Source organism: Micromonospora sp. NPDC002411, assembly GCF_053592955.1.
Genome location: NZ_JBSFBM010000010.1, coordinates 1 through 46,950 on the forward strand (window position 1 = coordinate 1; position 46,950 = coordinate 46,950).

Here is a 46,950-nt window from a genome sequence, read left to right on the forward strand (position 1 = left end):
CTCATCCCGCCGTCGACGCTGACGTACGTCCTGATGCCGTCGAGGGTCTTGACAGTGCCGACCTCGTAGAGGGTGAGTCGGGGGCAGGCGCCCCGGGAGGCCTCCACCCTGAGCGGGCGCGAGATCGTCTCGCTGGCGCAGGGGAGCGCCCTCACCTCCACCGGGGGCGCCTGGTGGCTGCGTAGCGCCGGTGGACAGCTGCGACGCAACGACGGTGGCCCGGTGGAGATGTCGGGGGAGCACGAACTGCTGCTGATCGCCGAACGCGACTGGGTGGTGGCCGAGTCGCCGTGCGCGGTGGAGAGCCACGGCAGCTGGGACCTGCTGGTCGCCGGCCAGCTCCGCCCGGCGGTCGACCAGCACGTTGCCCGGCTCCTGCGCATGGTGGAGAGCCGGATCGAGGAGGCCGACGCCGCCCTGCTGAGCGGGGTGCAGCGGCGCCGGCAGGTCGACGCCGCGGTGCTCGCCGCGGCGGCCCGCCGGTCGATCGGGGTGATCGGCGCGGGCGGAGCGGTGCCGGTGCCGGACACCGAGGCCGGATTCGACAGGTACGGGCGGGCCGCCTCGGTGGTCCGGGTGGTCACCGAGGGCATGGGCAGCCCGGTCAACGAGCCGGCCGACCGTAGTGGCGCGCTGCTGAGCGACCGCGCCGCGGTGCACGCGGTGTCCCGAGCGTCCAGCCTGTTCCTGCGTGAGGTGCGACTGCCGGACCGGTGGTGGCGGCGGGACCTCGGGCCGCTGGTGGGGTGGCGGGTCGGCGCCGACCCGGAGCAGGCCGTCGCGGTGCCGTTGGTGTTTCGGCGACGTCGCTACCACCAGGTCGACCCGGACACCCGCGCGCACAGTCCGATCAGCCCGGCGGTCGCGGCGACGTTCGCCGTCGAGGCGACCCAGGTGCAGGCGCCACTGCCGCCGCCGAGCGCCCGGATGCGTCACCTGCTCCGGGCCGGGCTCGTCGGCGCGGGCCGCGACGTGCGCGGCCTGCTGTTCGCCGCCGCCTGCGTGGCGCTGCTCGGCCTGGGGGTGCCGCTGGCCACCGGCGAGGTGCTCGGCCAGTTGGCCCGGCAGGGTGAGGTGGACGGCCTGGTCGGTTTCGTCGCCCTGATGCTCAGCGCCGCGGTGGTCGCCGGGCTGGTCGGCGTGGTCCAGAACCTACGGCTGCTGCGGTTGGACGGCCGGTTGCAGTCCGGCGCGCAGTTGGCGATCTGGGACCGGCTCCTGCGCCTGCCGGCCCGGTTCTTCACCGGCCGCAGCAGCGGCGAGATCGCGAACTCGATGTTGGGAATCTCGTTCGTCGGTGAGGCGCTGAGCGCGCTGCTGCCACAGCTCGTCTCGGCGGCGGCGACCGTCGCGGTGACCCTCGGCATGCTCCTCGTGGTCGAGCCCGTGCTCGGGCTGTGGGGGGCGGGGATCGTCGCCGTCACACTGCTCACCTTCGGCGCGTTCGCCGTGTTGATCATCCGCCAGCAACGGTCCGCGCTGCCGGCGGAGCACCGTGCGGCGGCGATGACCAACCAGTTGCTCGGCGGCATCGTCAAGATCAAGGTGGCGGCTGCCGAAGCCCGGGCCCACGCCCGCTGGTCGGAGGTGGCCGCGACGGCCCGGGCGGCGCTGCAACGGGTCCGGCAAAGCCAGGCGGGTCTGGTCGCCTTCGCCACCGTGCTGCCGATCGCGGGGCAACTGGTCCTCTTCGCCGTGCTGATGGGGCCGTTGGCCGGCCGGATCGCACCGGCAGACTTCTTCATCCTCAACGTCGGCTTCGCGATGCTGCTCGGCGCGCTGCTGGTGCTGGTGTCGGCGGGGGTCGAGGTGATCGCCGCAGTGCCCCGGCTGCGCAGCCTGAACGACATCCTGCGCGCCGACCCCGAGGCGCGGCCGGACAAGGTGGACCCGGGCGAGCTGCGCGGCGAGATCGCGCTGCACCGGGTCACCTTCGCCTACCAGCCGGACGAGCCGCCGGTGCTCGTCGACATCGACCTGCACGTCCGCCCCGGTGAGTTCGTCGCCATCGTCGGGCCGAGCGGCTGCGGGAAGTCCACCCTGCTGCGGCTGCTGCTCGGCTTCGAACGCCAGCAGCAGGGCGCGGTGCTCTACGACGGCCAGGACCTCTCCGAACTCGACGTGCACGCGGTCCGCCGACAGTGCGGGGTGGTTCTGCAGGACGGCCAGCTCTTCGCCGGCTCGGTACGGGACAACATCTGCGGCGCCGGAAGCTTTCCCCTGGACCAGGTCTGGGATGCGGCGCGTATGGCCGGCCTCGCCGACGATCTGGAGGCCCTCCCGATGGGAATGAGCACGATGGTGCCCTTCGGTGGCGGGACGCTCTCCGTCGGGCAGCGCCAACGGGTGCTGATCGCCCGCGCGCTGGCTCCCCGGCCCCGGATCATCTTCCTCGACGAGGCGACCAGCGCCCTGGACAACCGCACCCAGGAGGTGGTGACCCGGAGCACCGCCACCCTGGCCGCGACCCGGTTGGTCATCGCCCACCGGCTGTCCACGGTCCGTGCGGCGGACACCATCGTGGTCCTCGACGAGGGGCGGATCGTCCAGCGGGGAAGCTACGACGAGCTGATGGACCAACCCGAGGGGCTGTTCCACAGGTTGGCGCGGCGACAACTGTTGAGCGAGCCGGACCGGGCCGGAACCGTGGTGGTGGAGGACCGGCAGTCGGACGGGCAGCCCGCGACGAGCTGACCGCCTGGTCAGCCGTTGTCGATGACAGTGCCGTCGTCCAGGCAGACGTCCGTGTCGAGGTGGTTCTCCAGCAGCTCCGCCACGTGTGTCTCGGCCTGGTTCTCCGCGGCGAGCCGGAACGCCTCGGTGAGCACGTTGACCACACCCTGGGTCAGTAACAGGGTCTCCCGGTCGAGGTCGGCCCAGGACGTCCCGGCGCCGCTGCGCACCAGCTCCGGCGCGAGGGCCAGCAGTCGGGCGGTGACGGCGGCGACCAGCTCGTCAGCGACCGGCCGGAGGCTGTCCAGCACCTCACTGAGGGTCTGCAGTGCCGGCACCGTACCCACCCGTACCCGGTGCAGGTCCAGCGCGGCGCGCAACGGGCGTGGTCGGACGGTGCGGACGCTGCCGTCGGTGGTCCGGCCGATCACGCCGTGCCGGGTCAGCGCGTGGGCCAGCGCGGGACGGTCGGCGGTGAGCCGTTGCAGCATCGCGGTCAGACCGTCGGGCGCATCGTCACTGGCCCGCACGCCGAGCATCGCCTCGATGGAGACCAGGTTGAAGCCCTGCCGTTGCAGAGCGAGGATCGCGTCCAGCCGACGGACGTGGGAGTCGTCGTAGAAGGCGGCCCGACCGTGCCGCACCGGCGGGGGCAGCAGCCGCCGGGCCTGGTGGGCGCGGATGTTGCGAGGCGACATCCCCACCTTACGGGCGAGTTCCTCCACGCTGTACCCGGCCGGGCCGCCGGGCGTCGTCGTCACCTCGTTGATGGTCACGGTGGCCTCCGGCAGCACTCGGTGGCGGAACATGGCACCCCGTCGGACCGCTGTCAGGACGGGCGATCCGTTGATCGCAGCCTAGGTGCGCACTCCGGGCCGTAACAGGCGAGGAATTACTACTTGTTCACAGTGATGACAGTCTCTAGAATCGCAATCCGTCGCACGCCGCTGATTCCCAATTACCCGGCTTTCGCCGCAGGGTGACCTATTCGCGGCCACATTCGATGAAATCCCCGCTCGTGGCGCAGCCCGGATCTGCCGGTGGCCCACGATGAAGCGAAACCGGCGGCCCGGAATCCTGCGCCGCCGGACGCCGGGGCGTCGCCGCCGGCGGCCGATCATCGAAGGGAGCAGGGGTGTGACACCTGTCGATCGTGCGGTCTTCGTGGCCGCGTACAGCCGGTTGGTCGCCGAGGTCTGGGCCGACCCGGTCAAGGAGCAGGCCCTCGGCCGGGACCCCCGCGGGTTCCTCGCCGGCTACGGACTTGAGCTGCCCGAGGACGTGCAGGTCCGGGTGGTGCGGGACGTCGCCGACGCCGATCCCGACCTGGAGGTTCAGATCGAGTCGTGGGAGTCGGCGGCCACCACCGGCACCTTCGTGCTCTTCGTGCCGTCGCTGCTGCCGGTGGCCCAGGCGGAGCTCGCGGAGGACGAGCTGGACAGCGTCGTCGCCGGTCTGGACTCCAGTTGCGCCTGCTGCTGCCCGTGCTGCTGCACCTGACACCGATGTCTGCCGCCCGGCGGCCTATACGGCAGATTCTGATGGCAGTAACACGAAATCCTTGATTGCCGAACCTCGATCTTCTTAGCGTTCTCCACACAGAAATGACCGCTCGCCCCCGCAGCGTTCCCCAGGAGAGGACCAAACGATGAGCAACGACGGACAGGAATACGGCGCGAGGTTCGTGACCAAGTATTCGGAGCTGGTAACCGCAGTGTGGCGCAGCGACGAGGAACTGCAACGCCTGCTCGCCGACCCGACCGGCTACGCGACGGCGGCCGGCCTGCCGGTCGAGCCCGGTTCCCGGGTCGAGGTCGACCGCGCCCAGCCTGCCACGCTCTACACCAAGGAGCAGATCGTCTCCGACTGGGCCGGTACGCCCGGCCTGCACGTGCTGCACGTGCCCGAGGTGCCGCTGGTCGACCTCAACGAGCTGACCGAGGCCGAGCTGGAGACGGTCGCCGGTGGCGTCGCCCCGATCGCCGACAACAACGTCAACATCATCGCGGTCCTCATCCTCTGAGTTCCCCCACCACCGCCGGGAGCCTCGATGACTGACACGACCGAAACCATCGCGTTCCGATCCGGCACCTACCGGACGGCCAGCGTGGAGCAGACCTGGGAACGGGTCGGTGGGATGCTCGACCGATTCCGGATCACCCGGGTCGCCGACATCACCCGACTCGACGAGATCGGCCTACCGGTGCACGTCGCCTACCGGCCGGTCGGAGCCACCATGGCGGTGAGCGTCGGCACCGGCGCCACCGCGACGCAGTCCCGGGTCAGCGCGGTGATGGAGAGCATCGAGTCCTGGCATGCCGAGAACCTCCGGCCGGGGACCGTCGTGCGGTCCCCGGCCGCGGCGCTCGACCTGCCGTACGACGTGCGGTGGCTGCACCTGGCCGAGCGGTCCCCAGTGACCCCTGCCGTCGAGCTCGACTGGGTGGCCGGCCGCGGCCTGGTGACCGGTGCGCCCTGCCTGGTGCCACGCGCCACCATCGAACTCGACTTCACCATCCGAAGGGGCTGGGACCGCGCGCTGTTCACCCCTAGCAGCAACGGCCTGGCCACCGGGAACACCTTCGCCGAGGCCAGCCTGCACGCCCTGCTGGAGGTCGTCGAACGGGACTGCATCGCCCCGTACTGCACCTCCCCGCTGGCCGAGCGCACCTACGCCGACCCGGGCACCGCCACCAACGCGATGACCCGAACCGTGCACGACGCGCTGCTGCAGGCGGGCTGCTGGGTGGAGATCTGCGACATCACCAACGCGATCGGCGTGCCCTGCTACGCCGCGTCGATCTGGTCCCCCGACCTGCCGGTCACCTTCGGTGGCTTCGGCTGCCACGTGGACCCGCAGATCGCCGTCGGCCGGGCCATGTCGGAGGCTGCCCAGTCACGGCTGGTCATGGTCTCCGGAGCACGTGACGACATCGACGCCACCGCGTATCACGACGTCGGCGCGCCGCCGGTGCCGCCCCCGACCGTCGACCGGCCCGTCCAGCCGGTCCGCCGGGACCTCCCGCCGACGGGAGACGTGACCGAGGTGCTGCGTGAGCTGGCATCCCGCGTGCAGCGGATCACCGGCGTCGAGCCGTTCAGCGTCGACCTGACGCATGACGACATCGGCATCGCGGTGAGCAAGGTGTTCGCCCCCGGCCTGCGGATGTTCGACGAGCGGGCCCTGAGTACCCGACCGGGAGTGCCCCGTGACTGACGTCGTCTTCATCGGTCCGAGCCTGCCGATCGACGAGGTCGGCCGGTTGCTGCCCGACGCGGTGGTGCTGCCGCCCGTCGCGCACGGCGACCTGCTCCGCCTGGACGTCGTCGCCGGCGACCGGGTCCTCGTCATCGACGGGTTCTTCCTGCAACACCCGCCGGTCCGCCACCGGGAGATCCTCGACCTGCTCGACAGTGGGGTGACAGTGGCCGGTGCCGCCAGCATGGGCGCGTTGCGTGCCGCGGAGCTGTGGCCGTTCGGGATGCGGGGCGTGGGCGAGGTGTTCCAGCTCTACCGCGACGGCGTCGTGACCGGCGACGACGAGGTGGCGGTGGTGCACGGGCCCGCCGAGGAAGGTCACCGCACGCTCAGTGAGCCGCTGGTGAACATCCGGGTCCAGCTGCGCCGCGCCGTCGCCGCTGGAGTGCTCGACGACGCCGAGGCCGCACTGCTGCTGGACGCCGCCCGGGAGTTGCCCTTCCGGCGGCGGTCGTACCGCGCGTTGGAGCGCACCGCGCCACCCGAACTGGCGGCCCTGGTGGACCGTTTCGTGACCTGGCACCGGCAAGACCCCTGGGACGCCAAGGGCGCCGACGCGCGGCTGCTGCTGTCGATGGCGGCGGACGACGCGCCCGAGCTGTGTCCCGCGCACGGCGGTGACCAACCGATCGACAACCTGCACACCCGCTTCCTCGACAGTTGGCGATCTCGGTTCGCCGGGCAGTCGACCGGTGGGCACTGGGTCAGCGACCGGGAGGCCGCCGCGGTGCTGATGCTGCTGCACCCCGAGGAGCCGGCCTGGCACCGACGGGAGGTGCTGGCCGGGCTGGCCGGTGTCGGCATCGCCGACCCGGCCGCCGAGGAGCGGGCCTACGAGGTGGCCCGTGAGCGAGGATTGGCCACCGTGCTGCCGAGCGAGCACGACTGGCTGACCGACCGGGAACGTGGCCTCGACGATCGCGAGGCGGTGCTGCGGGTGTTGGTGCGGGCGTTCGGCACCACGCCGCACCGGAGCCTGGCGCTGTGGATGGTCGCGGCGCCGCTGCGTACCCCCGCGCTGCTCGCCGCCGCGCGGCAGGTCGCGGCCACCGCCGCGTCGCTGAACGAGACAGTCGTCCCGCGTACGACCGGGCACCGTCGCCCGGGCAGCCGGCTGCACTTCCGGACCGAGGTCGTCGACGCGTGCTTCGCCGCGCTGTGGGGCTGCGACACCGACGGGCTGGAGGCGGCGGCATGGGACCGGGGCTTCGTCGACCTGATGGCGTTCCGGTACGCCGCCGAACCACTGGTGGCGTACGTCAAGGCGTTCGGCGCCCCACGGCTGCCGGAGGTGGCGCATCCCGCGCCGGAAGACACCCTGGCCGGTTCAGCGGCCCGGGTCGGCTGAGGAGGAGTCGATGAGCGGCACCGTCAAGGCGGCACTGATCTACCCCCCGCTGACCGATCCCACGTCGGGATACCACTCCCTGAACTACCTCGACTCGTACGCCCGCGCGCAGGGGCACCGGCCGGCGGAGATCATCGACGCCAACATCGAGGCGTTCCACCACTCGTACACCCCGTCGGCGTACGAGTGGTTGCAGCGGGAGCTGTCCCGGCTCTCCGTCGACGACCTCAGCGGCCCGGACGCGCTGATGGCCCGGGCGAACCTGCTCAACCTGCCCGAGCCCGACCCGGACCGGCTGCGCAGGTCGATCGGGGTGTTGCAGGACCCCACACTGTTCTACGACTACCGGCACTACCAGGACGCCGTCGAGGGCGTGATCTCCTGGATGGACACGCTCGGCGCGGTGGGGTTCCCCGGGCAGTTCCACGCCGGCTTCCGGCTGCACCCACCGCCGATGATCTCGATCGGTTCGGTGGCCGCGCTGACCGACGAGGCTCTGCTCGGCCGGCTCAACCGGCCCTTCCAGCCGTACTACGAGGACGTGCTGATCCCGCGACTCGCCGCCGGTGGACACCAGGTGATCGGGATCAGCGCCACCTACCAGTGGCAACTGCCGTTCGCGCTCTGGATCGCCCGGCTCGTCCGGCAGGCCTGCCCGGATGTCTTCCTCATCGCCGGCGGCACGGAGATCTCCGACGTCTGGAAGTGCGCCAGCAAACCGGAGTACGTCTTCCAGGTACTGGCCGACTTCGACGCGATTGTGGTCGGCGAGGGGGAGAGCGCGTACACGGAGATCCTGGACGCGGTGGCGACCGGCACCCTGCCGGCCGGGCACCCCAACGTCCGACTGCACCCCAAGTACGGCCGGCAGCGTCAGCTGCCCCTGCGCTACGAGCGCCTGGCGCAGGTGCCGGTGCCGGACTTCTCCGGCCTGCCCTGGGATCTCTACCTCAGCCCGGAGAAGTTCGTCTACTACTCGCCGACCCGAGGCTGCTACTGGAACAAGTGCACGTTCTGCGACTACGGCCTGAACACCGACGGACCCACCAGCCCGTGGCGGCAGGACACCGTGGACACGATGATCACGGACGTCACCGAGCTGTCGAAGTTCGCCAAGTTCATCTACTTCTCGGTGGACGTGCTCGCTCCCGCGACCATCCTGCGGTTCGCCGAGCGGGCCGTGGAGCAGGGGCTCGACTTCCGCTGGGGCGCCGAGATCCGGCTGGAGAAGTACTGGTCCGACGAGCGGTGTGAGCTGTTGCGGCGCAGCGGCTGCGTGGCCATCTCGGTCGGCTTCGAGTCCGGAAACCAGCGCATCCTCGACCTGATCGACAAGGGCACCAAGCCGGAGCAGGTACGCCGCACCATGACCGCGATGACCAAGGCCAACATCGGCGTACAGATGATGGGCTTCACCGGTTTTCCCACCGAGACCCGCGAAGAGGCGCTGGACAGCATCACGTTCCTGCGCGAGAACCCGGACCTGTGGACCCTCGGCGGGCTGGGCGACTTCATGCTGACCCCGGGCGCCATCGTCGCCAAGGAGCCGGACCGGTTCGGCATCACCAACGTGCGGCCGGTGGAGGGCTCGGACATCGTTCGGATGCTCCAGTACGACGAGCCGGTGACCGAGGCGGCGCAGGCCGAAATCGCCCAGGCGAAGGCCGACCTCAACCCCGGGCACTTCCACCGTCCGTGGCTGGGCAGCACCGACACGCCGCACACGTTCTTCTACCACGATCGCTACGGCACGGCGGTGCGCGGCGTGCTCGCCCACGACCGGGTCCGGCACGACACCGACGACCAGACCCAGTTCCTCGCCAACGGCACTTTCGTGGACCGCGACGACGAGCAGGTCTGGGAGGCGTACCGGCGGATCCGCTCCGACGAGCAGGACGGCTCGCCCGGTGAGCTGCCGGCGGACCGGCACCTGTTCCGCCGGGCCGACGGCCTGGTGTTCGCCCTCAACCGCAGCAGCCGACTGTTCCTCGACCTCTTCACCGCCCCGCTCACCCTCGCCGACGCGCAACGTCGGCTCTGGATCGTCGAACCGACGGTCGCCGACCGGGTCTGGCGGACCTTCATCGGGCAGCGGCTGATCCGCCGCCACCAACTCCCGAGCGAGGCGGCGCGGTGAGCCGACCGCCGGGTGCGGCGGGCGGGGCGACTCGCATCCGGCCCGGTGCGATCAACCAGCCAGCTGTGCCCAGGGCGGAGAATGCCGGCCCACGTAGGCCCGAGCACGTGGCAGCGGGTCACGCCAGTACTGGTCCGGCATACGGTGGTGGTGATCCGCGCAGAATTCCGCGAGATCCACCGTGATCCCGACGGTTTCCAGCGGGTGCCCCTCGAAGCGTGCGTTGGCGGCGAGCAACTGCGGCTCGGGATTCCAGCCGGAATGGTCGAACGCCCAACCCTCCCAGACCGCGTAAACGTGAAAGACGTGCCGCTCGCCCACCAGCCGTACCGCCGTCACCTCGATCAAGCGGTCCGGGTACGAAGCGCGACAGACCCAGGCGAGGATGTGACACGCTCCGGCTGCGAAGAAGGCCTGATCCGCCCGTTCCCACGCGACGCGCTGATCTGATCGCTCGATCGCTGTCCGACGAAACGATCCCGCCGCCTCTGCTGCCACCAGGCCGAGGCTAGTGGGATCAAGACGTGTTGACCGGCGGCTGGTCCTCCACTGTGGGACATGATCAAGTGATGAGAAGTAGGTCAGAGATGGCTCTGCGACCTATTTTTCATCACTTGATCATGTAAGTCTGTCGGTGCTCGGCTCAGGCATGCAACCATGGCAAGTCGCCGTCGGCGTGCTGCATGGCGACCGCGACGTCAGCGGACGATGACGAGGTTGGCCATGTCGACGACCGGTCGGTAGCCGAGGGCAGCGTAGATCTTGTTCGAGATCGGGTTGGCCTGGTCGGTGAACAGGCAGACCCGTGCGCCCTCCGCCTGGATCTGCCGGGAAACCGCGGCTACCGCGTTGCTGGCCCAACCACGGCCGCGCTGGCTCGGCGGCGTGTACACCGGCCCCACGCGTGCCACCCCGAACGACGGTGGGTTGGCACCGGTGAGGTGCACCGGCTGCCCGGTCTCGTCGACCCAGAACCACAGCCGTCCGGCTCGAAGGCGGCGCAGCAACTCGTCGCGCTCAGGCGCGTCGTGCGCACTGGTGCCGCGCGGTCGACCCGCCTGTTCGTCGGCGTCGCCCGTGAACGCGATGTACCACCGCGTGACCAGTTCCACGTCGTCCTCGGTAGCGACCACCAGGCGGCCGGGCACCGGTGGCGGGCAGGCCAGCTCGCCGAGTTCGTGCAGCCGCATGTGCTGCGCGACCTGGGCTCGACCCCCGAGGAGCCGGGTCAGTTCGGTGGTGAACAGGTCGACGGTGGGCAGGGCCCCGTTGACCGCGAGCACCTCCTCGTCGCGCCCGTGCAACGCGTGGGCCAGCGCGACGGCCGCCTCGTCGGGCATGGGCAGCAGGTACGGCGGATAGGGGGCATAGGGCGTCGTGCGCATTCCGGCGCCGACCACGGCGCCGGAGTCGTCGACGACCGCCAGCCACCAGTCGCGGTCCGATTGCGGAATCCCCGCGCTACGCTGCGACAACAGCCGGTGCGTGTGGGTGGTGACGATGGTGCAGCCGACCGGATCGGCACGCAGGTAGTCGTCCGCTGCGGCGAGGAACTCTCCGGGGTCGGTGAAGAACCGCAGCCGCAGCCCGGCCATCTGGGTAGCGCTCATCCGCGTACGTTAGCCATCGATGTGCCACGGCGACACGGTATTTACGTGGCCCAGGATCCGCAGGAACTCACCGATCAGCGCTCGCAGCGTTGCCGATCACGGACACCGCGTTCCCTGGCGTGGGCGTAGGGTGCCACCGATGACCGGTGATGCCCTGCTGGTTCGAGGGCTGGCGAGGAACCCGACAGCATCGGCCGACGTCCTGCTGCGTCTGGTGGAGACGTGGCCGGAGGAGACGTGCGAAGGGCTGCGCAGCCGCCGCGAGCTGCCGCCGCTGTTGCAGGACGCGATGCTGCGTCATCCCTCGCCCCGGATCCGCGCAGCGCTGGCCGCCCACCCGCACGTCGACCCTCTGGTGCGCACCGAGCTGCTGGGCGACGCGGATTGGCGGGTGAGGATGCGCGCGTTCGGTCGGCCCGGTCAGGAGGCGCTGCCGGATGACGTGCTGGTCAGGCTGTTGACCGAGCTCGACGGTCCACCCTCCGACCTGCCGTTCAGCCGCGAGGAGCTGATCGGCGAGCTGCGTGAGGCGACGGGGTATGACCAGCATCTGGTGCGGTTGGCCGCCGCTCACCCTCGGCCGGGTGTGCGCCGGTTCGCGGCCGGTCTCCTGGATCAGCTGGACGAGCGGTCGCGCCAGGCGCTGCTGGAGGATGCGGTGCCCGAGGTGCGTGCGGCCGCTTCGGCGGCCGTCGCCCGCCAGCAGCAGGTGATGGAACCTGCGGACCTGCCGGACCAGCACTCCCACGCATTCTGGTACGTGCTCCAGCGCCCGCTGTCCCGGGCGCTGGTCGACCAGGTGCTCGCCAGCGGTGACGTCGCGGCGCTGCGGGTGATGGGCAGGAATGCGTCAGTACCACCGGACGCGGTCGAGAGGCTGCTGCGTCACTCCGAACCGTCGGTGCGGCAGGCAGTCAGTCTTCGTCTGGACCTGACCGGCGACCAGCTCCTCGCGCTCGCCGCCGACCCAGCGGTCGAGGTACGCACCGAGGTCTCCACCCATCCCGGCGTCACCGAGCGGCAGCGGGCCGGCATCCGCATCGACGTCACCACTGCGCCGGGCGACGGACACTTCGGCCTCGCGGCCGCTCGCTGTCGCGGGATCCCGCCTTCCCCCGACGCTGCCGTTCCGGGGCTCGCCGACGCGCTGCGGTGGGCCCGATCGGTCAATCCGCTGCTGCGCCGCCGAGCGGCCCGCAACGCCGAGTTGCCAGCGCAGGTCGTCACCGTCCTCGCTGACGACCCCGATCTTGGCGTACGGGTCCTGCTCGCTCAGCACCACCCGGCCGCGCCGCCGGCGCTCCTGCTTCGCTGCTACCTGGAATACCACTGCTGCGGCCGGGATCGGCTCAGCCAACTGCCGCAGTTTCCCGTCGAGGGACTGGCTCGCTTCGCCGACGACCTCGACCCGACGGTGCGGCGGCTCGTCGCCCTCGATCCACGTGCCGACCCCGAGCTCGTCGAACGCCTCACTACCGACCCCGATGCGACAGTGCGGCAGGCCATGGCAGGCAGCCCTCGCCTCCCGGCAACGCGGCTCACCGCACTTCTCGACGACGGTGAACTGGCTGAGGCAGCCGCGGCCAACCCGGCCCTCTCGATCGATGAGATGCGGCAGGTCCTGCACAGGTTGACTGCGGCCTGATTCCCGTTCGACACACTGCATTCGGAAGTCCATCGTGGAGTGTTGTGCGGTGTACCGTCGCCGCATGACGGTGCTGCAGGAGTTTGTCGCCGCTCTATCCAGCGGCCGGATCCAGGTTGTCGACCTCACCGCTCCGCTCTCGGACCAGACCCCGATCCTGGGTCTGCCCGAGCAGTTCGGCCAGACCTGGCCGTTCCAGCTCAGCGAGATCAGCCGGTACGACGACAGTGGTCCGGCCTGGTACTGGAACAACTTCTCCACCGGTGAGCACACCGGCACCCACTTCGACGCCCCGGTGCACTGGGTCACCGGTCAACAGGGCGCGGACGTGTCGCAGGTGCCGGTGAGCCAGCTGATCGCCCCGGCGGTGGTGATCGACCACACCGCCGACGCCGCCGCCGATCCTGACTTCCTGCTGGAGGTCGAGCACGTCAAGGCGTGGGAGGCGGAACACGGCGCCCTGCCCACCGGTGGCTGGTTGCTGTACCGCACGGGCTGGGACGCGTACGGCGACGACCCGGAGCGGTACGCGAACGCCGGTCGTACGCCGGGCATCTCTGTCGAGTGCGCACGCTGGCTGGCCGAGGAGTCGCCGATCCAGGGCGTCGGGGTGGAGACGGTCGGCACCGACGCGGGCGCCGCGCACTCGTTCGACCCGCCGTTCCCGTGCCACTCGTTCCTGCTCGGCCAGGAGAAGTACGGCCTGACCCAACTCCGTAACCTGGCGCAGTTGCCGGCGACCGGTGCGGTGGTGATCGCGGGACCACTGCCGATCGTCTCCGGGTCCGGCAGCCCGTGCCGGGTCCTCGCGCTCGTCGAACGGTAGGACAGGGCCACCGATGCGGGTAGCCGAGGTGGTCGGGCGGGTTCTCTACGAACACGGCGCACGGTGTGTCTTCGCTGTGGTCGGCAGCGGCAACTTCCACGTCACGAACGCGCTGGTGGCGGCCGGCGCCCGGTTCGTCGCAGCGGCCCACGAGGGCGGCGCGGCCAGCATGGCGGACGGGTACGCCCGCACCTCCGGGACGGTGGGCCTGCTCTCGGTGCACCAGGGCCCGGGTGTCACCAACGCGCTGACCGGCCTCACCGAGGCCGCGAAGAGCCGTACCCCGATGGTGGTCCTGGCCCCGGAGGCGACCGCGCCCCGGTCGAACTTCTTCATCGACCTGCCGGGGCTCGCCGCCGCGGTCGGGGCCGAATTCCATCGGGTACGCGCGACGCACGCGGCCGAGGACGCGGGCGCGGCGTACCGGGCCGCCGCCCGGGGTGCGACTGTGGTGCTGGGCCTCCCGTTGGAGGTGCAGAACGCCGCCGCGACCGAACCGTGGTCCGGTCCGGTGCCTGAGGTGATGACGGCCTCGGCCGTCGAGCCGCAGGTCGAGCCGTTGCTGGCCGCTCTCCGGGCCGCCCGTCGGCCGGTCTTCATCGCGGGTCGGGGTGCTCGGACCGCCCGGGAATCGCTGACCCGGCTCGCCGACGGCTGTGGCGCGCTGCTCGCGGTGTCGGCCGCGGCGAAGGGCCTGTTCGCCGGGAACCCGTGGTATCTCGACGTGGCCGGCGGCTTCGCCACCCCGCTCGCCGCCGAACTGATCGGCACGGCGGACCTGGTCGTCGCGTGGGGCAGCACGCTGAACACGTGGACCACCCGGCACGGAGAACTGATCCCGCCCACCGCAGTCGTTGTCCAGGTGGACCACGATCCGGCCGCGTTCGGGGTGAACCGCCCGGTGGACCTGACCGTGGCCGGCGAGGTGACGGCCGTCGCCGAGGCGGTACTCGACCGGCTGGATCCCGGTGCCAAGGGGGCCGTGGACGCCGGCGGCTGGCGTACGCCGGAGCTGGCCCAGCGGATACGCGACCACGGCCGGTGGCGGGCCGTCCCGTACCGGGACGAGAGCGACGAGTCGACGATCGACCCGAGGACGCTCTCGGCCGCCCTGGACGACCTGCTGCCGGCCGACCGGACGGTGGTGGTCGACTCCGGCAACTTCATGGGCTACCCGTCGATGTGGCTCGACGTCCCGGACGTCGCCGGGTTCTGTTTCACCCAGGCGTTCCAGTCGGTCGGGCTCGGCCTGGCCAGTGCGCTCGGCGCGGCGGTCGCCCGGCCGGACCGGCTCACCGTCGCCGCGGTCGGCGACGGCGGTTTCGTCATGTCCGCCACCGAGTTGGTGACCGCCGTCCGGCTGGCGCTACCCCTCCTCGTGGTGATCTACGACGACGCGGCGTACGGCGCGGAGGTGCACCACTTCGGCCCGGACGGTCACCCGTTGGAGACGGTCACCTTCCCCGACACCGACCTGGCCGCCATCGCCAGTGGTTACGGCTGCGACGGGGTGACCGTCCGGACCGTCGACGACCTCGGGCCGGTACGCGAGTGGCTCGCCGGTCCCCGTATCCGACCGCTGGTGGTCGACGCCAAGGTCAGTGCCGCGCGGGGGTCGTGGTGGCTGGAGGAGGCGTTCCGCGGCCACTGAGCCGTCGCCGTGCTCAGTAGGGCCGTCTGAGCTGGTGAAGTCGACCGGTCTCCAGGTGGGAGATGTCGCCCTCGGAGTCGAGGGCGGCGTCGAGCAGGTGCGCGAGCGAGGTGCCGTACACCGGAATGTCGGCGGGCTCGTCGACCAGGCGGAGACGGTCATCAGGGTCATCCTCGTGTGCGGCCGGCACCTCTTCGACGCGGCAGAGAATCCAGTGGGCCGACTGCGTCTCGTCGTCGAAGGCGGCGCAGATCCTCCGACCGTCGGCCAACTCGATGATCGTCAGGAGTAACGGCAGGCCACTGTCTCCTTGGACCCAACTGTGCTCGTCGGCCGGAAGCACACGCCACGTGTCGAACAGCGTGGCGGCGCCGATGCGGCGGTAGAGCGCCACGACGTCGGCGGGCGCGTACATCGAATTCATGGGCTGCGGCGGTGTGGTCTCGTGGTCGCGCTCGATCCGGTCGAGCACGTCGTCGATCTCCAACGTGCTCGTGGCGAGATGCCAGCCGGCTATCGGTCGCAGCCCGCCGTCGTCGTCCTGCGCGATGCCGACCAGGCCGCCGTGCAGGGCGACCTTCAGGTTCTCGCCCGTCACCCCGTCGTTGACGTTGACGATCGCCCGCGACAACGACGCGGCAACCTGATCGGTGCGGATTCCGGGACCGTCGTAGGAGCGCCGTCCGTCGACGGTCACGTCGCGGGGCTCGTCGATGGGCAACTCCAGCAGCGGGTTCGGCCGGTCCAGCACGCCCGCGCCGCGAAGGTACGGGTACAGCCGCGCCGCCCAGCCGGTGACCAGGTCACCGCCGTACGCGTCGACCGGATTGTAGATCCGCTGCCAGAACGGCACGTCCACGTCGCCTGCCGCGGCTCGGACGAACTGGTCGGCGATTGGCGCGAGCGAGCGACACCACTGCTGCAGGCCGAACTCGGCGATCGCGTCCACCCGCGCGCGAATCTTCTGCCAGTCCGCCACGGTGCCGGTCAACGTGATCGACGGGATGCCGCACACGCAGACCAGCCAGAGCGAGAAGTACGGCGAGTAGGCGTCGAGCAGGGCGATTCGTCCCGCGACCCGGTCGACGTCGGTGCTGGTGGAGAAGTCGCACTCGAACAGGTCCGCGTCGCTGATCTCGGCGGCGAGCAGTTTGTGGAACGAGTCCACCAGGACCTGCCAGGAGGCCGCGTCCTTCGGCATCGGCCCGTCGACGGTCACGGTGAGCCGCTTACGACCGGCGTGATTCACCAGGCGGGGGCGCAACTCCTCGGCGTGCAACCGGATGTGGTGGGCAACCCCTTCCGCGATGGTCAACCACACCGCGTCGGGGGACAACACCAGCGGACGATGATCGGCGAAGGCGCGCCCGACGGCGTCGAGCAGCGGATGCACCCCGTTGGGCAGGAGCACCGGCTGTGCCGGGTCGCCGCCGAACACCAGCACGTCGTCGAACTGTTCGGACAGCGGTCGGGTAGGCAGGCCGGCGGTCGCCTGGCTCACGTCGTCGACCCGGAAGGTCACCATCGCGTGAGACTAACGCCTGGCTGGCCGCACGCGTCGTCCGCTGCAGGTGGCAAGGGTCGTCGGCGATGAGCTGCGGGGGTACGCGGGGCGCCGAGCCCCGCGTACCCCTGGTGTCGGCTCAGCCGGCGACGGACCGGAAGACCGGGTAGTAGCCGCTGGTCTGACCAGCCGCGGTCGGGTGGTAGGAGACACCGATGTTGGTGATGTTCAGGGCGTGCAGCCACTTGTCGCCGTAGCTGCACAGTTGGTGTCCGACGAACTGCGAGCGGACGTCGGCGAAGGTGAAGCCGGCGGCCAGGGCAGAGCTGCGGATGATGTCGTCCACCAGGTTGATGCCCTCGTTGATCTTCGCGCGCGAGGTGGCGCTGAGCCCGAGGCACGTCGTTCCCAGTTGGTAGAAGACCGGATAGCCGACGACCACCACCCGGGCCGAGGGCGCTCGGGTGCGAATTCCGTTGTAGACGGTTGCCAACAGGGCGGGGAGATCGGCGCGGGCCTTGTTCTCGGCCGTCTGGACGGCGTTCACACACTCGGTGGTGCCGTACAGCACGCAGGTGGTCATGATGTTGGCGAAGCCGACGTCGTTGCCACCGACCGAGACGCTGACCAGGGTGGTGGTGGCACTGAGCGCGCTGAGTTGGGTGTTGACAACGCTCGTGGTGGTGGCGCCGGAGCAGGCGACCGAGCGGTACGACGCGGGTCGCACGTTGGTGTTGTACAGCGCCGGGTAGGCGTTGGCGCTGCGCTGACAGGAACCGCTCTCGGCGGTGTAGCTGCCGGCGCCCACCCCTGAGGAGTAGGAGTCGCCGAGGGCGACGTAGTGGTCGGCGGGAGCAGCCTCGGCGGGCGCTGCCAGGGTGAGGGTGGTGCCCAGGGCCGTGGCCAGGCTCAGGGCGAGGGTTGCCAGACGGGATTTCCGCACGTCGCGCTCCGGTGGGTAGGAGGATCGGTGCGAGATAGATATCACTAAATATCGACGGTGATGAAGACCCCTATGGCGCGGCGCGCGGCGGCGGCGACGGGAAACAGGGGTCCGCTCCGGCCGGGCCGGGGTGTGGACGGGTCGCCACGCTCGGCACGACGGGACCGCCGAGCGGCACCGTCGTCCTCGCCGGCAGCCGCGTCAGATCGAGATTCCTCCGTCGACAGGAAGAACGACGCCGGTGACGTATGCGGCCTCCTCGGACGCGAGGAAGCCCATGGCCGCGGCTATCTCGCTGGGTGCCGCGAAGCGGCCGAGGGGGATGGCTGCGGCGAGTTCCTGACGCTTCTCCTCGGGAATCGAGCCGATCATCCGCGTCTCCGCATTGGGGGAGATGGCGTTGACGGTGACGCCGAACGCCGCCAACTCCTTGGCAGCGGTCTTGGTGAAGCCGATGATCCCCGCCTTCGCGGCACCATAGTTCGCCTGCCCGATGTTGCCGCGCAGGCCGGTGTACGAGGTCACGTTGATGACCCGGCCGTACCGCTGCTCGCGGAACACCCGGACCGCGGCGCGGGTCAACCGGAAGGTGCCGCCCACGTGGACGTCCAGCACCTCACTCCAGTCCTGGTCGGACAGCTTCCACAGCCGGCGGTCACGGAGGATGCCGGCGTTGTTGACGATAATGTCCAAGCGGCCGGTCGTCGTGACCACGAGGTTCACCAGGGCCTCGACGGCCTCGGTGTCGGTGACGTCGCAGGCGACACCGGCAGCGCCCAACTCGTCCGCCGCCAGCGCAACCGCCTCGGCGTCGGCGTCGACCAGGAACACCGTCGCGCCGGCCTCGTGGAAGAGACGGGCGAACTCCAACCCGAGCCCGCGAGCCGCTCCGGTCACGATCGCCGTTCTCCCCGCGAAGTCGAACGTCAGGTTGCGGTGCTCGTGAGTCGTCCTGTCCACCACGACTAGAGCACCTCCTCTGCCGCGTCCCGCAACGAAGTCAGGACGCGGCGGTTGTGCGGCGTGTCCGGCAGCGACGCGAGTAGCAGCGGGGAGGTGGAGTAGGTCGACTGGTGGGCCATCAGGCGGCGGACCCATTCCATGCCCGCCTTCACCTCGGCGATGGCGTCGGTGGCCCCGCCGCTGCGGACCCAGTTGCCGAGCGCGGATCGGTGGATCGCGTCGATGAGGGCGGCAAGGGCCGTCGCCTGGAAGGGCGGGGCGTCGGCCGGAAGGTGGTCGCGCAGGAACGACCGGGTGAGCACCACGTAGCGCTCGTGTTCGATGACCTCGCGTTTACGAAGCTCGGGTACGACACGCGTCAGTTTGTATCGTCGGAGGACGAGCTCGGGCCGACTGAGAAAGTCGCGCAGTGACTCCTCGGTGGCGGCGATGACGGCCTCCACCGGGTCCGTCTCGGGGGTGGCGTCGACGAGGCACCGCTCGACGAGCCCGAGGCGTTCGGTGTGGTCCGGAAACGCGAGCTCGTCCTTGCTCTCGAAGTGTCGGAAGACGGTGCGGCGGGACACACTCGACGCCTCCGCGACGGCTTCGACGGTGACGTTCGCGTAACCCTCGTCGAGGAACAGGGCCATTGCCGTCTCCGAGATCCGGTACTTGGTCTCGAGTATTCTGCGCGACGTCACCGACAGGTGCCCTCTCCTGATCTGGTGGTGCGCGACGTGCCGTTCCCGCGCATCGTGCGGTTCACCGAACTCCGTAACCCTGCGCTGTGCCTGCGGCGGCTCACGGCTCACGCCTCGTCGGGCCGGCTTCGTCCGCGGTGCGGCGCGCCGAACGGCGCTGCTGCCAGGCCAGCCACTGGTGACGAACGGTACCCCAGAGCCCACGGCGGAACAGCAGCACCACGAGGACGAAGACCGAGCCGGTGACCAGGTCGATGCCGTCGAAGCCGGACGAGGCGAGGTAGTCGGCGAGCATCACGACCAGGAACGCGCCGAGGACGCCGCCCCACAGCGTGCCGATCCCGCCGAGCACCGTCATCAGCACGACTTCGCCGGAGGTGCTCCAGTGGAGTTCGGTCAGCGCGACGAACCCGTGGTTGATCGCGAACACACCGCCAGCCAGGCCGGTCAACCCGGCGGAGAGCACGAAGGCGACGACCTTGTACTTGTCCACCTCGTAGCCGAGCGCCCGCGCGCGCTGGCTGTTGTCGCGGATCGACACCAGGACCCGTCCGAACGGCGAGTGCACGATCCGCCAGGCCGCCCACATGCCGAGCAGAAGAATCGGCAGGGCGGCGTAGTAGAAGTAGAACGAGTCGGTCTCCACCAGCTCGATGCCGAAGAACTGCCGGGGTACGCCCTGCAGCCCGTTCTCGCCACCGGTCAGGTCGCTCCACTGGTAACCGACGAAGTAGACCATCTGCGCGAAGGCGAGGGTCACCATCGCGAAGTAGATCCCGGACCGGCGCACCGACAGGTACCCGGCGGGAAGGGCGAGGATCATCGCGAACAGCGCGCCGCCGATGATGGCCACCGGAAACGGCACGCCGTAGTTCGTCGCGATCAGGCCCGTCACGTAGGCCGAGCTGCCCCAGAACGCCGCGTGTCCGAAGGAGAGCAGGCCCGTGTAGCCGAGCAGGATGTCCAGCGCGATCGCGAACAACGCCATCGCGACGATGTCCATCGCCACCGGCGGATAGACGAGCCAGGGCAGCGCCAGCGCCGCCACCAGACCGGAGGCCAGCAGCACCCATCGCAGCCTCGGGTTGGCCGTCGCGACGACCGGATGTGCCTCGGTGACCGGGGCTGGAGTAACAGTGGACTGGGTCATGCCGTCGCCTCCTTGCGTCCGAACAGTCCGGCGGGGCGCACCAGGATGACCAGGGCCATCAGGACGAAGATCAGGATTTGCGCGAACGTCGGGGCGTAGGCCTGACCGAAGGCCTCCACCAAGCCCACCAGGAAGCCCGCGACCACGGCACCGACGATCGAGCCGAGCCCTCCGATGACCACGACCGCGAAGAGGATGATCGCGAAATTGTTGCCCATGTCGGCCGTGATCGCGCGGAACGGTGCGGCGAGCACGCCGGCCAGGCCGGCGATCGCGACGCCGAAGCCGAAGACCGGAGTCACCCACCGGCCGACATTGATGCCCAGGGCTCGGGCGAGCTCGGGTCTCTCGGTCGATGCCCGGACGATCATGCCAACCCTGGTCCGCGTCATCACCAGCCAGACGAGCACACAGATCGCCACGGAGAAGAAGAGCACGAAGAGCTGATAGCGGGGCAGGACGACGCCGGCCAGCTCCACGCGTCCCTGGAGCGCCTCCGGAGGCGTGTACGGCAGCCCGGAGACGCCGTACTTCTGCTTGACCAACTCGACGAGGACGAGGGTGAGCCCGAACGTGAGCAGGAAGTTGTAGAGCGGGTCGAGACGGAGCAACCACTGCACGAGCAGCCGCTCCACCACGACGCCGAAGGCGAACATCAGCACCGGCACCACCAGCAGCGACCACCACAGCGTGAGGTTGAGGGTGTCGAGCAGGACGGCCGCGGCCACCGCGCCCAGCATGTAGAACGCGCCGTGGGCGAAGTTCACCACGCCCAGGACGCCGAAGATGATCGCCAGTCCCAGGGCGGCCAGCGCGTAGAAACTGCCGGCCGCCAAGCCCTGTACGGCGTACTGCAGCAGTGCGTTCATAGGTTCCTTCCCCCCTGCTGAACCTGGGCGGCGAGGGACGCCTCAGGCTTGCGAAGCCGGACCATCCCGCTCACATCGAGCAGGCGGACGCGTCGGCGGGCGGGAATGCCTTCGCCGCGGGAATCGTGGTCACGATCTCCTCGTAGTCCCAGGGTTCCTTCACCTCGGACGGCTGCTTGACGCGGGCCAGGTACGCGTCGTGGACGACGAGGTGGTCCTTGGCGCGGACTTCGCCGTTGCGCAGGAACATGTCATTGATCTTCTTGCCTTCGAGTTTGCCGACGACCGCGTCGGCGTCGTCGGTGCCGGCTTCCTGGACCGCCTCCAGGTACTGGAGCGCGGCGGAGTAGTTCCCAGCGTGTTCGAAGGTCGGCCGGGTGCCGGTCTCGTCGCGGAACCGGTCCGCCCACGCGCGCGACTCCGCGTCCATGTTCCAGTACCAGGCGTCAGTGAACATCGTGCCGGCGAACTGTTCGACGCCGAGGGAATGGATGTCGGTGATGAGCATCAGCCCCACTGCCAGGTTGATGCCCTTGTCCTTCAACCCCGACTCGTTGAACTGCTTGACCACGTTGATCAGGTCACCGCCCGCCTGCATCGTGCCGATCACGTCAGGGCTGGTGCTGCCGGCCTTGGTGAGGAAGGTCGCGAAGTTGTCGTTCGGGAACGGCGTCGGGATGGTGCCCTGGACGGTGCCGCCCGCGCCCTTGATCGCCTCGGTGAAGGACTTGGTCATGTCCTGGCCGAACTGGTAGTCGGGGTAGATGATGTGCCACTTCTTGTCGCCGTTCTGGGTGACAGTGGTGCCGGTGCCGTTGGCGAGCATGTAGGTGTTGTACGCCCACTGGAAGGTGTACTTGTTGCACTGGGCGCCGGTCAGTTCGGTGGTCGCCGCGCTGACGTCGAGGAACAGCCTCTTGTGGCTCTTCGCCTGGTTGGCGACGGCCAGGGCGGCGGACGAGGTCGGCACGTCGAGGATGACGTCCGCGCCGCCGCGCTCGTACAGCTCCTTCGCCTTGGTGTTGGCGATGTCCGGCTTGTTCTGGTGGTCGGTCGACGTCACCTCGATGTCGTCGACGACCGCCTTGTCGCCGTACTTCTTCGTGTAGTCGGCCACGGCCATCTTCACGGCCTTGACGGAGTTGGGCCCCGAGGCGTCCTTGTAGATGCCGGACTGGTCGTTGAGGATGGCGAGCACCAGCTTGCCGTCGGTGAAGTCACCACCCGATCCGCCGGGGCCGCCGCCACCGCAGGCGCCGAGGAGCAGGACTCCGGTCATGGCCACGGCACCCGCCCGAATCTGCTTGCTGGTCATGGTGGTTCTCCTTGTCTGGAGTCGGTGCGTCGCGTCGACTGCTCGACGGTCAGATGCCGAGATGCTTGAGCAGCTCGCCCTCACGCCGCCGGAAGTCGGAGTTGTCGAGGGTCTCGACGATGCGGCCCTGGCTGAGCAGGTAGTGCCGGTCGGCCACGGTGGCCGCGAACGTGACGTTCTGCTCGATGAGCAGGATGCCGACGCCGGTGGCCTTGATCTGACGGATGATCTCCCGGATGCGGGCCACGACCACCGGGGCCAGACCCTCGGAGGGCTCGTCCATCAGCAGCAGACAGGCGCCGGTCCGGAGTGCCCGGGCGATGGCCAGCATCTGCTGCTCACCACCGGACAACGTGGTGCCTCCGGCCTTGCGGCGGCCGGCGAGTTCCGGGAACGCCTCGTAGACCTGCTTGAGCGTCCAGGCCCGCCCGGAGACGGTGGGTGGAAGAAGCAGGTTCTCCTCCACGGTGAGGCTCGCGTAGATGCCGCGGTCGTCCTGCACCCAGCCCATGCCGGCGCGGGCCCGCTGGTGTGCCGGCATGCGGGTGACGTCGCGGTCGAGGAAGGAGACGGCTCCGCTGACCTGCCGGTGCAGGCCGATCAGGCACCGCACGAGGGTGGTCTTGCCGGCACCGTTGCGTCCGACCAGGGTCACGACCTCGCCCTCGCCCACACGCACGTCCACCTCGTGCAGCGCCTGCGCCTCGCCGTACCACGCACTCAGACCGGTGGCTTCAAGCATGGTCGGCCTCACCCAGGTAGGCGGTGATGACCCGTTCGTCGTTGCGGACCTCCTCGTAGGGGCCCTCCGCGAGGATCCTGCCCTGTTGCAGCACCGTCACCCGGTCCGCCAGACTGCCGACCACGTGCATGTTGTGGTCGACGAACACGACGGTGCGGCCCGCGGCGATGCGTCGGACCAGCTCGATCGTCCGGTCGACGTCCTCGATCCCCATCCCGGCCGTCGGTTCGTCGAGGAGCATCACCCGTGGGTCCAGTGCCAGCACCAGTGCCAGTTCCAGCGCGCGCTTCTGCCCGTAGGTCCTCGGCGTTGAGCCCGCCGTCACGCAGCAGCACCAACCGCAGCCGGGTGCCCTCGCCGTCGTCGTCGTCGGTCGGGTCGGCGAAGATGTCGCGCTCCCCCTCGGCCAGGCCGCCGAAGACGCCGTCGAGCAGGCCGACCCGGCCCCGACCGGCCTCACCCAGCGCTCCGGTGACCACCGGGTAGCGGGCGTTGGCGGACAGGGTGTCGCCGAACCGGCGGGCGGCCACCGTCGCCAGCGGGGACGAACCCCAGACGATCGGGATCGAACCGGCCAGCCCCAGGGCCAGCGACTTGGCCGGGTTGACGAACGACTCCGCGGCGGACCGACAGCGGTCGGCGTCCGCGTCGAGCCGGGCCGCGGTCTCCGCCAGGTCCGCCTCGTTGACCTTCACGAGCCCGAGGGAACGGGCGGCGAGCAGGACCGGCACGGTGAGCGCCCAGAGGCTGGCTCGCGCCGGCGCACGCCGGGGCACCGGAATGAACGGCGCCCGGGCCTGCTCGGCGATCGACTGCAACTGCGAGTCGGGAGCGCCCACGGCGACCAGTCGGGCACCGCGTCGGTGCGCGGCCTCCGCCGCGCCGAGCGCCTCCGGGCTGCGGCCCGACGCGCTCACCGCGATCACCACGTCGGCCGCGCCCACCCAGCCAGGCACGCCCGCGCTGCGGTGCCCGATGATCGGGACCGGGCAGCGGGGTCCGGCGACAGTGGCCAGCACATCCCCGGTACGCCCCGCCGTGCCGATGCCGGCGATGACCACGGCTCGGGGCCGCCCGTCGTCGGCGAGGACCGACAGGTTCGCCTCGGCGGCCAGGGCGGCGCTCTCCCGGACCTGCGCACCGGCCGACGCCGTGTGCCGGAGCATGCCACCCGGGTCGTGCTCGGCCAGCGCGTCCGGGTTGTCGAGCAGGGCCTCGTCGGCGTCGCGACGTCCGCTGACCCCGGCCGTACCGTCGATCATGAGGGCTGCCCCCCACTGCCGCCGCGCGCCTCGTCGAGCAGCAGCACCGGCACGTCGTCACGGACCTCGAAGATCCGGCCGCACTCCGTGCAGGTCAACGTCTGCGCCTCGGCATCGTAGGTGAGCGGGGCGTGGTGCGTGTCCGGACAGGCAAGAATCTCGAGCAACTGCGGATCCAGGGCCATGGCACGGCTCCTTCCACGTGTGCGGCTTCACCGACGGCGGTGCCGACCGGCGCAGGCGATCTTATCGGCGAACGCGGTCGAGCACGTCGTCCCGGAGCGAGACCATCCGATCACGGGAGGGCGCCTCGACGTTGAGCCGCAGCAGCGGCTCGGTGTTGGACGCACGCAGGTTGAACCAGGCGCCGTCGGGGAAGCGCAGGGTGAGCCCGTCCATCTCGTCGGCCACCGCGTCGGGGTACGCGGCCCGCACCTCGGCCACCGCCGCAGCCTGGTCGGTCACCGTCGAGTTGATCTCGCCGGAGGCGATGTAGCGCTCGTACTCGCCAGCCAACACGGACAGCGGCAGCGACTGCTCGCCCAACGCCGCCAGGGTGTGCATCGCCGCGAGCATGCCGGTGTCGGCGAACCAGAAGTCGCGGAAGTAGTAGTGCGCGGAGTGCTCGCCGCCGAAGACGGCGTTCGTGCGGGCCATCTCCGCCTTGATGAAGGAATGCCCGACCCGGGCGACCACCGGCTGCCCACCGTGCTCACGGATGATCTCCGCGACCGCGCTGGAGGTGATCAGGCCGTGGATCACCGTGGAACCCGGGTGCTTGGCCAGCTCACGCGCGGCGACCAACGCGGTGATCGCCGACGGTGAGACCGGCTCGCCCCGCTCGTCCACCACGAAGCACCGGTCGGCGTCGCCGTCGAAGGCCAACCCGATGTCGGCGCCGTGCTCGACAACCGCGCGCTGGAGGTCCACCAGGTTCGCCGGGTCCAACGGGTTGGCCTCGTGGTTGGGGAAGCTGCCGTCCAACTCGAAGTAGAGCGGCACGATCTCCAGCGGCAGCGGCGACAGGGCGGCGTCACCCAGCACGGTCGGGACGGTGAAGCCACCCATCCCGTTACCGGCGTCGACGACCACCTTCAACGGCCGGATGCCCGAGAGGTCCACCAGCTTGCGCAGGTAGCCGGCGTAGTCGGGGAGCAGGTCTCGCCGCTCGGCCGGCCGGGTCGGCTCACCGGCCGGACGGGCTTCGCCGGAGTCCAGAAGGGCCTGGGCCCGCTCCCGGATCTCCGCCAGACCGCTCTCCTGGCCGATCGGACGGGCACCGGAACGGCACATCTTGATGCCGTTGTACTGCGCGGGGTTGTGGCTGGCCGTGAACATCGCGCCGGGCAGGTCGAGCGAGCCGGAGGCGAAGTAGAGCAGGTCCGTGGAGGCGAGCCCGATCTCGATCACCGAGCGCCCCTCTGCCCGTACGCCGGCGGCGAACGCGGCGGCCAGCCCGGGCGAGGTGGCCCGCATGTCGTACCCGACGACGACCGCGTCGCCCGGCTCGTCAGTGGAGTTGAGCAGCTGGGTGAACGCCGCCCCGAGCGCCTCGGCGGCTCGTTCGTCCCACTGGTCCGGCACCGTCCCTCGAACGTCGTACGCCTTCACGATCTGGGACAGATCAGACACGTGTTCCACTCCTAGGCCGCAAGTTAGACACCGATCCTGAGCCTAACGGAGGCACCGGTTCGTGCCTGCCTCAGCCGGGGAGCCGAGGAATGAAGACTGTGTGGCCACCCTCGTCGGTGGGCGGCTTCCCGGTCTGCGGTGAGCCAGGCATCGGCTGCGTCGCCTCTGGCACAGCACCGGCACCGCCCGACGGTGCACCGTAGACCCCGCCGGCGGCGGGTCGCGGCGACGGCGCCGCACCCCAGCTCGGGGCTGGAGGCTGCTGGCCGTACACCTGACCTGGGTGACCGGGCGCGGCCGGGGGCCTACCACCGGCGCGGTAGGTCGTGCCGCCGGGGTTGCCCGGCAACGCGCCCGGCAACTCGTCGGACGGCTTGCGGTCCTGCCGCGACCGCCGCAACAGCAGCACGACGAGCAGCAGACCGACAGCCACCATCACGATGCCGAAGAACATCACCGGCGACCCTCCGCCGGACGACTCCGCGGCAGCCGGCTTGGTGTCCGGCGCGCTGGACACCAGAGCTGCTGGGTTCACCGCCTCGTCGACTGTCGCGACCTCGGTGGGAGTCGGGGTGGGAGACGGCGTCTTCGACGGCGTCGGCGACGGGGTCACCCGCGCACCGGTCACCCGGGCCGTATCGCTGTGGTTACCCAACGTCTGACCCTCGGCGCTGAGACCCACGCCGGTCACGACGAGCCGACCCCCGGGGACACCCGCGGCGATCGCCACCCGGTACCGCACCGTGATCCCCTTGCCCTTGCACAGCCTTGGCTTCGCAGGCGACGTCTGCGCGGTCTGCACCGTGCCAGTGCTGCCCGACACGCCCACCGGAAGCCAGCGCCCGTCCGCGGCGACCTCGACAGTCACCTGTTCCGGCTGGAGACCTTCGAGGCGCAGACCCAGCGCGGTACGCAGGATGACGCACCCGTCGGTGCGCTTGCGTACCGCGACGTTCACCCCCTGCGGAGAACCACCGGCGGCGAAGCTGCTGGCCGCACCGACCCGGACCACGTCGCTGTCGGCAGACGCCGGCGACGCGCCGAGCAGCACCAGGCCGCCCACCAGAGCGCAGACCGCCGCGAGCCGCGTCGTACGTCGACGCACCGTCATGATCACCTCGCCGTTCTCCCCGGGTGGGGTCCGCAGGACAGGCTACTACCGGCCCATCCAACCCACCGGTCATAGAGCGGCCCGGATGTGTGCGGCGTTACGGTTTACGGCCCAGCCCGTCGACCTGCGGAGAAGATGAGCATCGCACCGGTTCACCGCAGGCCGAGCGGGCGCCCGGCACGGTCGGTCGAGCCTCGATTAGTCGGCTTGTTGGGCCTGGGCGAGGGCGTCGCGGCTGAGGCGGTCGGCGGTGCGGGTGGTCTCCGGCAGCCGGTAGCGCGGGGACAACGCGACCACCTGCGCTGTCGCGTTCTCCAGGCTCATCCGATGCCCGACGCTGACGAAGACCGGCTTCACGCCGTCCTGGGTACGCAGCACCCGGCCGACGACGTCACCGCCGTCGCGGAGCGGCGACCAGGCACCCCGCTGGTCAGCCGGCGGATCCCACGTCCCGACCAGTGGTGTCTTCCCCACCCCGATCGCGGGCAATCCGGTGACCACCCCGAGGTGACAGGCGAGACCGAACCGACGCGGATGGGCGAGCCCGTGCCCGTCGCAGACCAACAGTTCGGGCACAACGGTCAGGCGGTCCAGTGCGGCGAGCAGCGCGGGCAACTCACGGAAGGCGAACAACCCCGGCACGTAGTCGAACGCGGGCCGTCCCACGCTGACCGCAGAATCAACGACCTCCAACGTCCGGGCGTCCAGCACCGTCACGGCCGCCGCCAGAAGGTCACCACCCTGGGAGTACGCGACATCCAGGCCGGCCACCGTCGCAGGCGCGCTCGGCCCCGGCCCGACCAGGTCGACCAGCGGCCGCAACTCCTCCTGTACGGCCACCGCCTCCGCCACACTGCCCGGCCCCACCGGCTGTGTGCCGATGTCCGGCCCTGCGTCCGCCCCCGAGCGTGATCCACTCGACTTCACGGAAACGGGGCTATCCCACAGCGCTGGATGCCCCGTCTTCCTGAAACCGGAGTCGATCACGGTCGGTGCGGTCCGTCCGCGTCGACGCTGGTGGCACTGCCGTCCGTCGCACGCTGGCCCGAGTGGTCACGCTCGTCGCCCTGGGCCGGGAGACCTGCCGGGGCAGACTCGACGGACTTTCGACCTCTCACCAGGCCGAGGCCGACCGCGATGGCAACGCCCAGGGCGACGCCGAAAGCCACCCCACCCTTCGCACCGAACACGGGGATGCCGACAGCCAAACCGATCGCAATGCCAACCGGCCATGCCCAGACAGTGGACCAGGTGCTCTCCGAGCCGGATCTCGCCATGCGTCGATCTTATTCGGACACACCAACTCTCGCGCCCACCCCGCCCGCTTACCGTGCCACCGGAGACCGCCGGTCAGGCAAGACCCACATCCGCTTCCAGCGCCGCCAGGTCCCGCTCCGCCTCGTCCAACGACTTCGCGTCACCACCGAAGACCGCCTGCTCGTAACGCTCCCCCGCCAGCACCAACCGAGCGTCCAACCCTTCGGCCGTCACTGGCCCTCCCTCCCGTCGACCAACTCGCGGAGCAATGCCTACGCCGCTCTCGCGATGTCCGGGTCCGCTCCGGGATCACCAGCCGCGCGGAGCTGCTCCTCGAACATCACGAACGTCCGCTTTCGGATTCCGTGAATAAGTGCCCGTTCCTTTGCCGTCAGGTGTCGATCTTCGGCCTTCGCCACATCCCTGACCGCCTGCACCGTCTCGTAGAGCGCGAAGATCGGGCCGTCACCTTCGAGGTAGTGAGCCCGAAAACGCTCCACCTCCTGCACGAACTCCTCAGGGGTACGCCGAAAAACTTCGCCGCCGACGTCGAAGACGATCTCATCGAAGAGGTCGTTCTCCTCCCGCCAGCCGCCAGTATCGATGGCAACCCGCCATACCCTGGCGCCACCGTCAGGTGACTGCACGATCTTCACCGGCGACTGGTAATAGAGGTAGTACGACGGGAGCACCAAGCCCGGCATTCGAACCATCAAGCATTCCCCTCGTAGGTCGACTGCAATGCCTGCCAGAACAGCTTTTGCTCGCGTTGGAGGATCCCGTTTGCGATGGCCCACTCGCGTCTCGTCAGGCAGCGGCCCTCAGCGCGGGCCAAGGCCTCGACATCACGGCGAACCTCATATAACGCATGCTCCCAGACCGCTACGGCGTCGAGCGCCGCGAGGTGCAGGCGGAACTCTCCGAGGTGCTCATTCCGCATCCGCAGTACGAGTTGTATATCCCGGTAGCCGCTGTCTTCGGGAGATATGAACCGATCCTGAAAACTCACGACCTCGACGTCTGGGTGCTCGCGTATCCGCTCAAGCGCGGCGTACAGGTCGTTGAGGTTGCGGAACTCAACCTTCGCAGCAGCAAGGTCGAGCAGCTTGGACGCATCGCCTCGATACTTGTCCACCTTGTCCTCGGCTCGACGGCGGCCCTTGGGTTGCGAACGCCAGCCGGGCTCACCGACACGGTGATCACCCACCTGGGCCAGGGACACTGCCAACTGGTTCAGCTCCGCCTGGGCAACGACAGCTGCCGCGTAGAGGCCGTCCAGGTATTGCTGGCGATAAGAAGGGTCAGCCTGACGGCGCATGTCGAATCCCGGCTGGGTCACCGGATCATCCGGTAGTTGGATGCTCGCGCTGATCCGCCGCTGCTCGTCAGTGAGCGGCGTCGGCTGTGGCTGGTCCGCTTCGTTGTCGGTCGCCGCCTCCAGCCCCACAGCACTCTGCTGGGCGACGTCGTCCAACACCTCCGCGAGGACGTCGATGGCCTGCTGATGACCAGCCAGGTGGTAGAGGGTCATCGGGCGCGCGGTCAGCGAGTTCGCCAGTTCGGGTGTGGACAGGATCAACCGAGCCAGATCGGGGTGCCGCACCAACTGCCTGGTCAGGTGCCTGGCTAGTTCCGGTTCGTTCGCGGGCGGCTCCCGGTGGGCGCGGTCGAGCATGTCGCGGACCCGGCTGTCGGCAAAGAGCCGCGCAACATCCCGAGCCGACGCCTCGTCCAGATCCGGATGTAGACGACGGAGCGCTGATGGGTCGACCGCTGTTGCGAACTCGACCGGACTCACGCCAGCCGCGAAGATCTCATCCAGGCTGCCGGCCACCGACATGAGGCCGGCCGGGCCGGCGCTCGGGGACGGTTGGCCCCGATCAGCGCTGGACGAGGCGTCGATGGGCTCCCCGCCCGGCGAGGGCGACGCCGAGCCCGGGCCGTCCAGGAGTAGGTACATCCGGTTGACGTACGGGTCACCGTGGCCGCCGCTGTCGTACGTCGAGGGGTGGTCCGGGAGATCCGGCCGCTCGCTGAACCGGCCTCGGGGTAGCCCGCCGAGCGGCATCGGTCGGCCGTCGCCGCCCAGCACCAGCGCGTCGATGCCGACCACGTCGGGGTACAACGGCCGGTCCCGGACCACACCGGTCTGCGGGTCGACGTAGAGCACGGTGCCGTTCTGGTTGAGCGCCACCCAGGCGTGCGAACCGCCGTGTGCCCACTCGGTGACCAGGAACGCGTAGCTGCCGTGGCCTCCGAGGAGCAGCTGGTCTCGCAGGTTGCGGTACCCCCGGTCGGCGGCCTGCCGTGCCTGCTCGGCGTACGTGCGTTGGCCGGACGGGGCGAGGAGTTGCTGGAAGCGCCCGCCGGTGATGTCCTCCACCCGGCCTGGGCCGCCGGCCTCGCCACGGATGGGTCGACGGATGTCACCGTCCAGGTAGCCGTCGAAGGTGCGGGGCGCGGACACCCGGGGCCGCCCGTGGACCCAGGTCTCGAACAACGACAGCGTGCAGTCCAGGCAGTTGATGCCCCGGGTGGCGTCGGCGGTGGGACCTCCGTCGTTGAGGAGCCGGAACCAGCCGCCCCTCCGTGGGTCGGCGGTGCGGGTGATGGTGCCGTCCTGCTCGCGGGGCATCTGCCGTTCCACGTCGACCTGGTGCAGGGCGAGCGGCGGGCGAAGCCCTCCAGGCTGCCCGTACGGCCGGGAGTCGTCGATCGGTGGAGGATCGTCGTCGCCGGTGAGCCGGGACGGGCCGGAAGTCTCCACAGCGCCGAGCGCGAGCGCGCCCACGTCCCGGTTGGCGTGTTCGAAGGTGGCGGCCTCGATGTCCACGACCGGCGGTGCCGTGGTGCCGGCCAGCACCGCGTCTGCCAGGTCACGCCATTGGGCGTACGCGCGTGCTTCGTCGTTCGCGGCCCGCTGCCAGCCGTCGGCCCACTGCCGGTGACCTGCCTGGTGCAACTGTCGGGCGTAGGTCGCGTACTCGATTGCCCTGCGATCGTGCTCTGCGGCCCGGGCGCGCAGTCGGGTCGCCTCTGCCTGGCGGCGGTTGTGCTCGAAGCCGGTCCGCTGCGATTCGTAGTGGCCCTGGTACCGCCGCCGCTCGGCGGCTTCGGCCTCGGCGGCCCACTGCGCGGCGTAGAAGTCGTCGGTCTCCGTTGCCGACACGACCGGGTCGCCGAAGACCAGGTCGACGGGGATCGACGCCCTGCCCCGGGCCGGATGCTCGGGTGCCGGGGCCGGTGCGCGCACGGTTGATGTGGTTGCGCGGGACGGTACGGCGGAACGGCCCACCACCGTCGGGGTCGTCCCGACCAGCGGGGCAGCTGAGGTGCCCGGCGGCATCGAGCCGGGGACGGTTGTCGGTGTGGGCGTGCCGGTCGACGGAGACCAGGCGACCGGACCGGCGGTGTGCGGCGGGCTCGTGGGCTGGCCCGGCGTGACACCGGTGGCTGGCCCACCGACCGGCTCGACGGTGCCGGCCACGGGTGCGGCCACCGACGACAACCTCGGATCAGCGGCCACCGACGACAGCGTCGGATCGGTTGCCACCTGCGGCAGCGTCGGGCCGGAGTCGATCGAGGACAGCGCCGAGTCGGCCACTACCGGCGCTGGCCGGCCGGCGTCCCCCGACGACAACGCCGGATCATCAGCCACCGATGACAGCACCGGATCGACGGCCACCGCAGGCAGGACCGAATCCGCAGCCACCGCAGGCAGTGTCTGACCGGCCGCGACCGGTTGTGTGATGGCCGCGTCCGTCAGGAATTGTGCGTTCGTCGACGGCATCGGCTCGGGCGCGCGCAGCGGACCGGCGACGCGGTCCACGCCGGAACTGGCGTCCACCGTTGGTGACGCCGAGACGTGCACGTCGGCGACGGCCGGCGGGTCGGCGCGTAGCGGGGCCACGTCGTTCGATGGCGTGGTCTGCGTCGGAACGACCGGAGAAGAAGGCCCATCCAAACTCGCCCCGGAAGAAGGGGAGGACCCGAGCGCCGCCACCGACGGCAGTGCGGGGCCGACGAGTGAGGCCCCGGCGAGGGCGTTGGTCTGTGCGTCGAGCCGGGCGCGTAGCGCGTGGTCGGTCTGGCCGGTCACCGAGCCGGTGGCTCCGGACGCGGCGGCGCGTGCCACGTCCTCCATCGAGGTCAGGCCCTGGCCGGTGGCGAGGCTGGCAGCGCTGTCGGCGAGCACCTCGCCGGTCATCTCCCGCCCCAGGTGTTCACCGACCCGGGCCGCTCGCCCCGTCGCGTGGCGGCCGAGCCCGGCGAGCGGTGCGACCGCCCCGCCGGCCATCCCGCCGACCGCCGACGCGCCGAGGTCGGTCAGGTCCAGGCCGTGCGCCCGCCCGGTGGAGTTCTGGTACGCCTGGGTGGCCAACGTGACGCCGCTCTCCTCCGCGGCCTCCTCCAGCCCTTCGCGGGCGGCCCGCTTGGCGAGCCCCCGCACCCCGTCCCGGGTGACCTCCTTGGCGGCTCGCTCACCGGCCTCCCGGAGCCCGTGTTTGAGCGACTTGCTGGCCAGTTGGCCCATCAGCCGCTTGATGATCTGTTGGACCAGCAGCCGCGTCGCGCCGATCGCCGCACCGGCGGCCGGGGTGGCGGCACCGGCGGTCAGCACCGCCGCGACCGCCACCGAGAGCAGCTCGATGACCAGGATGCCCAGCTCGATCCAGACTTCGAGCTTGGCGCCCTCGATGTCGCACCCGCATTCCTCGACCAACCGGCCGAGGTCGGCGGTGACCGCGAGCAGCACGGGCAGCGGGGCGTCGGGGTTTTCGGCGATGCCCCGCCAGGCAGCCTCGAATGCCGCGTCGACGGCCCCGACCCCGCCGTAGCCGTTGCGCACCTCGACGGCGGCCGCGGCGGCGTCGGTCTGCGGGCCGGCGAGCACCGAGGCGACGTCGTACCACCGGTCGGCGACGTCCCAGACGGCCCGCTCGTTGCCCTCCGGCCACTGCACACCGACGACCCAGTCGAGGGCCTCGTAGATCCAGCCTGGAACGTCCCAGAGTGCGAGGTCCAGTGGGTGCGGAATCGGGCTGGGCAGCACGCTCATCGGGTGTCCCGGGCCGTCAGGGCTGGTCGGTGAGCCGGCCGAAGCGGGTGGCGTTGGCCCCGTCGGTCTGCACGCTCGCGTCGACCGCGCGGACCACGTCGCCACCCAGCTCGGTGAGCCGGTGCCCGACACCCGCCCAGGCCCGCATGACGGTCTGCTCGATCTCGCGGTAGTTGCGCTCGAACGCGGCGCCGATGTCGTCGCGGCCCCACGGTCTGGCACCGCTGGCGGTCTCGATCGCACCACCCTCGGCCGCTCGGCGGGCCGTCACCGCCTCGCCGGCGAGCCCCAGGTCGGCGCCACCCCGACGCGCCCGGGACGGATCGAGCCAGAGCTGCCCGTCGGTCATTCCTTCACCTCACGCCTGCCGAGCACCGCGTCGGCTCGACCGAGCAGGGCCGCGTAGTTGCCGGTACGCAGGAACTCCACCGAGCCGGAGCCGGCTGGCATGCTCTCGGCGACGAGGTCGCGGGTGGCGTCGGCTGCGGCGGTCGCGGCGGCGTGGACCGTTTCGGTGATTTTTCGGCCGAGTGCCCCCGCGTCGCGCTCGCGGTAGACGGTCGACGCCAGCTCCACCTGGACCAACTCGCCGCGGGCGCCCACTGTCGCGGTGACCTGACCGTCGGCCGACCGTCGGGTCACCCGGAGCTCGGCGAGCCGTGTCTGCAGGTTGTCCAAACCGGACCTGAGCTGCTGGTATTGCCCGTACACGTCGTCGAATCGGGCTCGTAGCTCGCGGTTGACGTGCCGGTCCACGTGTTCGCTCACCGCCGCTCCTCCCGTCACCGTCGGTAGAGCAGCACCATACCGGCTGCCATCGATCCGTGTAGTCCGGTAGTTTCAGAGCGTGATCGACCGTCAGCAGGCCGAACAGCTCGCCGCCACGTGGGCCCGCCGCGACTCGCGGCGCCTGGGCCACGAGTGCACAGCGATGGTGGACGAGTTCGACCTCGGCTACGTCATCACGTCCGTCGTGCCCACCGAGGTGCGGACGGTCCCCGGGGACCTGCCGACGACGGTCATCGACAAACAGACCGGCACGGTCACCACCTGGCCACGGGTGCCGACCGAGGTGGTCGCGGAGTTGTACCGGCGCAGCCAGCCGTCCGGGCCGACCGCTCCCCGCACCGTCGATCCGTCGAGTCTGCTGGTCCGGGAGATCCACCGGGTGGCCACCCCGAACACGTCCGCGCACCTGACCATCGACGGGCGGATCTGGACGGCGGAGGGCGCGAAGGGCGACGTCCCGCTGAATCATCACCCGCTGGTCCGCAGCTATCTCGACGAGTTGCCCCCCGGCGATCTGGTCCGGGGCGGGGAGGCTCACGCCGAGCTGATCGTCGTCTCCGACGTGCTGCACGAGTACGACCACCGCCGGGCCGCCGAAGGCATCGCGCCGATGGGTCGGGCCGAGGCGGCGGCGCTGCTGGAGGGCGCCCGATTCGAGATCTTCCGGATCCGTGAGCCCGGCGATCCGGCTGGTGGTCCCGCCGAACTGCCCTGCGAATCGTGCATCACCTTCCTGATCCGCGCCAACGTCCTGCCGGAGTCGGCTCGGGCGTACACCGAGACCTGGCGTGCGCCGGCGGCGACCGATCCCGACCCTGGTCGCTTCCCGACGGAGGTCGCGAACGCGCTGGTCGCGGCCGGCTGGCGACCACACATCGGAGATCAGATCATGGCCGCCGCAGCCGTGCGGGATGTGACAGCGGTGCCGGGGGCGACCCACCAGCACACGGTCTTTCCGGCGGCTGTGGAGGCGCTGACCGCGTTTCCCAGCCTGGTCGGCGCCCGGCGCGGCCGGGGCGAGCAGGTGTGGATCTCGCGTTTCGACATCCGCCCACACATGATCGCGCACACCGCCGACACACTCGCGGACTTCGGCGCGGTGCTCGGCGTACGCCTCTTCCCGATCGGCACCGAGCAGCAGGACAGCATCCTGGCAGTCGACGAGCGGGGTCGGGTCTTCGCGCTCGACCAGGCCGGTGAGTGGTTCCTCGGCGACACCATCGACACCGCACTGACCACTCTGCTGCTCGGCCGCGCCCCGGCTCGCGTCCGCGACGACGGCACCTGGCAGGCGGACTAGCACTCCAACGTCACTCGTCTAGGGCTCGAGCGTGGCGGGCATGCTGAAGGCGGCGACGTGACGGGCACCGATGAAGGCGTTGCTCTCTACGATCTTCCCGTTCTCGATCCGGAGTACGTCGACGACCAACGCCTCGTAGTGCGGGCTGCCGGGCCGGCGGAGATAGTTGATCAGTGCCGGGCGCCCGTTGGCCGAGGTGGGGAACGTGCGCCAGTCGAGCGGTCGGCCGAGGAACTCCGCGGCCGCGTCGATCCCGACGACCGGCGGCTCGGGGGGCATCGTGATCCGTACGTCCTCGGCGAGCAGTGCCCGGATCGTCTCCGGGTCCTTCGCGTTGGCGTAGCGGCGCAGGATCTCTTCGTCCTCACTGGTGAGCTGCGGGCGGCGCCAGTCCTTCGGGTCCGACGGAGCGCGCCCCCGGAGGGTGTGGCGGGCCCGCTGGAGGAGGCTGTTGATGGCCGCTACGGCGGTGTCGAGCGCGGCGGCGATCTCCTGCGGCGTCCAGCCGTAGACGTCGCGCAGCACGAAGGCCGCCCGCTGCCGCGGCGGTAGGTACATGAGCGCCGCGATCACGGCCAGCTCGACGGTCTCCCGGGCGGCGAGACCGGTCTGCGGATCGTCGGCCATCAGAGCGTCGGGATAGGGACCGAGCTCGGTGGACCACTCCAGCGGATCACCGTACGGCACCGTGCGGTTACCGGCCGCCTTGCGGGTGTCGAGGAAGACGTTCGTGGCGATCCGGTAGAGCCAGGTGCGCGCCGACGCGCGACCCTCGAAGCGGTCGCGAGCCCGCCAGGCACGCAGGAAGGTCTCCTGCACCAGGTCGTCCGCGTCGGTGACGTTCCCGGCGAGGCGGTAGCAGTGCACGTGTAGCTCACGCCGGTGCTCGTCGAAGGCGCGCTGCAGCCAGACCGCCTGCTCGTCAGGCGAGTCGGACATGTGATCTCCCCGGGGCTGACTAATCCTCACAACCGTACTGACGACAGCGGAGCCCATCCGTCATCGGTCACCGATGACGATCGCCGACTCGGTCGTCTGTACCTGTGACCGATCCCCACCGCACGAAGGAGACAGCCATGACGGCAACCCCCGTGCCCAGCGCCGCCGCGCCCCCGGTCGTCGACCGGGAGACCTGGCTGCGTGAGCGCAACGAACTGCTGGTCCGGGAGAAGGCCCATACCCGCGAAGGAGACGCGATCGCAGCCGCTCGTCGTCAGCTGCCGATGACCTTGATGCCGACGGTGACTGTGCGGGGCCCTGGCGGGGACACCCCGCTGGTCGAGGTGTTCGAGGGCCGCCGGATGCTCATCGCCTACTTCCACATGTGGCACGACGGCAAACCGTACGAGCATCAGTGTGAGGGGTGCACCTTCTCGACCTGTCACATGGAGACGTTGGACTACCTGCACGCTCGGGACGTCACCTACGCCGTGTTCTGCCAGGGGCCCTACGACGAAAGTGCCCCATTCGCGGAGTTCATGGGCTACAGGTTCCCCTGGTATTCGGCGAAAGACTCCGACCCGGCTCTGACCGACGGTCGCGGCTTCGGGTTCATCGCGTGCTATCTGCGCGACGGCGACGAGGTCTACGAGACCTACTGGACCACCGGGCGGGGCGTGGAGGCGTTGATGACCACCTACCACGCCCTGGACCTCACGGTGTACGGCCGGCAGGAGAACTGGGAGAACTCGCCTGAAGGCTGGCCGCGGGTCACCGGGCACCCGTGGCGTCTCAACGGCCGCCCCACCGCGCAATGGTCACGCCCCGGCGTCGCACCGCGATGACGTCCCGATGATCGAGGTGATCATGCTCGGGTCGGCCGCGGTGTCAGCCTGCTGCTGTGTCGTGCCGCGGGCGGGCGCTTCCCGCAGAGCCCGCATGCTTGCGGGTGCGATGGTGGCTGTCATGGCCGCCGTGACCCTCGACGCCGCACCGGTTGTGCAGTACGCGGGCGCGCTGCTGCTCCTATCCTTGGCGGTGGCAATCGTCGTCGGCGGTCCGACCGAGCGCGGCGCGGAGGTGGAGTGGCACCGTATGGCCGGGGCCGTGCTCATGGCGCTCGCTGTGCTGATGCATCAACACGGTGAGTCGATGGCTACCCACCACATGGCCGCCGGGCCCGGGACGGACCACGACACCGTCACCGGCCATGACGCGGCACTCGTGTTGCTGCGCGCCGTCACGGCGGCTTACCTCTGCTGGGTGGCGACCGCACTCGTCCGGCTGCGCAATCGACCGATCACGGACCTGCTCCGTTGGGAGCACCTGGCCATGGGGGCAAGCCTCGCGGCCATGATCTTCTTCATGAGCTAGCCGAGCAGGCCAGTCGGCAGATCACCTGACGTTGGAGTAGGGGCCCGGTGCACGGGCCCCGCCTCCGAGATCAGCGAAGCACCTCGACCGTGTTGCGGCGCACCAGGTTCTTGCCCGGCTCGCGGATCTGCTCCATCGCGGCCGAGTTGAGCAGCACGCAACTGCCCGACGGGCCGGTCACCGTCACGGTGGTCGCCCGGTTGTTGTCCAGGTTGGTCACCCGCAGCCGGGTACCCACCGGGAACTGCCCGCTGGTGGCCCCCGGCCCGGCGGCCTCCTCGAAGAAGGTGATCGCACCCGAGCACGCCGAACGGGGTGCCGGGCCGGACGCGGCGGGCGACGCGGCACCGGGGCGTACCGTTCCGGGTGCCGGTGCGGCGGCAGGCGGCGCGGCACCGTCGAGGCGCTCCACCACGTTGCGGCGGATGACGTTCTTCCCGGGCTCCCGGACCAGCTCCATGGCGGCGGCGTTGAGCAGCACGCAACTACCCGACGGGCCGGTCACTGTCACGGTGGCCGCCCGGTTGTTGTCCAGGTTCGTCACCCGCAGCCGGGTACCCACCGGGAAGCGGTCGCTGGTCGCCGCAGGCGCCCCGCCCTCCGCGGAGAAGGTGACCGAGCCGGAGCAGACGGACGACCGTGTCGGGGCGGTGCCGGCGAACCCCAGGTTGGTCCCCACCGCGACACCCGCCGCGGCGAGCACCGCCACGCTCGCCGCCAGCACGTGCTTGCGCTGCACCCTCATCGCCGTCACTCCCGTCCTCGGTGTTTCCGTCACCGCCTGGTACGGACGGGACGGGCCTACCGTTCAGCCGGCACGGGAATCGATCTAGCGACGGTCAGGTCCACCGGCCCGTACCGGGTACGTGGCGCCCCGGTGATCAGCGCCCAGTAACGGTCCCCGTACGACCAGTGCCACCACTCGGTCGGGTAGTTCACCATCCCGGCGCCACCGAGGGCGTCCACCATGATCTGCCGGTTTCGGCGGGCGGTCGCGCTGATGGTGGGCGCGTCGGTGAAGCAGGCGTCGGCACTGTCCTCCGGGGTGGCGTCGATGGCCGTGCCCAGGTCCAGTTCCACGCCGTCGTCGGTGCACAGTGTCAGGTCGACGGCCCCGCCCGTGCTGTGCGGGGCCACCTCGACCGGTGAGACGAACTTGGTGGTCTCGCGATGCAGTCGCTCCGGGGACCAGTCCGGGTGCCGGCGACGCAGCTCGTCCCGGTAACCCGTGAAGATCGCCAGCTGCGACTGGTACGGCCGGTAACCCTCGACCACCAGCAGGCGCAGCCCGGCGGGCAGGGCACGCTGCGCGGCCAGCAGGCGGTCCACGACCTCGGCGCGCAGCCGGGCGTACGCCCCGGCGGGGTCGACCGCGCGGCCGTCGAGGCGCAACTCGGGCAGCGCCCGTAGGTCGACCAGCGGGTCGCCGTCGTCGGAGCTGGGTACGGCGGCCACCCGGGGATCGGAGAGCAGGATCATCGGATGCTCCCCGCCGTCGTCGCGGGCCGTCCGGCGTGCCGGACGCGGGCCAGCTCGACGAGTCGGTCCACCACCTCCCGGTAACCGACACCGACAGCGGCCCACACCTTCGGGTACATCGAGTGCGCGGTGAAACCAGGCATGGTGTTCAGTTCGTTGACGTACACCGAACCGGTCGTCTCGTCGTAGAAGAAGTCCACGCGGGCCAGGCCCCAACCACCGATCGCGGCGAACGCGCGCAGTGACAGGTCACGGATCAGCTCGGTCACCTCGTCCGGCAGGACAGCGGGAACGATCATCGGGTCGGCGTCGCCGAAGTACTTCTGCTGGTAGTCGAACCAGCCCCCGGCGACCCGCACCTCACCGACCGCCGACGCCTCGGGGCGCGAGCCGCCGAGCACCGCGCACTCCAGCTCACGACCGGTGACCCCCTGCTCGACAATGACGAGCTGGTCGTGGCGGAGCGCCTCCTCCACGGCGGCGGCCAGGTCGTCGCCCTCGCCGACCCGGGTGATGCCGATCGAGGAACCCATGCTGGCCGGTTTGACGAAGAGTGGCCGGCGCAGCCCGACGACCAGTTCCTCCGGGTCGTCGGCCCCCCGGTAGGTGTGCGAGTCGAAGGCGACGTACGGGGTGACCGGGATGCCCTCGGCCCGCAACGCCCGCTTCATCGCCACCTTGTTCATGCCCACCGCCGAGGCGAGGATGCCGCACCCGACGTACGGCACGTTCAGCGACTCCAACAGCCCCTGCACCACACCGTCCTCACCGAACGGCCCGTGCAGCACCGGGAAGACCACGTCCAGCTCGGCGTGCACGGCGCCGGGTGCGTTGCCGGCGGCCACCTGCACGACTCCCGGGCACGGGCCACTCCGGAGCTCGACGGCCGGGCCGGTCACCACCAGTTGGTCGTCGATGGCCCGCTCTCCGGCCGGCCGGTCCCGCAACTCGGCCAGCACCGAGTCGGGCATCAGCCGGAACCCGCCGTTGCGGGTGACGCCGATGGCGACCGTGCGGTAACCGCTGCCGGCGAGCGCCCGGGCCACACCGAGCGCGGACGCGCAGGACACTTCGTGCTCCGCCGACGGACCACCGAACAGGATCCCGATCCGAATGGGCGCGCTCACGCCGCCACCCCTTCCGCCGCCGTCACGGCGATGGGCCGCTGGACCACCAACCGCGCCAGGAGCGACGCCTCGACGTTCCCGCCGGTCAGCACCACGCCGACCGTCCGCCGCCGGCCGAAGCCCACGCCCGCGTCGCCGGAGAGCCGTAGCGCACCGGCCAGGCCGGCCGCACCGGACGGCTCGGCGAGCACCTTGAACTCCATCAGGATCAGCCGGAACGCCGCGCTGATCTCGTCGTCGTCGACCCGGACGACCCCGCGCAGCGCGTCGCGCACGATGGCGAACGGCAGCTCACCCACGCAGGACGGCCGCAGCCCGTCCGCGATCGTGGGCGCCGACGCGACCGGCACGCGCACACCGGCCGCCAGGCTGCGGGCGAGCGAGTCACAACCCACCGGCTCCACGCCGTACACCTCGATGCCTCTGCCGGCCGCGGCCAGGCACGCGCCGGCCACCCCACCACCACCACCGACGGGTACGACAAGCGCGTCCAGTGGTGTGCCCGCGCGCTCGGCCTCCTCGATCAGCTCCAGGCTGGCCGTGCCCTGCCCGGCGATGACGTCCGGGTGGTCGTACGCGTCGACGACGGGGTGACCACTCTCGTCGCTGAGCCCGTTGGCCGTCGTCACCCGTTCCTCGACGTCGGTGCCGGCGAGCACCACACGTGCCCCCGCCGCACGGGCCCGGTCGACCTTCGTCGGTGCCGCGTCGACCGGCAGGACCACTGTCGCCGCGAGCCCGTGCTCCCGGGCCGCCAACGCCACCGCTATCGCGTGGTTGCCGGTGCTCTGTGCGATCACACCGGTGTGGCCGGCCGCGGCGAGCCGACCGACCGCCCGCAGCGCGCCCCGCATCTTGTACGAGCCGCCGTTCTGCAGGTTCTCCGCCTTCAGCAGGATTCGCGCCCCGGCCAGATCGTCGATCACCGGGGACCGCAGCACCGGAGTGCGGACCACCCGACCGGCGAGCCAGGCGGCGGCCCCCTCGACATCGACCCGGACCTGGCCAACGGTGCGTGACATCGTTTCTCCTTTCGGGCACGCCGCAGGTGGGGTCCAGCGGTACGCGGACCCCGGCGGTGTGGTGGAAGCGTTAGTGCGGGTTGGGTAGTCGGACGTCGACTCTCAGGCCGCCGTGCTCGGCGGGCCGGGCCGCGATGATGCCGTCGTGCGCCTGGGTGATCGAGCGGGCGATGGCCAGGCCCAGGCCGGCGCCCCCGCCCTGCGAGGTGCGGTCCCGGGCCAGCCGGCGGAACGGCTCGAAGAGACCGGCCACCGCTTCGGCCGGCACGGGCTGACCGGTGTTGACCACCGACAGCGCGGGTTCGCCGCTCACCGTGACAGTGAGCGAGCCGCCCCGCCGGTTGTACTTGATCCCGTTCTCCACCAGGTTGGTGACCAGGCGCTCCAGCAGCACCCGTTCGCCGACGACGACCCGGGGCGCGAGGTAGGTGTCGATGGTGACGTCGGCCTCCCGGGCACGGTCCTGGTAGCCGGCGAGCACCGCCTCGACGATCGTGTCGAGCCGCTGCGGTATCCGCGACCGCAGGCCCTGGTCGCTCTCGCTGAGCGCGAGCAGACCCTCGATCAGCCGCTCGTTGCGCTCGTTGGTCTCCAGCAGTTGGCCGGTCAGCAACTCCAACTGCTCGCCGTTGAGCGCTCGGGCCATGCCGACCTCGATGAGCGTCCGCTGCACGGCGAGGGGCGTACGCAACTCGTGCGACGCGTTGGCGGCGAACCGCCGCTGCCCGTCGTACCCGGCGGAGATGCGTTCCATCATCGCGTCGATCGCCCGGGACAGTTGGGCCAGCTCGTCGCGGCCCCGGGGCCGGATCCGGTGACCGAGGTTCTGCGGGCCGAGATGCTCGATGGGGCCGGTCAGGTCACGGACGGGACGCAGGCACCACACCGCGCCGAGCCAGACCCCCACGAGCGCGGCCACTGTCACGAGCAGGACGGCCGCCAGGGGCAGCACGAACGCCCCCGGGCGCGCGTCCGCGCAGACCGTGTACAGCCCGGGTATCGGCAGGTCACAGAACTGCTGCCCCCAGGTCCAGGTCATCGCCGCCACCCACTTGCCGATGGCCGGCAGCGCAGGCCCGGCCAGCAGTGCCAGCAGACCCACCAGCAGCACCCGACGTCGGGGCGTCCAGGTCACGCCGTCCCGCCGATGCGGTAGCCGGCCTTCGGAACGGTGTGGATGACCGCCGGATCGCCGAGCTTCTTGCGCAGGGTCATCACGGTGACCCGTACCGCGTTGGTGAACGGGTCGGCGAACTCGTCCCAGGCCTGCTCCAGCAGATCCTCGGCGCTGACGACCTGGCCGTCCGCGCGCAGCAGCACGTGCAGCACCGCGAACTCCTTCGGGCTGAGCGCGAGCGGGCGGCCGTCCCGGGTGGCCGTGTGCCGACCCACGTCGAGCACCAGGCCCTCCTGGGCGAGCACCGGTGGCAGCGCCGGCGTGGACCGGCGGCCAAGGGCCTGTACCCGGGCGACCAGCTCGGCGAAGGCGAACGGCTTGGTGAGGTAGTCGTCCGCGCCGAGCCCGAGACCCTCCACCCGGTCCCGGATGCCGGCCGCAGCGGTCAGCAGCAGCACCCGCGTGCCGACCTGAGCGTCGGTGATGCTGCGGCACACCTCGTCACCGGTGTGTCCTGGCATGTCCCGGTCCAGCACCGCGACGTCGTAGCGGTTCACCCCGATCCGCTCCAACGCACCGTCACCGTCGTAGCAGACGTCCACGGCCATCGACAGGCGGCGCAGCCCTTCGGCCACCGTGTCCGCCAACAACCGCTCGTCGTCCGCCACCAGCACCCGCACGTCGTCCGCTCCCCCGCGTTCCGCTTACCCGGCATACCGTGGCAGGCCCGGGTTAAGGGTTCTGTAAGCACCCGCCGACAGCCATCGTCCACGGCATTGCCCCAGGGACAAGTAACCGCGACCCAGGTGGCCGCCGGGTTCGTCCCGGCCGCCGACCTCATGCGCCCTGTGTCCCGACGTCCCCGGCGGCAGGTGACCCAGAGTGAGCCGCGTCACCGGGCAGCGGGGCCGCTCGGCCTCACAAGCGATACCTCTGAGTCATAGATATGACTCAGAGGTATACCGCTCTCTGCTCTGTCCTCCTCCGGGGAGGTGACGCCGCGTGAGCACGGGCCGCTGGGCGGGTCAGTCGCAGGCTGTGCCGTCGCCGTCGCGGTCCAGGTCGTAGATGTCGGACCCGATCACGCGGATGGGGCCGCTGACGTAGGCGGGACCGTTGCCGCTGCCGCCCGCACAGTCGACGTCGCTGGCGATCGGGACGCAGCCGCTGTAGTTGGGGTCGCACTTCGACGACTGCGGCTTCTTGGTGCCGACGGCGACGACCTGGGTCACCGGCTGCTTCGTCACTGTGGACTTGACCAGCTTCCTGGACGTCCGCACCCCGTTCGTGGTGGTCACCTCGTACGTCAGGGTTCGTACCCCGTTGACGCCCTTGGTCCGCACGACCCGCTTGCCCTCGGCCAGGGACGCGTCCTTGACGGTCTTCTCCGCGTACCGGACGGTGGCTTGCTCCGTCTCGGTCGTCACCTTGACGACCGGCGCGGTCGCGGCATCCGACGGGGTCGGCGAGGCCGCCACCGAGGAAGCGACGGCGTCGGGCGTCGCGACCAGCTCGGCGACCGGGGCGGGAGACTCCTCGGTCGGGTCGGCGGGCGCCGCCACGATGGGTTGCTGCGCCTGCTCGGCGGCTGTGCCGGTCTTGGTCGGCTCCGGCTCGCCGGCCAGCGCGCCGATGATGGCGGTGCCGGTGCAGCAGAGCAGCAGGATCGACAGGGTCACCGAGCCGAGGATCACGGCGGTACGGCGGGCAGGGCTGGCCCGACGGAACCAGTTCGGGCGGGGGGCCTGACCGAACGACGACGGGTACGGCGGGCCCGGGTTCTGTGGTGGTTGCATCGTCACGGCGATGAGTGTCGTCGCAAACACCGTCTGCAATATCATCCGTCGCGCTCGTCACCTGCGCCGTTCGCTTCGCACCGATGATCCGTGGGCGCTTCCTCGGGCGACGAGGCGTCACCTGCGGCAAACCTCCAGGCCGGTCGGCCAGGGCCGATCGTGCGGCTGCATTTGCCCACAAGCCTCGCAAATCCGCACTCCCCACGCCCTCACACCCTGCACAGTCGACGGACGGCCGGGAATGTGTCGAGATGCCGTCAGCAGGGGGTCAACGCGGCGTCGGCGTCGGAGCAACCCGCGACGTCCGCCTACCGCGCAGCGACGTGAGCCCCACCAGCAGCAGCGCGATCGCGAACATCGCGGTGCCGATGACGTTGACCTGCGGTGGGATGCCCCGCTGGGCAGCGCCCCACACGTACATCGGGAAGGTGACTGTGGTGCCGGCGTTGAAGTTCGTGACGATGAAGTCGTCGAAGCTCAGCGAGAAGGCCAACAGCGCGGCGGCCACGATGCCGGGCAGCACCAGCGGCAGGGTGATCCTCCGGAAGGTCTGCCACTCGCTGGCGTAGAGGTCCATCGCCGCCTCCTCCAGCCGCCGGTCCATCCCGGCCAGCCGCGCCTTCACGGTGACCACCACGAACGACACGCAGAACACGACGTGCGAGATCACGACGGTCCAGAAGCCCTGTGGCACCCCGGCGGACACGAACAGCGCCAGGAGCGACGTGCCCATCACCAGCTCCGGGGTGGCCAACGACAGGAAGACCAGCACGTTGACCCCGGCCCGACCTCGGAAGCGGTGCCGGACCAGCGCGAACGCCATCAGGGTGCCGAGCACTGTGGCGACGACAGTGGCGAGGAACCCGATCTGCACACTGCGGACCACCGCGTCGCACATGTCCGTTGTGGCACACGGCCGACGCCAGTTGTCCACTGTGAACTCGTTGAAGTCGTACGACAGCCGGTTCGACGGGCGGTTGAACGAGAGCGCCGCCACCACCAGGTTCGGCAGCGCCAGGTAACCGAGCACCAGCAGCGCCACGATCAGCACCCAACGGTCGGCCAGCCACCGCGCGATCCTCATCGCATCTCCTCCCGGCCTGCCGTGCGGAGATATCCGAAGACCACAGCGAGGATCGCCGCCATCAGGAGGACCGACAGCGCGGCGCCCTGCGGATAGTCCAGCCGGACCAGGAACGCCGAGTCGACGACGTTACCGATCATGTACTCGTTCGGGGTGCCGAGCAGCTCCGCGTTGATGTAGTCGCCGCTGGCCGGAATGAAGAACAACAGCGTGCCGGCGACCAGACCGGGCTTGGACAGCGGCAGTGTCACCCGACGGAACGCCTGCGCCGGGCTCGCGTACAGGTCGCCGGCCGCCTCCAGCAGTCGGGGATCCAACCGCTCCAGGCTCGCGTACAGCGGCAGCACCAGGAACGGCAGGAAGGTGTACGTCAGGCCGAGCACCACCGCGAACGGGGTCGCCAGCAGCCGTCCGTCCGGTGCGAGCAGGTGCGCGTCACGCAGCAGACCGACGAGCGCCCCGTTGTCCGACAGGATCGTCTTCCAGGCCAGCGTGCGGACCAGGAAGCTGGTGAACATCGGTGCGACAACGCACACCAGCAGCAGGTTCCTCCACCGGCCGGCCTTCACCGCTATCGCGTACGCCAGCGGGTAGCCCAGCAGCATCGCCAGCACCAGCGCCAACCCGGCGTAACCGAACGAGCGGAGGAACTGCGGCCAGTACGCCTGCACCACGTCCGAGTAGTTGCCGAACGCCCAGGTCATCGCGTAACCGGTGGTGAGCGAGCCGCTGGGGTCGTAGAGGCTGGCCGCCGCGAGTTGCGCCAGCGGCACACCGAAGAACACCAGCAGCCAGGCCACGCCAGGCAGCAAGAGGAGGTACGGCAGGAGCCGCCGCCGCGTCAGCCGGGTCACGACGACGCGGGCAGCAGGAACGCGTGCCGTGGATCCCAGTGCGCCACGGCCGTCCCGCCGACCGCCACCCGCGTCGACGTTCCACTGTTCGCGACGAACACCGACAGCTCGGTGCCAAAGTCGGTACGCAACAGGTACTGCGTGCTGACCCCCACGTAGGAGGCGTCGGTGACCACCCCGGCGACGTGCTGATGACCCACGGGCACCTGGGCGGCGGAGCCGACCAGTTGCAGTTTCTCCGGGCGTACCCCCAGCTGGACCGGCCCGTGGTCGGCCCGTGCGCGGCCGACGGGCACCGAGTAGCGCGCGCCGTGCGCCGTCACCGCGACGTCGCCGGCGCTGACGCCGGTGGCCTCGCCGGCGAGCAGGTTGGACTGGCCGAGGAAGTTCGCGACGAACGCGGTGGCGGGGAACTCGTACAGGTCGGCGG

The 46,950-nt window shown here is 70.4% G+C and carries 43 protein-coding genes and 2 pseudogenes; 12 read left to right on the plus strand and 33 right to left on the minus strand.

The window, feature by feature from the left end; genetic code table 11:
* The first annotated feature begins 228 nt into the window (after positions 1 to 228).
* A complete protein-coding gene (locus ACWCO3_RS02630) occupies positions 229 to 2,694 on the plus strand; it encodes an ATP-binding cassette domain-containing protein (RefSeq protein ID WP_450008169.1) in 2,466 nt (821 codons plus the stop codon).
* A gap of 8 nt (positions 2,695 to 2,702) precedes the next feature.
* Here ACWCO3_RS02630 and ACWCO3_RS02635 read toward each other — a convergent pair whose 3' ends face one another.
* A complete protein-coding gene (locus ACWCO3_RS02635; protein ID WP_145780156.1) occupies positions 2,703 to 3,482 on the minus strand; it encodes a MerR family transcriptional regulator in 780 nt (259 codons plus the stop codon).
* Between the two features lie 328 nt (positions 3,483 to 3,810).
* Between ACWCO3_RS02635 and ACWCO3_RS02640 the strand changes: the two genes are divergently transcribed.
* The 5 genes from ACWCO3_RS02640 (at position 3,811) to ACWCO3_RS02660 (ending at position 9,417) form a co-directional block, all read left to right on the plus strand.
* Positions 3,811 to 4,173, plus strand: a complete 363-nt coding sequence (locus ACWCO3_RS02640; protein WP_355023779.1) for a hypothetical protein — start codon at positions 3,811 to 3,813, stop codon at positions 4,171 to 4,173.
* A gap of 148 nt (positions 4,174 to 4,321) precedes the next feature.
* A complete protein-coding gene (locus ACWCO3_RS02645) occupies positions 4,322 to 4,696 on the plus strand; it encodes a class IIb bacteriocin, lactobin A/cerein 7B family (RefSeq protein WP_145780158.1) in 375 nt (124 codons plus the stop codon).
* A 27-nt stretch (positions 4,697 to 4,723) separates the two neighbouring features.
* Positions 4,724 to 5,890 (plus strand): YcaO-like family protein, encoded by a 1,167-nt coding sequence (locus tag ACWCO3_RS02650; RefSeq protein ID WP_145780159.1) that lies wholly within the window; start codon positions 4,724 to 4,726, stop codon positions 5,888 to 5,890.
* The gene (locus ACWCO3_RS02655) at positions 5,883 to 7,280 is read left to right on the plus strand and encodes a TfuA-like protein (protein ID WP_450008124.1); all 1,398 of its coding nucleotides are present in this window, start codon (positions 5,883 to 5,885) and stop codon (positions 7,278 to 7,280) included. Before ACWCO3_RS02650 ends, ACWCO3_RS02655 begins: the two co-directional genes overlap by 8 nt.
* Before the next feature lie 10 nt (positions 7,281 to 7,290).
* Positions 7,291 to 9,417 (plus strand): B12-binding domain-containing radical SAM protein, encoded by a 2,127-nt coding sequence (locus ACWCO3_RS02660; RefSeq protein ID WP_450008126.1) that lies wholly within the window; start codon positions 7,291 to 7,293, stop codon positions 9,415 to 9,417.
* Between the two features lie 51 nt (positions 9,418 to 9,468).
* Here ACWCO3_RS02660 and ACWCO3_RS02665 read toward each other — a convergent pair whose 3' ends face one another.
* Both ACWCO3_RS02665 and ACWCO3_RS02670 read right to left on the minus strand, forming a co-directional pair.
* Positions 9,469 to 9,915: a hypothetical protein gene (locus ACWCO3_RS02665; protein ID WP_450008128.1), complete on the minus strand. Its 447-nt coding sequence runs from the start codon at positions 9,913 to 9,915 to the stop codon at positions 9,469 to 9,471.
* 200 nt (positions 9,916 to 10,115) lie between these two features.
* Entirely contained in the window at positions 10,116 to 11,027 is a 912-nt protein-coding gene (locus ACWCO3_RS02670; RefSeq protein WP_450008130.1) for a GNAT family N-acetyltransferase, read from the minus strand.
* A 139-nt stretch (positions 11,028 to 11,166) separates the two neighbouring features.
* Here ACWCO3_RS02670 and ACWCO3_RS02675 point away from each other — a divergent pair, with 139 nt between their 5' ends.
* The 3 genes from ACWCO3_RS02675 (at position 11,167) to ACWCO3_RS02685 (ending at position 15,149) form a co-directional block, all read left to right on the plus strand.
* On the plus strand, positions 11,167 to 12,672 hold the full coding sequence (locus ACWCO3_RS02675; RefSeq protein WP_450008132.1) for a hypothetical protein: 1,506 nt from the start codon (positions 11,167 to 11,169) through the stop codon (positions 12,670 to 12,672).
* 64 nt (positions 12,673 to 12,736) lie between these two features.
* The gene (locus tag ACWCO3_RS02680) at positions 12,737 to 13,498 is read left to right on the plus strand and encodes a cyclase family protein (RefSeq protein WP_145780166.1); all 762 of its coding nucleotides are present in this window, start codon (positions 12,737 to 12,739) and stop codon (positions 13,496 to 13,498) included.
* 13 nt (positions 13,499 to 13,511) lie between these two features.
* Complete coding sequence (locus ACWCO3_RS02685) at positions 13,512 to 15,149, plus strand: thiamine pyrophosphate-binding protein (protein ID WP_450008135.1); 1,638 nt, start codon at positions 13,512 to 13,514, stop codon at positions 15,147 to 15,149.
* A 13-nt stretch (positions 15,150 to 15,162) separates the two neighbouring features.
* Here the strand turns inward: ACWCO3_RS02685 and ACWCO3_RS02690 are convergent, their stop codons facing one another.
* The 19 genes and pseudogenes from ACWCO3_RS02690 to ACWCO3_RS02780 form a co-directional block, all read right to left on the minus strand.
* Positions 15,163 to 16,674, minus strand: a complete 1,512-nt coding sequence (locus ACWCO3_RS02690; protein WP_450008137.1) for a DUF4419 domain-containing protein — start codon at positions 16,672 to 16,674, stop codon at positions 15,163 to 15,165.
* Between the two features lie 118 nt (positions 16,675 to 16,792).
* Positions 16,793 to 17,596 carry an SGNH/GDSL hydrolase family protein gene (locus ACWCO3_RS02695; protein WP_358052667.1) on the minus strand — a complete coding sequence of 268 codons (804 nt, stop codon included), beginning with the start codon at positions 17,594 to 17,596 and terminating at the stop codon, positions 16,793 to 16,795.
* A gap of 201 nt (positions 17,597 to 17,797) precedes the next feature.
* Positions 17,798 to 18,556, minus strand: coding sequence for a 3-oxoacyl-ACP reductase FabG (gene fabG, locus ACWCO3_RS02700; RefSeq protein ID WP_208744977.1), 759 nt, complete (start codon positions 18,554 to 18,556; stop codon positions 17,798 to 17,800).
* A gap of 5 nt (positions 18,557 to 18,561) precedes the next feature.
* Positions 18,562 to 19,353 (minus strand): TetR/AcrR family transcriptional regulator, encoded by a 792-nt coding sequence (locus tag ACWCO3_RS02705; protein ID WP_145780174.1) that lies wholly within the window; start codon positions 19,351 to 19,353, stop codon positions 18,562 to 18,564.
* A complete protein-coding gene (locus tag ACWCO3_RS02710; RefSeq protein ID WP_358052671.1) occupies positions 19,343 to 20,392 on the minus strand; it encodes a branched-chain amino acid ABC transporter permease in 1,050 nt (349 codons plus the stop codon). Before ACWCO3_RS02710 ends, ACWCO3_RS02705 begins: the two co-directional genes overlap by 11 nt.
* Positions 20,389 to 21,261 carry a branched-chain amino acid ABC transporter permease gene (locus tag ACWCO3_RS02715; RefSeq protein WP_358165084.1) on the minus strand — a complete coding sequence of 291 codons (873 nt, stop codon included), beginning with the start codon at positions 21,259 to 21,261 and terminating at the stop codon, positions 20,389 to 20,391. The genes ACWCO3_RS02710 and ACWCO3_RS02715 overlap by 4 nt, the downstream gene beginning before the upstream one ends.
* A 70-nt stretch (positions 21,262 to 21,331) precedes the next feature.
* On the minus strand, positions 21,332 to 22,576 hold the full coding sequence (locus ACWCO3_RS02720) for an ABC transporter substrate-binding protein (protein WP_450008142.1): 1,245 nt from the start codon (positions 22,574 to 22,576) through the stop codon (positions 21,332 to 21,334).
* Positions 22,577 to 22,625: 49 nt separating this feature from the next.
* Positions 22,626 to 23,318: an ABC transporter ATP-binding protein gene (locus ACWCO3_RS02725; protein WP_145780180.1), complete on the minus strand. Its 693-nt coding sequence runs from the start codon at positions 23,316 to 23,318 to the stop codon at positions 22,626 to 22,628.
* A pseudogene (locus ACWCO3_RS02730) lies at positions 23,311 to 23,616 on the minus strand (ABC transporter ATP-binding protein C-terminal domain-containing protein); the annotation flags it as partial. The pseudogene ACWCO3_RS02730 and the gene ACWCO3_RS02725, both read right to left, overlap by 8 nt.
* Before the next feature lies 1 nt (position 23,617).
* Positions 23,618 to 24,580 (minus strand): annotated as a pseudogene (locus tag ACWCO3_RS02735) (SIS domain-containing protein); the annotation flags it as partial.
* On the minus strand, positions 24,577 to 24,765 hold the full coding sequence (locus tag ACWCO3_RS02740) for a Trm112 family protein (protein WP_145786413.1): 189 nt from the start codon (positions 24,763 to 24,765) through the stop codon (positions 24,577 to 24,579). The gene ACWCO3_RS02740 and the pseudogene ACWCO3_RS02735, both read right to left, overlap by 4 nt.
* Before the next feature lie 61 nt (positions 24,766 to 24,826).
* The gene (locus tag ACWCO3_RS02745) at positions 24,827 to 26,212 is read right to left on the minus strand and encodes a phosphomannomutase/phosphoglucomutase (protein ID WP_145786412.1); all 1,386 of its coding nucleotides are present in this window, start codon (positions 26,210 to 26,212) and stop codon (positions 24,827 to 24,829) included.
* A 70-nt stretch (positions 26,213 to 26,282) separates the two neighbouring features.
* On the minus strand, positions 26,283 to 27,323 hold the full coding sequence (locus tag ACWCO3_RS02750; RefSeq protein ID WP_358161803.1) for a hypothetical protein: 1,041 nt from the start codon (positions 27,321 to 27,323) through the stop codon (positions 26,283 to 26,285).
* A 198-nt stretch (positions 27,324 to 27,521) separates the two neighbouring features.
* Positions 27,522 to 28,205 (minus strand): deoxyribonuclease V, encoded by a 684-nt coding sequence (nfi, locus tag ACWCO3_RS02755; RefSeq protein WP_358162535.1) that lies wholly within the window; start codon positions 28,203 to 28,205, stop codon positions 27,522 to 27,524.
* Between the two features lie 468 nt (positions 28,206 to 28,673).
* The gene (locus ACWCO3_RS02760; RefSeq protein WP_208745234.1) at positions 28,674 to 28,814 is read right to left on the minus strand and encodes a hypothetical protein; all 141 of its coding nucleotides are present in this window, start codon (positions 28,812 to 28,814) and stop codon (positions 28,674 to 28,676) included.
* Positions 28,815 to 28,852: 38 nt separating this feature from the next.
* Positions 28,853 to 29,236: a hypothetical protein gene (locus ACWCO3_RS02765; RefSeq protein ID WP_450008147.1), complete on the minus strand. Its 384-nt coding sequence runs from the start codon at positions 29,234 to 29,236 to the stop codon at positions 28,853 to 28,855.
* A gap of 56 nt (positions 29,237 to 29,292) precedes the next feature.
* Positions 29,293 to 33,639, minus strand: a complete 4,347-nt coding sequence (locus tag ACWCO3_RS02770; RefSeq protein ID WP_450008149.1) for a toxin glutamine deamidase domain-containing protein — start codon at positions 33,637 to 33,639, stop codon at positions 29,293 to 29,295.
* A 16-nt stretch (positions 33,640 to 33,655) separates the two neighbouring features.
* The gene (locus ACWCO3_RS02775; RefSeq protein WP_450008151.1) at positions 33,656 to 33,988 is read right to left on the minus strand and encodes a hypothetical protein; all 333 of its coding nucleotides are present in this window, start codon (positions 33,986 to 33,988) and stop codon (positions 33,656 to 33,658) included.
* Complete coding sequence (locus ACWCO3_RS02780; RefSeq protein ID WP_450008153.1) at positions 33,985 to 34,407, minus strand: YbaB/EbfC family nucleoid-associated protein; 423 nt, start codon at positions 34,405 to 34,407, stop codon at positions 33,985 to 33,987. The genes ACWCO3_RS02775 and ACWCO3_RS02780 overlap by 4 nt, the downstream gene beginning before the upstream one ends.
* A gap of 79 nt (positions 34,408 to 34,486) precedes the next feature.
* On the opposite strand from ACWCO3_RS02780, the gene ACWCO3_RS02785 reads away from it, so the two are divergent.
* On the plus strand, positions 34,487 to 35,728 hold the full coding sequence (locus tag ACWCO3_RS02785; protein WP_358073902.1) for an SUKH-3 domain-containing protein: 1,242 nt from the start codon (positions 34,487 to 34,489) through the stop codon (positions 35,726 to 35,728).
* A gap of 18 nt (positions 35,729 to 35,746) precedes the next feature.
* Here ACWCO3_RS02785 and ACWCO3_RS02790 read toward each other — a convergent pair whose 3' ends face one another.
* Positions 35,747 to 36,667: an RNA polymerase subunit sigma-70 gene (locus tag ACWCO3_RS02790; RefSeq protein WP_357930644.1), complete on the minus strand. Its 921-nt coding sequence runs from the start codon at positions 36,665 to 36,667 to the stop codon at positions 35,747 to 35,749.
* A gap of 137 nt (positions 36,668 to 36,804) precedes the next feature.
* Here ACWCO3_RS02790 and ACWCO3_RS02795 point away from each other — a divergent pair, with 137 nt between their 5' ends.
* The gene (locus tag ACWCO3_RS02795) at positions 36,805 to 37,512 is read left to right on the plus strand and encodes a DUF899 family protein (protein WP_358049236.1); all 708 of its coding nucleotides are present in this window, start codon (positions 36,805 to 36,807) and stop codon (positions 37,510 to 37,512) included.
* A 7-nt stretch (positions 37,513 to 37,519) separates the two neighbouring features.
* Positions 37,520 to 38,041 carry a hypothetical protein gene (locus tag ACWCO3_RS02800; protein WP_358161813.1) on the plus strand — a complete coding sequence of 174 codons (522 nt, stop codon included), beginning with the start codon at positions 37,520 to 37,522 and terminating at the stop codon, positions 38,039 to 38,041.
* Between the two features lie 70 nt (positions 38,042 to 38,111).
* Here ACWCO3_RS02800 and ACWCO3_RS02805 read toward each other — a convergent pair whose 3' ends face one another.
* The 10 genes from ACWCO3_RS02805 to ACWCO3_RS02850 form a co-directional block, all read right to left on the minus strand.
* On the minus strand, positions 38,112 to 38,786 hold the full coding sequence (locus ACWCO3_RS02805; RefSeq protein WP_145786404.1) for an RlpA-like double-psi beta-barrel domain-containing protein: 675 nt from the start codon (positions 38,784 to 38,786) through the stop codon (positions 38,112 to 38,114).
* 56 nt (positions 38,787 to 38,842) lie between these two features.
* The gene (locus ACWCO3_RS02810; protein ID WP_358161815.1) at positions 38,843 to 39,520 is read right to left on the minus strand and encodes a M15 family metallopeptidase; all 678 of its coding nucleotides are present in this window, start codon (positions 39,518 to 39,520) and stop codon (positions 38,843 to 38,845) included.
* Complete coding sequence (locus ACWCO3_RS02815) at positions 39,517 to 40,647, minus strand: D-alanine--D-alanine ligase family protein (RefSeq protein WP_450008158.1); 1,131 nt, start codon at positions 40,645 to 40,647, stop codon at positions 39,517 to 39,519. Before ACWCO3_RS02815 ends, ACWCO3_RS02810 begins: the two co-directional genes overlap by 4 nt.
* The gene (locus ACWCO3_RS02820) at positions 40,644 to 41,669 is read right to left on the minus strand and encodes a threonine ammonia-lyase (RefSeq protein WP_450008160.1); all 1,026 of its coding nucleotides are present in this window, start codon (positions 41,667 to 41,669) and stop codon (positions 40,644 to 40,646) included. The genes ACWCO3_RS02815 and ACWCO3_RS02820 overlap by 4 nt, the downstream gene beginning before the upstream one ends.
* A 70-nt stretch (positions 41,670 to 41,739) precedes the next feature.
* Complete coding sequence (locus ACWCO3_RS02825; protein ID WP_357930659.1) at positions 41,740 to 42,804, minus strand: sensor histidine kinase; 1,065 nt, start codon at positions 42,802 to 42,804, stop codon at positions 41,740 to 41,742.
* Positions 42,801 to 43,466, minus strand: a complete 666-nt coding sequence (locus tag ACWCO3_RS02830) for a response regulator transcription factor (RefSeq protein ID WP_145786400.1) — start codon at positions 43,464 to 43,466, stop codon at positions 42,801 to 42,803. Before ACWCO3_RS02830 ends, ACWCO3_RS02825 begins: the two co-directional genes overlap by 4 nt.
* Before the next feature lie 345 nt (positions 43,467 to 43,811).
* Positions 43,812 to 44,582 carry a G5 domain-containing protein gene (locus ACWCO3_RS02835; RefSeq protein WP_450008172.1) on the minus strand — a complete coding sequence of 257 codons (771 nt, stop codon included), beginning with the start codon at positions 44,580 to 44,582 and terminating at the stop codon, positions 43,812 to 43,814.
* Between the two features lie 268 nt (positions 44,583 to 44,850).
* Positions 44,851 to 45,666, minus strand: coding sequence for an ABC transporter permease (locus ACWCO3_RS02840; RefSeq protein ID WP_450008163.1), 816 nt, complete (start codon positions 45,664 to 45,666; stop codon positions 44,851 to 44,853).
* Entirely contained in the window at positions 45,663 to 46,520 is an 858-nt protein-coding gene (locus ACWCO3_RS02845; protein WP_450008165.1) for an ABC transporter permease, read from the minus strand. Before ACWCO3_RS02845 ends, ACWCO3_RS02840 begins: the two co-directional genes overlap by 4 nt.
* On the minus strand, positions 46,517 to 46,950 hold a 434-nt coding region (locus ACWCO3_RS02850; RefSeq protein WP_450008167.1), incomplete at its 5' end, for a TOBE domain-containing protein. The genes ACWCO3_RS02850 and ACWCO3_RS02845, both read right to left, overlap by 4 nt.

Bases quoted from the DNA above. Each gene is read 5' to 3' on its own strand.
- ACWCO3_RS02630 (WP_450008169.1), top strand. From the start codon at position 229: ATGTCGGGGGAGCACGAACTGCTGCTGATCGCCGAACGCGACTGGGTG.
- ACWCO3_RS02635 (WP_145780156.1), bottom strand. From the start codon at position 3,482: ATGTTCCGCCACCGAGTGCTGCCGGAGGCCACCGTGACCATCAACGAG.
- ACWCO3_RS02645 (WP_145780158.1), top strand. From the start codon at position 4,322: ATGAGCAACGACGGACAGGAATACGGCGCGAGGTTCGTGACCAAGTAT.
- ACWCO3_RS02650 (WP_145780159.1), top strand. From the start codon at position 4,724: ATGACTGACACGACCGAAACCATCGCGTTCCGATCCGGCACCTACCGG.
- ACWCO3_RS02660 (WP_450008126.1), top strand. From the start codon at position 7,291: ATGAGCGGCACCGTCAAGGCGGCACTGATCTACCCCCCGCTGACCGAT.
- ACWCO3_RS02670 (WP_450008130.1), bottom strand. From the start codon at position 11,027: ATGAGCGCTACCCAGATGGCCGGGCTGCGGCTGCGGTTCTTCACCGAC.
- ACWCO3_RS02675 (WP_450008132.1), top strand. From the start codon at position 11,167: ATGACCGGTGATGCCCTGCTGGTTCGAGGGCTGGCGAGGAACCCGACA.
- ACWCO3_RS02680 (WP_145780166.1), top strand. From the start codon at position 12,737: ATGACGGTGCTGCAGGAGTTTGTCGCCGCTCTATCCAGCGGCCGGATC.
- ACWCO3_RS02685 (WP_450008135.1), top strand. From the start codon at position 13,512: ATGCGGGTAGCCGAGGTGGTCGGGCGGGTTCTCTACGAACACGGCGCA.
- ACWCO3_RS02690 (WP_450008137.1), bottom strand. From the start codon at position 16,674: ATGGTGACCTTCCGGGTCGACGACGTGAGCCAGGCGACCGCCGGCCTG.
- ACWCO3_RS02710 (WP_358052671.1), bottom strand. From the start codon at position 20,392: ATGACCCAGTCCACTGTTACTCCAGCCCCGGTCACCGAGGCACATCCG.
- ACWCO3_RS02715 (WP_358165084.1), bottom strand. From the start codon at position 21,261: ATGAACGCACTGCTGCAGTACGCCGTACAGGGCTTGGCGGCCGGCAGT.
- ACWCO3_RS02720 (WP_450008142.1), bottom strand. From the start codon at position 22,576: ATGACCAGCAAGCAGATTCGGGCGGGTGCCGTGGCCATGACCGGAGTC.
- ACWCO3_RS02725 (WP_145780180.1), bottom strand. From the start codon at position 23,318: ATGCTTGAAGCCACCGGTCTGAGTGCGTGGTACGGCGAGGCGCAGGCG.
- ACWCO3_RS02740 (WP_145786413.1), bottom strand. From the start codon at position 24,765: ATGGCCCTGGATCCGCAGTTGCTCGAGATTCTTGCCTGTCCGGACACG.
- ACWCO3_RS02750 (WP_358161803.1), bottom strand. From the start codon at position 27,323: ATGACGGTGCGTCGACGTACGACGCGGCTCGCGGCGGTCTGCGCTCTG.
- ACWCO3_RS02770 (WP_450008149.1), bottom strand. From the start codon at position 33,639: ATGAGCGTGCTGCCCAGCCCGATTCCGCACCCACTGGACCTCGCACTC.
- ACWCO3_RS02775 (WP_450008151.1), bottom strand. From the start codon at position 33,988: ATGACCGACGGGCAGCTCTGGCTCGATCCGTCCCGGGCGCGTCGGGGT.
- ACWCO3_RS02790 (WP_357930644.1), bottom strand. From the start codon at position 36,667: ATGTCCGACTCGCCTGACGAGCAGGCGGTCTGGCTGCAGCGCGCCTTC.
- ACWCO3_RS02795 (WP_358049236.1), top strand. From the start codon at position 36,805: ATGACGGCAACCCCCGTGCCCAGCGCCGCCGCGCCCCCGGTCGTCGAC.
- ACWCO3_RS02800 (WP_358161813.1), top strand. From the start codon at position 37,520: ATGATCGAGGTGATCATGCTCGGGTCGGCCGCGGTGTCAGCCTGCTGC.
- ACWCO3_RS02805 (WP_145786404.1), bottom strand. From the start codon at position 38,786: ATGAGGGTGCAGCGCAAGCACGTGCTGGCGGCGAGCGTGGCGGTGCTC.
- ACWCO3_RS02810 (WP_358161815.1), bottom strand. From the start codon at position 39,520: ATGATCCTGCTCTCCGATCCCCGGGTGGCCGCCGTACCCAGCTCCGAC.
- ACWCO3_RS02820 (WP_450008160.1), bottom strand. From the start codon at position 41,669: ATGTCACGCACCGTTGGCCAGGTCCGGGTCGATGTCGAGGGGGCCGCC.
- ACWCO3_RS02835 (WP_450008172.1), bottom strand. From the start codon at position 44,582: ATGCAACCACCACAGAACCCGGGCCCGCCGTACCCGTCGTCGTTCGGT.
- ACWCO3_RS02840 (WP_450008163.1), bottom strand. From the start codon at position 45,666: ATGAGGATCGCGCGGTGGCTGGCCGACCGTTGGGTGCTGATCGTGGCG.